General features: G+C 59.8%; 36 protein-coding genes and 2 pseudogenes (2 of these 38 only partly in view). 27 read left to right on the plus strand and 11 right to left on the minus strand.

What is annotated here, in order from left to right; genetic code table 11:
* Window positions 1–164, plus strand: the final stretch of a protein-coding gene (locus DJ564_RS03235) for a type II toxin-antitoxin system PemK/MazF family toxin (RefSeq protein WP_109627634.1). The gene continues 199 nt to the left of window position 1, outside the view; only the last 164 of its 363 coding nucleotides appear in the window; its start codon lies off the left edge, out of view; the stop codon is at window positions 162–164.
* 6 nt (window positions 165–170) lie between these two features.
* On the opposite strand, the gene selO is transcribed toward DJ564_RS03235, so the two are convergent.
* From selO to DJ564_RS03255, 4 genes are all read right to left on the minus strand, one after another.
* Window positions 171–1,634, minus strand: a complete 1,464-nt coding sequence (selO, locus tag DJ564_RS03240) for a protein adenylyltransferase SelO (protein WP_109627635.1) — start codon at window positions 1,632–1,634, stop codon at window positions 171–173.
* Window positions 1,635–1,682: 48 nt separating this feature from the next.
* On the minus strand, window positions 1,683–5,033 hold the full coding sequence (gene mscK / locus DJ564_RS03245) for a mechanosensitive channel MscK (protein ID WP_109627636.1): 3,351 nt from the start codon (window positions 5,031–5,033) through the stop codon (window positions 1,683–1,685).
* A 34-nt stretch (window positions 5,034–5,067) separates the two neighbouring features.
* Window positions 5,068–6,810 carry a potassium/proton antiporter gene (locus DJ564_RS03250; RefSeq protein WP_109627637.1) on the minus strand — a complete coding sequence of 581 codons (1,743 nt, stop codon included), beginning with the start codon at window positions 6,808–6,810 and terminating at the stop codon, window positions 5,068–5,070.
* Window positions 6,811–7,105: 295 nt separating this feature from the next.
* Window positions 7,106–8,731 (minus strand): methyl-accepting chemotaxis protein, encoded by a 1,626-nt coding sequence (locus DJ564_RS03255; protein ID WP_109635929.1) that lies wholly within the window; start codon window positions 8,729–8,731, stop codon window positions 7,106–7,108.
* A 274-nt stretch (window positions 8,732–9,005) separates the two neighbouring features.
* Here DJ564_RS03255 and DJ564_RS03260 point away from each other — a divergent pair, with 274 nt between their 5' ends.
* The 4 genes and pseudogenes from DJ564_RS03260 to DJ564_RS32715 all read left to right on the plus strand — a co-directional run bounded on the left by DJ564_RS03260 (window position 9,006) and on the right by DJ564_RS32715 (window position 11,573).
* On the plus strand, window positions 9,006–9,236 hold the full coding sequence (locus DJ564_RS03260) for a hypothetical protein (RefSeq protein WP_090176480.1): 231 nt from the start codon (window positions 9,006–9,008) through the stop codon (window positions 9,234–9,236).
* On the plus strand, window positions 9,233–9,535 hold the full coding sequence (locus DJ564_RS03265) for a cell division protein ZapA (RefSeq protein ID WP_008149648.1): 303 nt from the start codon (window positions 9,233–9,235) through the stop codon (window positions 9,533–9,535). The genes DJ564_RS03260 and DJ564_RS03265 overlap by 4 nt, the downstream gene beginning before the upstream one ends.
* Window positions 9,536–9,680: 145 nt before the next feature.
* Window positions 9,681–10,706: pseudogene (locus tag DJ564_RS32710) on the plus strand (cache domain-containing protein); the annotation flags it as partial.
* 135 nt (window positions 10,707–10,841) lie between these two features.
* Window positions 10,842–11,573: a methyl-accepting chemotaxis protein gene (locus DJ564_RS32715; RefSeq protein ID WP_371922071.1), complete on the plus strand. Its 732-nt coding sequence runs from the start codon at window positions 10,842–10,844 to the stop codon at window positions 11,571–11,573.
* A 141-nt stretch (window positions 11,574–11,714) separates the two neighbouring features.
* Here DJ564_RS32715 and DJ564_RS03275 read toward each other — a convergent pair whose 3' ends face one another.
* A complete protein-coding gene (locus DJ564_RS03275) occupies window positions 11,715–13,517 on the minus strand; it encodes an acyl-CoA dehydrogenase (protein ID WP_109627639.1) in 1,803 nt (600 codons plus the stop codon).
* 260 nt (window positions 13,518–13,777) lie between these two features.
* The gene (gene putA, locus DJ564_RS03280; protein ID WP_109627640.1) at window positions 13,778–17,728 is read right to left on the minus strand and encodes a trifunctional transcriptional regulator/proline dehydrogenase/L-glutamate gamma-semialdehyde dehydrogenase; all 3,951 of its coding nucleotides are present in this window, start codon (window positions 17,726–17,728) and stop codon (window positions 13,778–13,780) included.
* A gap of 462 nt (window positions 17,729–18,190) precedes the next feature.
* On the opposite strand from putA, the gene putP reads away from it, so the two are divergent.
* The 8 genes and pseudogenes from putP to DJ564_RS03325 all read left to right on the plus strand — a co-directional run bounded on the left by putP (window position 18,191) and on the right by DJ564_RS03325 (window position 30,610).
* Window positions 18,191–19,675, plus strand: coding sequence for a sodium/proline symporter PutP (putP, locus tag DJ564_RS03285; protein ID WP_010464334.1), 1,485 nt, complete (start codon window positions 18,191–18,193; stop codon window positions 19,673–19,675).
* Between the two features lie 366 nt (window positions 19,676–20,041).
* The gene (locus DJ564_RS03295) at window positions 20,042–22,060 is read left to right on the plus strand and encodes a type VI secretion system tip protein VgrG (RefSeq protein WP_109627642.1); all 2,019 of its coding nucleotides are present in this window, start codon (window positions 20,042–20,044) and stop codon (window positions 22,058–22,060) included.
* Window positions 22,050–22,787, plus strand: coding sequence for a DUF4123 domain-containing protein (locus DJ564_RS03300; protein WP_109627643.1), 738 nt, complete (start codon window positions 22,050–22,052; stop codon window positions 22,785–22,787). The genes DJ564_RS03295 and DJ564_RS03300 overlap by 11 nt, the downstream gene beginning before the upstream one ends.
* Window positions 22,787–27,568: an RHS repeat-associated core domain-containing protein gene (locus DJ564_RS03305; RefSeq protein ID WP_109627644.1), complete on the plus strand. Its 4,782-nt coding sequence runs from the start codon at window positions 22,787–22,789 to the stop codon at window positions 27,566–27,568. Before DJ564_RS03300 ends, DJ564_RS03305 begins: the two co-directional genes overlap by 1 nt.
* Complete coding sequence (locus tag DJ564_RS03310; RefSeq protein ID WP_109627645.1) at window positions 27,568–27,927, plus strand: hypothetical protein; 360 nt, start codon at window positions 27,568–27,570, stop codon at window positions 27,925–27,927. Before DJ564_RS03305 ends, DJ564_RS03310 begins: the two co-directional genes overlap by 1 nt.
* Window positions 27,928–28,261: 334 nt before the next feature.
* A complete protein-coding gene (locus DJ564_RS03315; protein ID WP_256597466.1) occupies window positions 28,262–28,678 on the plus strand; it encodes a hypothetical protein in 417 nt (138 codons plus the stop codon).
* Between the two features lie 443 nt (window positions 28,679–29,121).
* Window positions 29,122–29,444 (plus strand): annotated as a pseudogene (locus DJ564_RS03320) (hypothetical protein).
* Window positions 29,445–29,770: 326 nt separating this feature from the next.
* Entirely contained in the window at window positions 29,771–30,610 is an 840-nt protein-coding gene (locus tag DJ564_RS03325) for a 23S rRNA (adenine(2030)-N(6))-methyltransferase RlmJ (RefSeq protein WP_109627648.1), read from the plus strand.
* Window positions 30,611–30,758: 148 nt separating this feature from the next.
* Here the strand turns inward: DJ564_RS03325 and msrA are convergent, their stop codons facing one another.
* From msrA to aceE, 5 genes are all read right to left on the minus strand, one after another.
* On the minus strand, window positions 30,759–31,406 hold the full coding sequence (msrA, locus tag DJ564_RS03330) for a peptide-methionine (S)-S-oxide reductase MsrA (RefSeq protein WP_109635931.1): 648 nt from the start codon (window positions 31,404–31,406) through the stop codon (window positions 30,759–30,761).
* Window positions 31,407–31,649: 243 nt separating this feature from the next.
* Complete coding sequence (locus DJ564_RS03335; protein WP_109627649.1) at window positions 31,650–34,343, minus strand: bifunctional diguanylate cyclase/phosphodiesterase; 2,694 nt, start codon at window positions 34,341–34,343, stop codon at window positions 31,650–31,652.
* A 191-nt stretch (window positions 34,344–34,534) separates the two neighbouring features.
* Window positions 34,535–35,929 (minus strand): alkaline phosphatase D family protein, encoded by a 1,395-nt coding sequence (locus tag DJ564_RS03340; RefSeq protein ID WP_109627650.1) that lies wholly within the window; start codon window positions 35,927–35,929, stop codon window positions 34,535–34,537.
* Between the two features lie 269 nt (window positions 35,930–36,198).
* Window positions 36,199–38,157, minus strand: coding sequence for a dihydrolipoyllysine-residue acetyltransferase (gene aceF, locus DJ564_RS03345; RefSeq protein WP_109627651.1), 1,959 nt, complete (start codon window positions 38,155–38,157; stop codon window positions 36,199–36,201).
* Between the two features lie 11 nt (window positions 38,158–38,168).
* Window positions 38,169–40,814: a pyruvate dehydrogenase (acetyl-transferring), homodimeric type gene (gene aceE / locus DJ564_RS03350; protein ID WP_109627652.1), complete on the minus strand. Its 2,646-nt coding sequence runs from the start codon at window positions 40,812–40,814 to the stop codon at window positions 38,169–38,171.
* A 384-nt stretch (window positions 40,815–41,198) separates the two neighbouring features.
* On the opposite strand from aceE, the gene glnE reads away from it, so the two are divergent.
* From glnE to DJ564_RS03425, 14 genes are all read left to right on the plus strand, one after another.
* The gene (gene glnE, locus DJ564_RS03355; RefSeq protein WP_109627653.1) at window positions 41,199–44,138 is read left to right on the plus strand and encodes a bifunctional [glutamate--ammonia ligase]-adenylyl-L-tyrosine phosphorylase/[glutamate--ammonia-ligase] adenylyltransferase; all 2,940 of its coding nucleotides are present in this window, start codon (window positions 41,199–41,201) and stop codon (window positions 44,136–44,138) included.
* A gap of 307 nt (window positions 44,139–44,445) precedes the next feature.
* The gene (gene waaF, locus DJ564_RS03365; protein ID WP_109627654.1) at window positions 44,446–45,480 is read left to right on the plus strand and encodes a lipopolysaccharide heptosyltransferase II; all 1,035 of its coding nucleotides are present in this window, start codon (window positions 44,446–44,448) and stop codon (window positions 45,478–45,480) included.
* A gap of 1 nt (window position 45,481) precedes the next feature.
* Window positions 45,482–46,543 carry a lipopolysaccharide heptosyltransferase I gene (waaC, locus tag DJ564_RS03370; protein ID WP_109627655.1) on the plus strand — a complete coding sequence of 354 codons (1,062 nt, stop codon included), beginning with the start codon at window positions 45,482–45,484 and terminating at the stop codon, window positions 46,541–46,543.
* Complete coding sequence (locus DJ564_RS03375; protein ID WP_109627656.1) at window positions 46,543–47,664, plus strand: glycosyltransferase family 4 protein; 1,122 nt, start codon at window positions 46,543–46,545, stop codon at window positions 47,662–47,664. Before waaC ends, DJ564_RS03375 begins: the two co-directional genes overlap by 1 nt.
* Window positions 47,664–48,470: a lipopolysaccharide core heptose(I) kinase RfaP gene (rfaP, locus tag DJ564_RS03380; RefSeq protein WP_109627657.1), complete on the plus strand. Its 807-nt coding sequence runs from the start codon at window positions 47,664–47,666 to the stop codon at window positions 48,468–48,470. The genes DJ564_RS03375 and rfaP overlap by 1 nt, the downstream gene beginning before the upstream one ends.
* Complete coding sequence (locus tag DJ564_RS03385) at window positions 48,470–49,204, plus strand: lipopolysaccharide kinase InaA family protein (protein WP_109627658.1); 735 nt, start codon at window positions 48,470–48,472, stop codon at window positions 49,202–49,204. The genes rfaP and DJ564_RS03385 overlap by 1 nt, the downstream gene beginning before the upstream one ends.
* Window positions 49,201–49,953, plus strand: a complete 753-nt coding sequence (locus DJ564_RS03390) for a lipopolysaccharide kinase InaA family protein (protein ID WP_109627659.1) — start codon at window positions 49,201–49,203, stop codon at window positions 49,951–49,953. Before DJ564_RS03385 ends, DJ564_RS03390 begins: the two co-directional genes overlap by 4 nt.
* Window positions 49,953–51,404: a lipopolysaccharide kinase InaA family protein gene (locus DJ564_RS03395; RefSeq protein WP_109627660.1), complete on the plus strand. Its 1,452-nt coding sequence runs from the start codon at window positions 49,953–49,955 to the stop codon at window positions 51,402–51,404. Before DJ564_RS03390 ends, DJ564_RS03395 begins: the two co-directional genes overlap by 1 nt.
* A gap of 223 nt (window positions 51,405–51,627) precedes the next feature.
* A complete protein-coding gene (locus DJ564_RS03400; RefSeq protein WP_109635934.1) occupies window positions 51,628–51,963 on the plus strand; it encodes a YceK/YidQ family lipoprotein in 336 nt (111 codons plus the stop codon).
* Between the two features lie 313 nt (window positions 51,964–52,276).
* Window positions 52,277–54,034 carry a carbamoyltransferase gene (locus DJ564_RS03405; RefSeq protein ID WP_109627661.1) on the plus strand — a complete coding sequence of 586 codons (1,758 nt, stop codon included), beginning with the start codon at window positions 52,277–52,279 and terminating at the stop codon, window positions 54,032–54,034.
* Window positions 54,018–55,148 carry a glycosyltransferase gene (locus tag DJ564_RS03410; RefSeq protein WP_109627662.1) on the plus strand — a complete coding sequence of 377 codons (1,131 nt, stop codon included), beginning with the start codon at window positions 54,018–54,020 and terminating at the stop codon, window positions 55,146–55,148. The genes DJ564_RS03405 and DJ564_RS03410 overlap by 17 nt, the downstream gene beginning before the upstream one ends.
* Window positions 55,148–56,044 (plus strand): antimicrobial resistance protein Mig-14, encoded by an 897-nt coding sequence (locus DJ564_RS03415; protein ID WP_109627663.1) that lies wholly within the window; start codon window positions 55,148–55,150, stop codon window positions 56,042–56,044. Before DJ564_RS03410 ends, DJ564_RS03415 begins: the two co-directional genes overlap by 1 nt.
* Window positions 56,045–56,052: 8 nt before the next feature.
* Window positions 56,053–57,486: a PIG-L deacetylase family protein gene (locus tag DJ564_RS03420; RefSeq protein WP_109627664.1), complete on the plus strand. Its 1,434-nt coding sequence runs from the start codon at window positions 56,053–56,055 to the stop codon at window positions 57,484–57,486.
* 53 nt (window positions 57,487–57,539) lie between these two features.
* Window positions 57,540–57,671 carry the beginning of a DUF6625 family protein gene (locus DJ564_RS03425; RefSeq protein ID WP_109627665.1) on the plus strand. It continues 753 nt past the right edge of the window, so the window shows 132 of its 885 coding nt (coding positions 1–132); the start codon lies at window positions 57,540–57,542; its stop codon lies off the right edge, out of view.

Genomic DNA, 57,671 nt, shown 5'->3' on the forward strand with positions numbered 1-57,671 from the left:
CCGGCCACGAAACGAATGGTGTCGCAGTTTGTAATCAGGTTCGTAGTTTTGATATAGAGCAGCGTGTGCGCGACGGCTCAGCCAAGTTCATTGAGCGACTTGATGACGTTACGATGGCAGACATCGTTGCTCGCGTCGTCAGTGCCATTGATCCGCTGGACTGACCAACCTCACGACGAACAACTGATCTCCAAATGCTTCCCCCACTCCGGCGGCCGCTCGGCGTAGCTTTCCATCCCCGCTTGCTCGTCGAATGGATTGCTCAACACGGCATGCAGTCGCCGAACCTCTGAATAATCGCCGCTCTCCGCTGCATCGATCGCCTTCTGCGCCAGGTAGTTGCGCAGGATGTACAGCGGATTGACCGCGTGCATCCGCTTGCGCCGCTGTTCCTGATCAACCTCGCCTTCACGGCCAACTCGGGCGACATACAACTCAGCCCAGGCATCGAAGCCCTTGATGTCGACGAAGTCATCGCGCAAACGGGCGACGGCCAATTCGGGTGATTCATCGCCCAAACGGCGGAAGAACAGCGTGTAATCGACGCCGCTGTTCTGCATCAGTTGCAGCAGCTGCTCCAGCAGTTTCTGGTCATCGTCTTCGGCCGTGGTGAGTCCGAGGCGACGGCGCATCAGGTCCAGGTAATGGGCTTGGTACAACGGCAAGTACAGGCCGAGGGTTTCGCGCAGGGCGTCGACGCTGATGAACGGCGTCAGGGCCTGGGCGAGGGCGCTTAGGTTCCACTGGCCGATCGGCACCTGGTTGCTGAAGGAATACCGGCCCTGGTCATCCGAGTGATTGCAGATGAAGTGGGCGTCGAAGTCGTCGAGGAAGGCGAACGGACCGAAATCGAAGGTGATGCCGAGGATCGACATGTTGTCGGTGTTCATCACGCCGTGGCAGAAGCCGTAAGCCTGCCATTTGGCGATCAGCTCGGCATTGCGCTCGACGATTTCGTGGAACATCGCCAGGTACGGTTCCGGTTGTTCCAGACACTCGGGGAAATGCATAGCCAATACGTGCTCGCCGAGTTCTTTCTGCTTCTCCGGACGTTTGGTGTAGTAGAAATACTCGAAATGCCCGAAGCGCACATGGCTCGGCGCCAAGCGCAGAACCATCGCTGCGCGTTCCTGCTTCTCGCGCCACACCGGGGTGTCGGAGCCGATCACGCACAGGGCACGGGTGGTCGGGATGTTCAGGGCATTCAACGCTTCGGAGGCGAGAAACTCGCGGATCGAGGAGCGCAATACCGCGCGTCCATCGCCCATGCGCGAAAAGGGTGTCTGGCCGGCGCCCTTGAGGTGCAGGTCCCAGTGTTCGCCGGCCTCGTTGTAGACCTCGCCCAGCAACAGGCCGCGACCATCACCCAGCTGCGGGTTGTAGGAACCGAACTGATGGCCGGAATAGACCATCGCCCGAGGGACTGCGTCGGCCCAGAGCTTGTGGCCGCTGAACAGCTCGGCGAACTCTGGGGTATCCGCTGCGGCGGGGTCGAGATCCAGCAGCGCCATGGCCGCAGGGCTGGCCACCACCAGGCGCGGGTTGTCGATGGGCTCGGGCAGCACATGGGCGGAAAACGTATCGCCCAAGCGGGCGAAGCGATTATCGAAGGTCAGTTCGTCGAGGGCTTTCAACGGCCATCTCCAGCAGAGTGTCCGAGCATTCTGCTAGGGATAAGGCCGTTAGTCGAGCTTGGCGGGCGGCGGCTCAAGGGGCGACTTGCCATCCACCAGCGGCACGATGGTTTTGGTTTCCGGTTCGATCGGCACCATTTTGTATTCCTGGCCGTGAAGGTTCTTGAGATAGACCTCCATCTGCCGGAACGAGATGTTGATGTGCTGCTTCTTGAACTCGCGATTGATGAAGCGGTTGACCTCGTCCAGCACCGGGTTGCGGTCACCGAGGTCGCGCACGTGCATGCGCAACTCGTGGTCGAGGGTGCTTTCGCCGAAGTTCAGGAAGTACACGTGGGGTTCCGGGTCTTTCAGGACACGTGGGTTATCGCGCGCCGCTTTGAGCAGCAGCTCTTTCACCAGGTCCAGGTCCGAACCGTAGTCGACGCCGAGCTTGAGGGTCACCCGGGTGATGGTGTCGGTCAGAGACCAGTTGATCAGTTGCCCGGTGATGAACGTCTTGTTCGGGACAATGATGTCCTTGCGGTCGAAGTCGGTGATGGTCGTGGCGCGGATGCGGATCTTGCTGACCGTGCCCGACAGGTTGCCGATGGTGATGGTGTCGCCGATCCGCACCGGACGCTCGAACAGGATCATGATGCCCGAGATGAAGTTCGCGAAAATCTCCTGCATCCCGAAACCGAGCCCCACCGACAGCGCCGCCACCAGCCATTGCAACTTGTCCCAGCTCACGCCGAGGGTCGACAGGGTCGAGACGAAGCCGATGCCGGCGATCACGTAGGACAGCAACGTGGTCGTGGCATAAGCACTGCCTTGTGCAAGATTCAACTTGGACAGCACCAACACTTCCAGCAAGCCTGGCAAGTTGCGCGCGAGAGCGAAGGTGATACCGATGATGATCAGCGCGCCGAGCATGTCGCCGATGCTGATCGGCACCATGCTCATGTTGGCGCCGGTACCGCTGGTGTATTCGTACAGGGTGATGTTGTCGAGGTACGAGAACACCGAGATCAAATCGGACCAGACCCAGTACAGCGCCGCAATGAAACCGCCAAGCAGTGCCAGGCGGATCAGGCGCAGGGACTGTTCGTTGACCTTCTCGATGTCCAGCGTCGGCTCTTCGATCACCGCTTCGCCGTCGCCAGCCTCCTTGGCGGCCTGACGTTTGGCCAGGGCGCGCTGGTAGGCCAGGCGTCGTGCTGCAACGCTGAGACCGCGAACGAAAGTGGCTTCAATCACCAGCCAGAACATCAGCAGGTAAAGGGTGTTGATCAGCCGGTCACTGAGTTTCAGCGCGGTGTAGTAGTAGCCGAAGCACACTGCCACAAATAACGCGACGGGCAGGACGGTGAACAGGACCCCGACCGCTTTGCGGAACAGCGACGCGTTCTGGTGCGTCGGGCTGGCGATCAGAAGGCGGCTGAGCAGCCAGGCCATCAAGGCGTAACAGATCAGCACCACGGGCATGCCGAGCACGTCATCCGCCAGCGTCGAGGGTTGCAGTTCGGCAACCGCTACCACGGCAACCAATGCCATCACCACCAAGCCGAGTCGGCGGACCCAGCCCTGCAGGAACTCGACCTGGGGTTTTTCCCAGCGGAAATGCAGTTCAGCGACGCCGCCCGGTGCGAGGATCCGGTAAGCGGTGTAGAACACCAGCCAGGCCTGGGCCATTTGCAGCAGCGCCGCGCCCATGTTGGCGTTCTGCCCGCGGGCGTCGATCTGCAACGCCAGGCCGCACAAGGCCAGGCCCAGCGAGACCGGCATTGCCAGCAGAATATTGATCAGGATGGCCTGCGGCGTGTGCCACTGGCTGTCGCGCTTGAAGTGGCCGATGTCCTGGTGAACTTTGCTCAGTCGGGCATACAGACTTTTACGTCGCCACAGCAGGGCACCGATCAGCAACACCAGGGGCAGGAACAGCAGCGGCCGCTGTATCAGGCCATCACTCAATTCGCTCAGGCTGGAAGCCCACGGCAGCGTAGTGACCTGACGTTCCAGGCGCTCCGGCACGGCGCGCATCCATTCCAGGTCCAGCGGCTTGTTGCTGGGAATCCAGAACATCTGCTCATCGAGGGTCGCCCGCAGGCTTTGCGCGGTGCTGAGCAGCTGTTTCTGATTGAGTTGCAGGGTGATGGATTCGTTGAGCACCGCACTCAGTTCGCGGTTCAGGCGTTCCAGCAGGTCTGCGCGGGTGGTGGCCAGTTCCAGCAGGCTTTTTCGCAGCTGCGGGGTAACTTGCTCCGGCGGCTGGGTGGACAGCAGGTTGTCGACATAGGTCGCGGGGTTGCTGAGCAATTCCCGCTGCTGGCTCACTTCAAACTGGTACAGGCGAATATCGGCGATCTGGTCGGCCAGGTCGCGGTCGAGCTTGAGACGTGGCAGAGCCTGTTTCTGTTTATAGAGAATCTTGGAGAGCAGCAGGCTGCCCTTTAGTACGTTGATTTGTTCGTCCAGTGCCGAATCGCTTTGGGTCACGTTGTCCAGCTGCTGTTTGGTCTGCAGGTTCTGCTGGGTGACCTCATTGAGGCGGTCAGTGCTTTTGAGCAGGTAGTCCGAGAGCTTCAGGTTGGCCGAACTTTCGGTGGCCAGCAGCGCGCTGCCGCCGGATTTCTGCGCTTCGATGGACTGTTGCGTCACCGTCTCCTGGGACTGGGCCAGACGCTTCTGGTTGATCAGGGTTTGCAGCTCCTGGATTTCCTGATCCAGGCGATCGGATTTTTCGGTCAGCAAGTCGTGCTGGCTGTTACCCAGATCCTGCAACTGGTTGTTGCCGGCCAGTTCCTGGCGACGCAGCGGAATCAGCGCATTCAGTGCCGCGAGTTCGGCATTCAGGAGGTCACGCTGTTCACCGCTCAAGGTCTTGCCGGCGTCCTTGCCGGCTTTGAGTATGTTGTTGATCTGTTGAATACGCGTCTGGCTGGCGGAAATTTCGGCCTGTGCGCGCTCGGGGCGGGTCTGGGCGGTGATCACCAGACTGTTGGCGTCGGCCAGCGCCTTCTGCAGGTCGCTTTGCTGGGTCGAGCGCTCGGTGAGCATTTGCTCGAGCTGCTGGATCGACTGGTTGGCGTAACGTTGCGGCACCGGCGGCATTATGGTGGCTTTGAGCTTGGTCAGCTCACGCTGGTTTTCGATGTTCTGCTTGGGCGCGGTGGCGAGCTGCTGCTTGAGAGCGACCAGCTTTTGCTCGTAATCACGCTGGTTGCCGAGCTGGGTCAGCGTGCTTTGCAGGACGGATTGCAGGGCTTTCTGATCTGCTTCCGGCAGTTTGCGATCGGCGATCTTGTCCAGATTCGCCTGCACGGCTTCGCTGGTCGGCGGTTCGGCCGCTTGCAATGTACCGACAGAAAGACTCAAGCCCAGCAGGGCCATGATGAAAAAAGTGCGCAGGGTTGACATAGAGACCGATCGAAAACGAGACGAAGTGTGGAGTTTAGAGGAACAAGCCCGGACCCGGGCGACTTCCTTCGGGGAATCTGACGCCCACTTTGCCGATCTTGTTCCCCTCCATGACTGCGACGGTCCAGATGGTGTTGTTCCACTCCACCTGGTCGCCGACGACGGGAGCACCGCCGACTTTCTGGGCAATGAAACGGCCCAGGGACATGTCCGGATCGATGCCTTCGACTTTCAACCCGTACAGCGCCGCAACCGCTGCCAGCTGGGCGTCTCCTTCGAGTACGAAGTCGCCGAAGAAGCGCAGATCGAGGCCGCGTTGCGGTGCCTGGCTGAAGAGTTTTCCGAGGGCTGGAAGGTTGTGTTCATGGCCGATAACACACAGCAAATCATCGACTTCGAGCACCGTACTACCCGACGGATGGAGCAGTTGTTGGCCACGAAACAGCGCTGCAATACGTGTGCCTTCGGGCATTTTCAGCTCCCGAAGGGGCGAACCGATGCACCATTTCTCGGCACCGAGGCGATAAACGAACAGCTCCCACTCGCTGGTGACATGCACCTCAAGGGCTGCGCGCGAGATCGGCGCCGGCTCCGGCGGAACGGTCACTTTCAAAAGTTTCGCCACCCAGGGCAGGCTCGTGCCCTGCACCAGCAGTGACACCAGCACGATAAAGAAGGCGAGGTTGAAGTAGAGCTGGGCATTCGGCAGGCCGGCCATCAGCGGGAACACCGCCAGAATGATCGGGACCGCGCCGCGTAATCCGACCCAGGAGATAAACGCCTTTTCGCGGCCGTGGAACGCTTTGAACGGCAGCAGACCGACCAGCACCGACAGCGGCCGAGCGAACAGAATCATCCACAGCGCCAGGCCCAGAGCGGGCAGGGCGATCGGCAGCAGATCATGCGGCGTGACCAGCAGCCCCAGCACCAGGAACATGCCGATCTGCGCAAGCCAGGCCATGCCGTCGAGCATGTGCAGAATGCCGTGGCGGCTGCGCACCGGGCGGTTGCCGATCACCAGGCCGCACAGGTAAACCGCCAGGAAGCCGCTGCCATGCAGGGCGTTGGTCAGGGCGAACACGACCAGGCCGCCGGCAATCACCAGAATCGGATAGAGGCCGTTGGCCAGGTGGATCCGGTTGACCAATTGCAGCATGACCCAGCCACCGCCAAGGCCGATGACGGCACCGATGCCGAACTCACGCACGAAGTGGGCGAGCAGGCTCCAATGGAGGCCGGTCTGGCCGCTGGCGAGCATGTCGATCAGGGTGACGGTGAGGAACACCGCCATCGGGTCGTTGCTGCCGGATTCGATTTCAAGGCTGGCGGTGACCCGTTCGTTCAGTCCTTTGCCGCCGAGCAGCGAGAACACCGCCGCGGCGTCGGTGGAGCCGACGATAGCGCCGATCAGCAGGCCCTGAATCAGGTTCAGATCGAATAGCCACGCGGCGGCCATGCCGGTCATCCCCGTGGTGATCAACACCCCGACCGTCGCGAGCGACAGCGCTGGCCATAACGCCACGCGGAAGCTGGAAACCCGGGTGCGCAACCCGCCGTCGAGCAGGATGACTGCCAGCGCGAGGTTGCCGACCAGATAAGCTGTTGGGTAGTTATCGAAAATAATGCCGGCGCCATCGACACCGGCCGACATGCCCACCGCGAGGATGATCACCAGAATCGGGATACCAAGGCGCGATGAAAGGGAACTCACCAGAATGCTTGCACCTACCAGCAACGCGCCGATCAAGAACAGGCTGTTGATGGTCGTCGCATTCAAAGGCAGTACTCCAGAAAGCTGAAAGGCGGGCACAAACTGACCATGCAGTCTGCGTGCCAGCGATTCTAACCTGTTGAAATGTGATGCTGTCAAAAAGCTTTTGCAGCCGCGACAACGTCACCCGGATTGAGCTTGATCCTGTGGCGAGGGGATTTATCCCCGTTGGGCTGCGGAGCGGCCCCTGCGTTCTTTCAGGCACACACCGCAAACAGATCTTGCGACGGCTTCGCCGCCGAACGGGGATAAATCCCCTCACCACAGATAAATCCCTTAGCCACAGAGAAAGTGTCGCTGCTTACAGGCTGAACCGCCCAACCATGTTGTTCAGGTCCAGCGCCAATCGCGACAATTCATTGCTCGCCGCACTCGTCTGATTCGCCCCGGCCGCCGATTGCACCGACAAATCACGGATGTTCACCAGGTTGCGATCGACTTCACGGGCCACCTGCGCCTGTTCTTCAGCCGCGCTGGCAATCACCAGGTTGCGCTCGTTGATCTCGACAATGGCGCTGTTGATCGTGTCCAGGGACATGCCTGCACCGCGGGCGATGTTCAAGGTCGATTCGGCACGTTCGGTGCTGTTACGCATCGAATCCACCGCGTGTTCGGTACCGCTCTGGATGCTGCCGATCATGCGTTCAATTTCGCTGGTCGACTGCTGGGTGCGATGCGCCAGTGCACGAACCTCATCCGCCACCACCGCGAAGCCACGCCCGGCTTCACCGGCACGCGCCGCTTCGATTGCGGCGTTCAAGGCCAGCAGGTTGGTCTGGTCCGCCAGGCCGCGAATTACGTCCAGCACCTTGCCGATGTCACGGGATTCATTGGCCAGATCGCCAATCAGGGTCGCGGTGCTCTGCACATCGGCGCTCATGCGTTCGATGGCACTGACGGTTTCCTGCACCAGGTCACGACCGTCGCCGGCCGAGGTGGTGGCGTTTTTCGAGGCCTCGGAAGTGCTCACCGCGTTGCGCGCGACTTCTTCCACGGCGCTGGTCATTTCATTGACGGCGGTGGCGGCCTGTTCGATTTCGTTGTTCTGCTGGGTCAGGCCGCGGGCGCTTTCGTCGGTGACGCTGTTCAGCTCTTCCGCAGCGGAAGCCAGTTGCGTGGCCGAGCCGGCAATCCGCTGCAGGGTGTCGCGCAGCTTGTCCTGCATCTTCGACATGGCCAGCAGCAAGCGGCCGGTTTCGTCTTCACCATCGACATGGATCGGGCGAGTCAGGTTGCCTTCGGCGATTTCTTCCGCAGCGCTCAAAGCGTTGGCGATCGGCTTGGTGATGCTGTTGGTCAGCAGCCAGGCGAACAGCACGGTCAGGCCGCTGGCAATGACCAGCAAGGTGATCACCAGGTTGAGCGAAGTCGAATACTGCTCACCGGCACGGGCGTCGGTGGCTTCAATCTGTTGCGTATTGATCTCAAGCAGCTTGCCGAGGGCCGAGTTGACGGCCTCGGAGTTGGAAAGCAGTTCGCTGTTGAGCATCGCGCTCAGTTCGTCGATCTGGTTATTGCGCGACAGCGTCTTCATCCGGTCTTCGAGCTGGCGATATTGCGCCAGCAACTGCACGTATTGATCGTACGCGGCGCGCTCTTGCGGGCCGTCGATCAGCGGTTCGTAGACCTTCTGAGCGTCACGGATTTGCTGATTGCGCAGTTCGAACAGCTCGAAGGTTTTCCGCTGCACGTCCGGTTCGCGGTTGACCAGCAAACGGTAGGACAGCACCCGTAGGCGCAGGGTCAGTTGAGTAAATTCGTCCAGGCTTTTGATGCTCGGCACGCTCATGGACGCGATGTCTTCGCCGGCGTCGCGAATCTTGCTCATCTGGTTCAAGGCAAACACACCGAGAACCAGCATCAAACCGCCAATCAGGGCGAAACCGAGGAACGCCCGCGGTGCGATATTCATGTTACGAAGGGACATGCTGTTTACCAAAGTGAGCGCACCCGTGCGGCGCTGAAGCTGACGTGTGAGTGACTTATCGGTCATACGACTAAAGTCTTGAGGGCCTGCGCGTTTTTGTCGCAGACAGGCCCCGGCGACGAAGTGCAGGAACCAGATCCGCCAATCACAGTCTTTAAAGCTCGCGAGGAAGGTCGCCCGCCAGGAAAATCAAGGTCTTGCGCCCGAATAACCCTGGCATCCGTGGTGACTTTTCTTTATCGTACGCGCCCCTTGAAATGCTTGGAAAATCAAAATGTTGGAAGCATCCCTAAGCCAATTGGAACAGCTGGTCAGCGACCTGGTGCAACAGAACCAGAGCCTGCTCGCCACCAATCAGACCCTGAGCGCAGAACTGGCCCAGGCCAAGGATGAAAACGAAAGCCTGCAGCTGAACCTGATGGAACAGGAAGAGAAACAAGGCGCCACCGCGGCACGTATCCAGGCCCTGGTTGAGCGCGTCAGCGCCGGCCCGGTCAGCGCATGAATCACGGCGCCGCAGGGGTAAAAGTCGTCTCGATCCTGGGGGAGGACTATTCGATCAAGGCGCCGGCCGGGGAAGAGCAAACCCTGCTGGACGCCGCGCTGATGTTGAAAGCTGCCTTGGCCGATACCAAAAGAAAGTACCCGACGCTGATCGGTGACCGCCTGCTGGTGTTGGCCGCGATGAATCTGTGCTCCCAGCAGATTGAAATGCAGAAGCAGCACAAGCAGGAACTCGACCGTTACCAAGAGCAAGTCAGCGCCACGGTTGAAGTGATCTCCAAGACGATCAATCAGGCCTGATCGGCTTTGCGCACAACCAAAGAATAGATTGTCCATTGTGTTGTATACAATCGGCACGGCTGTTGCAGTGTTTCAGCCTCTTATTCTTTGGGGGTGCTCCATGCAGTTCTGGCGACGCAGTATTCAATGGCAGTTGATTCTCAGCATGGGCACCGCCCTGCTGGTCAGCATCCTGATCGTGGTTGGCATTTATACCCTCGTGGTCAACCGTCTCGCCCAGAGCTATCTGGTCGAGCAGGCACTGCCGTCGAGTATCGAGGCGATGCGCAACGACATCGAACGAATCCTCGTTCAACCTCTTACCGCCGCCAAGGACATCGCCAGCAACAGCATGGTGCGCGACTGGCTGGCCGGGGGTGAAAACAGTGGCCAGACAGACGCGTTCGTCCAGTATCTGGAAGGCATCCGCGCCGAACACAAAGCCTTTACCGCGCTGATTGTCGGCACCGCTTCAAACCACTATTTCACTGAGAAAGGCCTGGACCGGACCCTCAGCCGCTCCAATCCCAAGGACGCCTGGTTCTACACCTTCCTCGACAGTAACCAGCCGCGCACCCTCAATATCGACAATGACACCGCGACCGGAGAATTGGCGCTGTTCATCGACCTGAAGGTCGAGCAGGGCGGCAAAGTCGTGGGCGTTGCCGGGCTTGGGTTGAGCATGAAAGAGCTGTCGGAGCTGATCCACAATTTCAACTTCGGTGAGCGCGGCAAGGTCTATCTCGTGCGTTCCGACGGTTTGATCCAGGTTCATCCCGAGGCGCAATTCAGCGGCAAGCGCACACTGGCCGAGCAAATTGGCGCAACCGCCGCACAATCGGTCATGGGTCAAAAAGTTGCCACCAACAGCAGCTTCGTTCGCGACGGCGAAGATTATCTGGCGTTAAGCCTGCCGTTACGGGACTTGGGCTGGACCCTGGTGGCCGAAGTGCCACAGTCGCAGATCTATGCCGAGGCTCGTCGTGCCATGTGGGTGAGCAGCGGTATTGGCCTGGCGGTGGCGCTGGTGTGTCTGTTGCTAGTGGTTTTGCTGGCCCGTGGGTTGGTGCGGCCGATCCGTCAGGTAACAGCGGCGCTGGTAGCCATCGGTAGCGGCGGGGGAGATTTGACCCACCGGTTAGATTCCAGCCGCGCCGATGAACTGGGTGACCTGGCACGCGGCTTCAATCGATTCCTCGGCAGTCAGCGCGAAATGATTGGCGAAGTGCTGACCACCAGCGAGCGTTTGCGCACGGCCGTTGGGCAGGTAGCACGGGTGGTGGATAACACCGCCGAACGTTCGGGTCGTCAGCAGGAAATGACCGACATGGTTGCCACCGCCGTCCACGAAATGGGCCTGACCGTGCAGGAAATCGCCCAGAACGCGGGTAACGCCGCGGTCGCTTCACAGAACGCTCGCGATGAAGCGATGCAGGCGCGTGAAGTTGTGGGTGGGTCGATCCGCCATATAGAAAGCATGTCCGATGAAATCGGCCTTGCGGCGGGAGCTGTTGGTGAGCTGGCTAATCAAGTGGCGTCGATCGATCAGGTGCTGGCAGTGATTCGCGGAATCTCCGAGCAGACCAATTTGCTGGCACTGAACGCGGCTATCGAAGCCGCGCGGGCCGGGGACATGGGGCGTGGGTTTGCGGTGGTGGCGGATGAAGTGCGGACGTTGGCGCGGCGCACGCAGTCGTCGACCGATGAGATCCAGCAGATGATCGGCAGTCTCAAGCAGGGCGCGGAAAATGCTGTTTCATCCATGCATTCCGGGCAGGCAGCAACGGGTACGGGGGTTGAGTCGAGCCAGCGCACCGGCGCGTCGCTGACGGCGATTACCGGACAGGTCGAGCGTATCAGCGACATGAACCATCAAGTGGCGACGGCCACGGAAGAGCAGTCGGCGGTGACGGAAGAGATCAACCGCAATGTGCAGGGGATTTCCGATCTGGCCCGGGCGACGGCCGGGGAAGTGAGAGCGTGCCGGGAGGACTGTCAGACGTTGCAGCGGTTGGCGGATGATCTGGCGCGGCAGATGGGTGGGTTCAGGCTGAGCTGATAAATGTATTGCCTGTACTGACGCCTTCGCGGGCAAGCCCGCTCCCACAGGGTCAGCGTGAACCACGATCCTGGGTTCACCGCAAAACCTTGTGGGAGCGGGTGCCCGCGATTGGATGTCAGCTTCACCACAAGGCTTTGATCAGAACCACTCATCCTGCATGCCTAGACACACATCATCCCGAGCCTCAAGAATCGCCAGCTCATGATGACAACCCGGCACTTCCCACGTCAGGAAATACCGCGCCGCCTGCAGCTTGCCTTTATAGAAGCTCACATCCGCCGCATCCCCTTTCGCCAACCCTTCCTCGGCGCGAATCGCCTGTTCCAGCCAGCGCCAGCCAATCACCGTATGCCCGAACACTTTCAGGTACAGCGCCGAGTTTGCCAGGCTGCTGTTGACCTTGCCTTGGCCCAGGTCTGTCAGCAAACCGATGGTCACCGTTTGCAGGTGCGCCACCAGTTTCTCCAGCGGCTCACGCAACGCGGTCAACGACTCATACGCTTGCGCCCGTTCGCCCGTGCCAGCGATCAGCCGAATCAATTGTTTGAGCCCCGCACCTCCGTTCTGCGCCAGTTTGCGTCCCAGCAAGTCCAGCGACTGAATGCCGTGGGTGCCTTCGTGGATCGGATTCAAACGGTTGTCGCGGTAGTACTGCTCCACCGGATATTCGCGTGTGTAACCGTGGCCGCCGAGAATCTGGATAGCCAGTTCGTTGGCCTTCAGGCAGAACTCCGATGGCCAGGATTTGACGATCGGCGTCAGCAAATCCAATAGCTCATGAGCCTGTTTGCGCTGGTCTTCAGTCTCCAGGGTCGTGGTGTCATCGAACAGACGCGCCGCGTACAACCCAAGGTCGAACGAGCCTTCAACATAGGCTTTTTGTGTCAGCAGCATGCGTTTGACGTCGGCGTGCTGAATGATCGCCACCGGCGCGGTGTTCGGGTCCTTGCTGTCCGGCACGCGGCCTTGCGGACGCTCGCGGGCGTACTCCAGGGAATACAGGTAACCGGCATAACCGAGCATCACCGCGCCCATGCCGACACCAATTCGCGCCTCGTTCATCATCTGGAACATGTAGCTCAAACCGTGGTGCGGTTTGCCCACCAGATACCCGACACACTCCCCGTTGTCGCCGAAATTCAGCGCGGTGGAGGTGGTGCCGCGCCAGCCCATCTTGTGGAACAGCCCGGCCAGCAGCACGTCATTGCGCTTGCCAAGGCTACCGTCATCGTTGACCAGAAACTTGGGCACGATAAACAGCGAAATCCCTTTCACCCCGGCCGGTGCGTCCGGCAATTTCGCCAGGACCATGTGCACGATGTTCTCCGAGAGCGGGTGATCGCCACCGGAGATGAAAATCTTGTTGCCCTTGAGCCGATAGGTGCCGTCAGACGCAGGCTCGGCGCGTGTACGAATATCCGACAGCGACGAGCCAGCGTGCGGTTCGGTCAGGGCCATGGTGCCGAAGAAGCGGCCGTCGATCATCGGTTGCAGGAAGCGCTGCTTCTGCTCATCGGTGCCGAAGCTTTCAATCAGGTTCGCCGCGCCCATGGTCAGGAACGGGTACGAGGTCGACGCCGCGTTGGCTGACTGGAAATGCGCGAAGCAGGCCTGGGACAACAGCGTAGGAAGTTGCATGCCACCAGCGTCGAAACTGCGCGCCGCGTTGAGGAAACCGGCTTCGAGGAACGCATCCACCGCCGGTTTCACTTCCGGAATCAGAATCGCCTGACCGTTCTCGTAGCGCGGCTCGTTCTCGTCATTCTTGCGGTTGTGTGGCGCGAAGAACTTCTCGGCGATGCTGCGGGCCGTGCCGATGGCGGCATCGAAGGTTTCGCGATTGTGCTCGGCGAAACGCTCACGCTGGGTCAGGCCCTCGGCATCGAGGACTTCGTACAGCTCGAAAGCCAGATTGCGGGAACTGAGCAACGTCTCGGACATGTCGGCCTACCTTTTTTTGGAATGGACCGAGTCTAGGCGTGGGAATAAAGGCTGAACAGGATGATTGATGAGCGTGATGGTGGAGCCGCGCAACAACTTAGCAGACACCCTAAAACAACTGTGGGAGCGAGCCTGCTCGCGATAGCGGTGTGTCATCCGATTCATGTATTGGATGACACACCGCTATCGCGAGCAGGCTCGCTCCCACAGGGGATATTGCTGACCGGGCGTCTGTTGTAGATACCCGGTCGTGTTGCTGTTTAGCCGATCGTCATCAAGCTGGCATTACCACCCGCCGCAGCGGTGTTAACACTCAATGCCCGCTCAATCACCAGACGCTCCAGCGCAATGCTGGTCTCGCCCTGCGACAACCCATGAACCCCGACAATCGCCCCGGCACGCTTGGCCACTTGCTGGCACACCGCACGCAACTGGTCGGAGTGGCCATGATGCAGAACCGCATCAAACACCACTTCGTCCTTGCCCCAGTCGGAAACCAGCTTGATCTTCGCCTGAATTTCCTTCGGCAGACGTGCGAACAGTGCCTTGGTCAATTCAACTTCCGGCCACACCGCCGAACCGCCGACGGCCAGTACCGCTGCCAGTTGCGTCAGCAGATCGCCTTCGACTTCCGCCAGGCACAGCACGTGTTCACGCGGCAGGATGGCGTAGCTGTTGCGCTCGCCAGTCGGGCCAGCGAGTACACGGGTGATGCCGCTTTGCGATTGCGCCGCGAACTGCCCACACAGGGTGCTCAAGTCAGCGAACTTGTTGCTGTCGGCCCAGGTCTTCAGGGCGGTCAGCGGTTTGCTCATGGCATCACGCAGACGAACGTCCGGAGCAACGACGGCGTCGCCGCGAGCGAAGGATTGTTCGATCGCATCGGTAGGACGCGTCGACAGCAGGCGGTAGAGGTACAGCGGACCACCAGCTTTCGGGCCGGTGCCCGACAGGCCTTCACCACCGAACGGCTGCACACCAACCACGGCACCCACGATGTTGCGGTTCACATAGACGTTACCGGCGTTGACGTTGTCGATCACCTTGGCGATGGTCTCGTCGATCCGGGTGTGCACACCCAGCGTCAGGCCATAGCCGGAAGCGTTGATCTGACCGATCAGCTGATCGATGTCTTTGCGCTTGTAGCGAACCACGTGCAGCACCGGACCGAAGATTTCCCGTTGCAGTTCGTCGAAGCTTTCCAGTTCGATCAGCGTTGGCATCACGAAGGTGCCGCGTTTGACTTCTTCGCTGTTGGCAATCGCCACCTGATACACATTGCGGCCTTTGTCGCGCATGGCCTGGATGTGCTTCTCGATGCCAGCCTTGGCTTCGGCGTCGATCACCGGGCCAATGTCCACGGACAGGCGCTCAGGGTTGCCGAGACGGCATTCAGCCATCGCGCCCTTAAGCATTTCGATGACACGTTCAGCGGAATCTTCCTGCAAGCACAGCACTCGCAGTGCCGAGCAGCGTTGACCGGCGCTGTCGAAGGCCGACGATACGACGTCGATCACAACCTGTTCGGTCAGTGCCGAGGAGTCGACGATCATCGCGTTCTGGCCGCCGGTTTCGGCGATCAACGGAATCGGACGACCCTGTGCATCCAGGCGACCCGCGACGTTGCGTTGCAGCAGACGAGCAACTTCGGTGGAACCGGTAAACATCACGCCTTTGACCCGATCGTCGCCGACCAGACGGGCGCCGACGGTTTCGCCACGGCCCGGCAGCAGTTGCAGCACGCCTTCCGGAATACCGGCTTCGATCATCAAACGCACGGCTTGAGCAGCGACCAGCGGAGTTTGTTCCGCAGGCTTGGCCAGTACCGGGTTACCGGCGGCCAATGCAGCAGCGACTTGACCACTGAAAATCGCCAGCGGGAAGTTCCACGGGCTGATGCACACCACCGGACCCAGTGGGCGGTGGGCGTCGTTGGTGAAATCGTTGCGCGCCTGCACCGCGTAATAACGCAGGAAGTCCACGGCTTCACGCACTTCGGCGATGGCGTTGGCGAAGGTTTTGCCGGCTTCGCGAGCCAGCAGGCCCATCAGCGGCTGGATCTCGCCTTCCATCAAATCAGCGGCACGTTCCAGAATCGCAGCGCGTTCGGCGGGCGGGGTGGCCTGCCAGATCGGTGCAGCGTTCAGGGCGCACTGGATCGCGTTGTCGACGTCTTCGACGGTCGCTTCCTGTACGTGACCAACCACGTCACGCAGATCGGACGGGTTGAGCACTGGCGCAGGAGTTTCGGAGCTGGACGCGCAACCGAGCATCGGCGCGGCTTTCCAGTGGTTGTGAGCGCTGGCCAGCAAAGCACAGGACAGCGAAGCCAGACGATGTTCGTTGGCCATGTCGATGCCGCTGGAGTTGGCGCGCTCGGCACCATACAGGTCACGCGGCAGCGGGATACGCGGGTGCGGCAGGCCGAAGCCGCCTTCCAGCGTCGCCATCTGCTCGATGCTGGCCACTGGATCGGCCACCAGCTCCTGAATCGAAATAGACTGGTCGGCGATACGGTTGACGAACGAGGTGTTCGCGCCGTTTTCCAGCAGACGACGTACCAGGTACGCCAACAGGGTTTCGTGAGTACCGACCGGTGCGTACACGCGGCACGGACGGTTCAACTTGCCTTCGGAAACTTTGCCTACAACCTGTTCGTACAGCGGTTCACCCATGCCGTGCAGGCACTGGAACTCGTACTGACCCGGGTAATAGTTCTGACCGGCAATATGGTAAATGGCCGACAGGGTGTGGGCGTTGTGCGTGGCGAACTGCGGATAAATAACTTCCGGTACCGACAGCAATTTGCGGGCGCAGGCGATGTAGGAAACGTCGGTGTACACCTTGCGGGTGTAGACCGGATAGCCTTCCAGGCCTTCAACCTGGGCGCGCTTGATTTCGCTGTCCCAGTACGCGCCCTTCACCAGGCGGATCATCAGGCGATGACGGCTGCGGCGAGCCAGGTCGATCACGTAGTCGATCACGTACGGGCAACGCTTCTGGTAAGCCTGGATCACGAAACCGATGCCGTTCCAGCCGGTCAATTGCGGCTCGAAGCACAGGCGCTCCAGCAGATCCAGCGACAGCTCGAGACGGTCGGCTTCTTCGGCGTCGATGTTCAAGCCGATGTCGTACTGCTTGGCCAGCAAGGTCAGCGACAGCAGGCGCGGGTACAACTCATCCATCACACGCTCGTACTGCGCGCGGCTGTAACGCGGGTGCAGTGCCGAGAGCTTGATGGAAATGCCCGGGCCTTCATAAATCCCACGACCGTGGGACGCTTTGCCGATCGAGTGGATGGCTTGTTCGTACGAGGCCAGGTATTTCTGGGCGTCGTGCTCGGTGAGTGCAGCTTCACCCAGCATGTCGTAGGAATAGCGGAAGCCCTTGGCTTCGAACTTGCTGGCGTTGGCCAGGGCTTCGGCGATGGTTTCGCCGGTGACGAACTGCTCGCCCATCAGGCGCATCGCCATGTCGACGCCCTTGCGGATCATCGGCTCGCCGCTCTTGCCGATGATGCGACTCAAGGAAGAAGTCAGGCCCGCTTCGTTATGGGTGGCGACCAGTTTGCCGGTCAGCAACAAGCCCCAGGTTGCGGCGTTGACGAACAGCGACGGGCTGTTGCCCAAGTGCGGGTGCCAGTTGCCGGTGCTGATCTTGTCGCGGATCAGCGCATCGCGGGTGCCTTTGTCCGGGATGCGCAGCAGCGCTTCAGCGAGGCACATCAGCGCTACGCCTTCCTGGGACGACAGGGAAAATTCCTGCAACAGACCCTGAACAATCCCGGCACGGCCGCCGGCGCTTTTCTGATTGCGCAGTTTCTCGGCAATCGAGGAGGCGAGCTTGTTGGTGGCTTCGGCCATCGCCGCCGGCAGGCGCGCCTGTTCGATCAGCATCGGCACCACTTCAGGTTCCGGGCGACGGTAGGCGGCGGTGATCGAGGCGCGCAGTACCGATTGCGGCAGGATGCTTTCGGCGAACTCGAGGAAGCACTGGTGGGCGTGATCCAAGGGCGCATCGACGGCTTCGTCGGAATCCTTGGTCAAACCGCTCAGCTCGGTCAGGGTTGCACCACCCTCGAGTTTTTCCAGGTAATTGAAAATTGCCTGCTTGATCAGCCAGTGCGGCGTGCGATCAATCGAGGTCGCGGCCGCCTTGAGGCGCTCGCGGGTCGGGTCGTCAAGTTTGACCCCAAGGGTGGTGGTAGCCATATTTTTATCCTCATGTTTGCCACGACCGCGTGGCATCAGCTGGCCGCAAGATTAGCTGGGCAACCTTTGAGGTGCAACCGGGTGCAACCCTTTTTTTGTCGGAATAATAAGCAGCTCGTCAGGAAATAAATTCCGGAACGAACGTACCGCGCCGGCTTGGTGCTTTTCATTCTAGTAAACCGTCAGAACTGCCCTAAAAGGGAGCAAAAACAGGGGTTTTTCAGGTAAATCCGACTAGGTGCAACTTATTCTCGAAAAATGGGTTGCACCTTATTTGCTTTGTTGAATAGCATTCGCGGCCAAGGTGCAACCGGTCATAAAAAACAGGTGTACCGGCTGATGGCTTTCCTGGGGAAACATCAGTCATAAATGCGCGGGACCTGAAATCGTCTGTCAAACGTCGTCGTTTGCGCGCGGTTCACCAGCCGCCGCTACATAAAAACAAAGCCAGGGCGAAACTTAATGAGCGTTAGCAATCCAACTCTGATCACGTTCGTGATCTACATCGCAGCAATGGTGCTGATCGGCTTCATGGCCTATCGCTCCACCAACAACCTTTCTGACTACATTCTGGGCGGTCGCAGTCTGGGCAGCGTCGTGACTGCATTGTCCGCCGGCGCCTCCGACATGAGCGGCTGGTTGTTGATGGGCCTGCCGGGCGCCATCTACATGTCCGGTCTGTCCGAAAGCTGGATCGCCATCGGCCTGATCATCGGTGCTTACCTGAACTGGCTGTTCGTCGCCGGCCGTCTGCGCGTACAGACCGAGCACAACGGCGATGCATTGACCCTGCCGGATTACTTCTCCAGCCGTTTTGAAGACAAAAGCGGTCTGCTGCGGATCATCTCTGCCGTCGTGATCCTGGTGTTCTTCACCATCTACTGCGCTTCCGGCATTGTGGCCGGCGCCCGTCTGTTCGAAAGCACCTTCGGCATGTCCTACGAGACAGCGCTGTGGGCCGGTGCTGCGGCGACGATTGCCTACACCTTCGTCGGCGGTTTCCTGGCAGTGAGCTGGACTGACACCGTACAAGCCACGCTGATGATCTTCGCCCTGTTGCTGACGCCGATCATCGTGCTGCTGGCCACCGGCGGCGTCGATACCACGTTCCTGGCCATCGAAGCGCAAGATCCAAGCAACTTCGACATGCTGAAAAACACCACCTTCATTGGCATCATCTCGCTGATGGGTTGGGGCCTGGGCTACTTCGGCCAGCCGCACATCTTGGCGCGCTTCATGGCGGCGGATTCGGTCAAGTCGATCGCTAAAGCACGTCGCATCTCCATGGCCTGGATGATCCTGTGCCTGGGCGGCACCGTCGCTGTAGGTTTCTTTGGTATCGCGTACTTCTCGGCGCACCCTGAACTGGCTGGTCCTGTGACCGAAAACCCAGAGCGCGTGTTCATCGAACTGGCCAAAATCCTCTTCAACCCTTGGGTTGCCGGTGTCCTGCTGTCGGCCATTCTGGCTGCCGTCATGAGCACCCTGAGCTGCCAACTGTTGGTGTGCTCGAGCGCCCTGACCGAAGACTTCTACAAAACCTTCCTGCGTAAAACCGCTTCCCAGGTTGAACTGGTCTGGGTCGGCCGCGCCATGGTGCTGCTGGTTGCCCTGATCGCCATCGCGTTGGCCGCTAACCCGGAAAACCGCGTACTGGGTCTGGTCAGCTACGCCTGGGCAGGTTTCGGTGCTGCGTTCGGTCCGGTTGTCCTGATCTCCGTGATCTGGAAAGACATGACCCGCAACGGCGCACTGGCCGGCATCCTGGTCGGCGCGATCACCGTGATCGTGTGGAAACACTTCGAGCTGCTGGGCCTGTACGAAATCATCCCTGGTTTCATCTTCGCCAGCCTGGCGATCTACATCGTCAGCAAACTGGGCGCCCCGACTCAGGGCATGCTTCAGCGCTTCGCCGCTGCCGAGGCTGATTTCCGCCTGAACAAGTGATCGGGATGAGCTGATGCTCTGACCTTTCGCCGAACATGAAAACGGCCCGCTTCCATTTGGAGGCGGGCCGTTTTTAAGTCTTCCGATTGTGGAGGGCGTGGCGCAGATCCCCTGTGGGAGCGAGCCTGCTCGCGATTGCGGTGTGTCAGTCGACATCAATGTTGAATGAACAACCGCAATCGCGAGCAGGCTCGCTCCCACAGGGGGTAGGGGTGGTCTTGAGGGAAATGTCTGTAGCCAAACGCACCTATTTTCGAAGGAAAAATCTCTAAAAAAGTAGGGCAAATCTGATTTTCCTGTCCCTCCCTCAACACCCCTTGTTGCTCATGCAGAATCGCCCGCCTTCATTCTGCAGAGACACATCGGATGTTCGCTCCTGCCAATCAACCGCGTTTCACGTTGACGATCGACGGCGTCCAGAATGAGCTCAAGGTGCTTGAGTTCACGGGCACGGAAGCCATCAGCCAACCCTACCGCTTTGACCTGGAACTGGTCAGCGAACGGCCAGACATCGAGCTTGAAAGCCTGCTGCATCGTCAGGCGTTTCTGAGTTTCGATGTACAAGGCTCCGGCATACACGGTCAGATCTTTCGCGTCGGTCAAAGCGACTCCGGGAAACGTCTGACCGGCTATCAAATCAGTCTCGTACCGCGATTGGCCTACCTCGGTCAGCGCATCAACCAGCGGATCTTCCAGCACAAAAGCGTGCCGGCGATCATCGCGCAGGTCCTCAAGGACCATGGCATCCAGCGCGATGCGTTCGAATTCCAACTCGGCAGCGACTACGCGCCTCGCGAGTACTGCGTGCAGTACGCCGAAAGCGACCTCGCATTTATCCAGCGCCTGTGCGCCGAGGTCGGCATTCACTACCACTTCCAGCACACCCCCGACGGGCATCTGCTGGTGTTCGGTGATGATCAAACAGTGTTCCCGCGTTTGCCCGAGTCGACGCTGTACCTTCCGGGCAGCGGCATGGCGGCGGATGCGCCGGCCATCAAGCGTTTCAACGTGCGCCTGGAGACCCGCACCACAGCGGTCACCCGTCGCGATTACGACTTCCAGAAACCGCGTCTTTCCCTTGAAAACCGTGTCGACAGCGAACAGCGCCCGGTGCTGGAGGATTACCACTTTCCCGGCCATTTCACCGATCGCGAATACGGCAAACAACTGACGCAACGAGCCTTGGAGCGCCACAACGCGGACTTCCGTCAGGCCGAAGGTCGTGGCGACGATTCTGCCTTGGTCAGCGGACATTTCCTGCACCTCGCCGAGCACCCGCGTCAGGCGTGGAACGACCTGTGGCTGATCACTGAAATCGAACACCGCGGCCGACAGCCGCAAGTGCTGGAGGAGTCGGCCACCAGTGATGACCCGGATGATTTCCAGGGTTATCGCAATACTTTTCTGGCGACACCGTGGGACGTTTCGTTCCGCCCGCCGGTGGGACCGGAAAAGCCACGCATGCTCGGCTACCAACCTGCCGTGGTCACCGGTCCGGTCGACAGCGAAATCCATTGCGACGAGTTCGGCCGGGTAAAGGTCCAGCTCGCCTGGGACCGCGACGGTCAGCTCAACGAACATTCCAGTTGCTGGCTGCGCGTGGCTACCGGTTGGGCCCACGACCATTACGGCAGCGTGCTGATCCCGCGAGTCGGCATGGAAGTGCTGGTGGGTTTCATCGACGCCGATGCCGACAAACCGCTGGTAATGAGTTGCCTGCCCAACGCCGCAACACCGGTGCCACTGGATCTGCCCGCCGACAAGACCCGCAGTATTTTCCGCAGCCAAAGTAGTCCGGGCGGCGGCGGTTACAACGAATTGCGCATCGAGGATCGCAAAGGCGCCGAGGAAATCTACCTGCGCGCCCAGCGAAACTGGACTCAGCACGTGTTGAACGATCAGCAGGTGCAGGTCGATAACGCCCGCAGCATTGTCGTCACCGGCACCGCTCGGCATGAGTTGAAGGCCGACGAGCTACGCATCACCCACGGCCAGCGCCAGACCGAAGTAAAGCTCGACGATCACCTGGTGGTGATGGGTGACCGGCACATTCGCGTGAACAGTCAGGCGCTGAATGCCAGTCAGCAATTCCACGTCAGCGCGGGTCAGCAAGTGGTCATCGATGGCGGCGCCAGCGCGACGATTCAGGCGGGCGGGCAGTGGATCAACATCGGTCCCGGCGGGATTTTCAGCAGCGTGCCGATTCAGGTCGGCGGCGCACTGATGCCGTCGATGGCCGCTGCCCCAGTTTCGCCGAATACGCCGTTAAAACTCGTCGCCGCGCCCGCAGCGCTGCTAAGCGCCGCACAGATCATGAGCCTGCAAAGCGACGCGCCGTTCTGCGAAGAATGCGAGCGCTGCAAGGACGGTGTCTGTGCAGCCTGATTGCTTGTCACCTCGTGAATGGCTGGAACGGCAGCCACTGAAACCGTCGGAACAACTGTTCGCGATCTTCAGCAATGCCAGCACGGCTGAGCCGTTCAAAGCGTGGCGGCAGTCAGTCGCCGCTCAACCGCCTAATCCGATCTGGGCCGACACCGCTTACGCCGAGTGGGAGCCGGTCATGCCCTACGTCGGAATCGTCTCGGCTGAGGGTGAGTTTCTGGAGTGGGTTGCCACGACCGAGTCTCGCGACTGGGGTTGGCTGGCGGTTTCTTCTGCCTCTCAAGATGCATTGGTCGAGCATCTGCGCAGCCTAACTCAAGTGCTATTGCCCAACGGTAATGCGGTGTTTTTCCGCTTCTGGGATGGGAGTTATCTGTTGCCGATTCTTCAGTCTGCCGACGTAAACCCTACGCAATTAATGCCGGTGCTTGACCGCTGTTTGATCAATGGGCAACCGCTCGATATCGGTGGCAGGCCGTTGAAACCCTCCAGGGTTTTTCCGTGGTGGGAAGTTTCCGAGTCGCTACTCGAAGACCTCGCCACCGAGTCCGCGACAACCCGTATCAACAACTTGATGAAGTGGTTGAGCGAGGACCGTCCTGATCTTTTTGAAGCGTTTTCTGAGCATGTGTTGCGGCACAAAGTCGCGATCTTTCTGCAGGCGCCGGACCTGCCTCAAGCCCCGAAACAAGACTTGGCGGATTACCTGATGGCGGAGCTGAACTGATGGATCAGATTGTGCGCATCGAGCAGGAGCTCGACGGTTTTCCGAACACCCTTTCCCTCTACCGTGACCAGCTAAAGCATTGGTTTAGCCTGGCGGCAGACAAGGCCAGTCACGCGGCGGATTTACCTTCGCTGATGGGGATGGAACGGATCGTTCGGTTCGGTAATACCAGCACCGTTGTGAGCAGTGGTGATGACGATTTTCTCTCTACCGTCGTGCAGTGCCCGAAGGGTGGAAAGCTGGAGATCGAGAGCAAGTTCGAATCGGTTTATGACATTCCCGTGGGGAATATTCAGGTCGATGTGATTGCGGCTGAGAGCGGAGAGATAAAGCAGGTCACGCTCGACGAAAATGGCAAAGGGACCTTCGAGGGGAAAGAGGGCAAGTTCTACCGCATTCACGTTCACGACGAAGTCACACCGCAGCAAGTTGAAGATCTGTTCTCTTCCTACGATGGTCTGACGAAGGAGCTGGAAAAGTGGCTGCGTGATGAGTGGAAGACGTTTAAACCGAAGTGGTCGGAATCGTCTGCGGTTGCTGTAGGCAATGGAATGCTTGCGGGCAGTTGGGCCGCTATCGAGGGCGTGTGGGACGGTATCAGTCTGCTTTCAGAGATCCTCAAGGACCCCGGAAAGTTTGGTGAGCGGTTGGGCGAGAGTGCCTTAGAGCTGAAAAGGCTCGCGAACACCGCACCGAAGGTCATGGAGAAAGCCCAGCTGCTGGCCAGCGACGAAGCGGCGCTGTGTTTGCTGTTGCGCTCCGCCAGTCTCTGGTTGGACATGCTGCCGCCCAGCGAGATCGCCGGTAAAACCGCCGAAGCCGTTTCGACGGTGGTGGTGCAGCTATTGATCGACATCCTGATCGGTATCGTTCTGACCTTTGCCGGGGCGGGGGCTGGCATTGCCTATTTGACGATGCGTCTGGCTGATCGGGCCGCGCAGTTGCTCAGCGCTGTTCTGCGCCTCGTCAAAGCAATTTTCACGATCATCAATAACTTCATCAACTACGTCGACCGCTACAAAAAAGTGGCCGCGCGCGGCGTTGCGGCAGGCCTCAAAAAAGGTCGCATGCAACTGCGCTGGGATGCCAAGCGCAACACCACCCTCAAGCGAAACGAACACCACGACAACGCCCCGGATCAAGCGAAAAACCCCAACGGCGACAGCGCCGATTCCGTCGATAAAACCGCCACCAACAAATGCCCGGTCTCGATGGTCACCGGCGAAGAACTGCTGACCCTCACCGACGGTTCGCTGGACGGCATCCTGCCGTTCGACTTCACCCGGCTCTACCGCACCAGCGCCGCCGAGATCGATGTCGGCCTCGGATTTGGCTGGAGTCATTCGTTATCCCATCGGCTGGAAATCGACGGCGAAACGGTCATCTGGATCGACCACGAAAACCGACGCACCACGTTCCCGCTGCCGAGCAGCGCACGCCCGGCAATCCACAACAGCCTCTCGCGCGCTGCGATTTACCTCGGCAATGAACCCGAAGAACTGATCCTCGCCCAGGCCGGCGACGAGGCACGTTTCTACCATTTCCATAATGGTTTTCTGACAGCGATCAGCGACGGATACGACAACCGTCTACGCATCACCCGCGACCGCCAGGGCCGCATCCAGCGCCTCGACAACGGTGCCGGCCGCGCCTTGCTGTTGCGCTATGAACGCAGCCATCTGGTTGCCGTCGACTACCAGGTTTTTGCCCCCGCCCAAACCCTCGAAGAAGCCTGGCAGACCGAGCAAGCACTGGTCTGTTACCGCTACGACGAGCGCAGTCGGCTCATCGAAGCCACCAACGCCGCCGATGAAAGCGAGCGCTACGACTACGACGATCAGCACGTCATTCTCCAGCGGCAACTGGCCGGTGGGGCGAGTTTCTTCTGGGAGTGGGAAAGGTCCGGCAAGGCCGCCCGATGCATCCGCCACCGGGCGTCGTTTGCGCAGATGGACGCGCGGTATACCTGGGATGACCAGGGCAGCGTCACCGTCCACAACATCGACGGCAGCGAAGAGGTTTACGTCCACGACGACCGGGCGCGGCTGGTGCGCAAGGTCGAACTGGATGGCGGCGAACACCTCATGGCCTACGACGACCAGGGTCGGCTGATTGCCGAGCAGGACCCGCTCGGCGCCGTCACCGAATACCGTTACGACGAAGTCGGACGCTTGGTGGCGCTGATTCCGCCAGAAGATGAGCCAACGGCCTACGAGTATCGCAACGGTTTCCTGCACGCACGCTATCGCGGCAAAGCGGTGTGGAAGTATCAGCGCAATGCGCAGGGGGATGTCACCGAAGCGACCGATCCCGATGGCCATGTCACCCACTATCACTACGACGAAAAAGGTCAGTTGCTGTCGATCCGCTACCCGGACACCAGCCGGCATGTGTTCGTCTGGAATGGCTTGGGGCAACTGGTCGAAGAGACGCTGCCGGACGGTGGCGTACGGCGGTTTTCCTACGATGCGCTCGGGCGGCAGATTACCCGTCAGGACGAAAACGGCGCGGTCACGAAGTCGCTATGGGACGCTGTTGGCCGACTGATCCAGACGATTCTTCCTACCGGTGCCAGTCGCGTTTACAGCTACAACGCCTACGGAAAAATCACCGCCGAACGCGACGAACTCGGCCGCGTCACCCGCTACGAATACCTCGACGACCTTCACCTGGTCAGCCGCCGGCTCAATGCCGACGGCACCCAGCTGAAGTATCGCTACGACAACGCGCAGCTGTTGCTCACGGAAATCGAAAACGAATCCGGCGAAAAATATCAGTTGGCCTACACCCCCGGCGGATTGATCCGACAGGAAACCGGCTTCGACGGCCAACGCACGGCGTATGCCTACGACCTCAACGGCCATTTGCTGGAGAAAATCGAGTTTGGCGACGATGGTTCGCAGCTCGTCACCGCCTATGAACGAGACTCGGCAGGACGGTTGCTGGTCAAAACGCTGCCCGACGGGCTCAAGGTCGAATACCGCTATGACAGCCTCGGCCGACTGATTGGCGTCGATGATGGCCACGACCATCCGCTGGAATTCGAGTACGACCAACAGGATCGCCTGATCACCGAGCATCAGGGTTGGGGCACGCTGCGTTATGGCTACGACGCCTGCGGCCAACTCAACCGCCTGCGTCTGCCGGACGGCAGCAAACTCGATTACCACCATGCCAAGGGCGGCGCGCTCACCGCCATCGACCTCAACGGCGCAAGGCTTTCCAGCCACCAATTTGCGTTTGGTCGCGAGCAGCAACGCCAGCAAGGCCAACTGCTCAGCGAATATGCCTACGACGATCAAGGCCGCTTGAAGGCCCACGCTGTCAGCCAACAGCAACAACCGCTCTATCGCCGCGACTATGCCTACAGCGCCAACGGCAATCTCGACAGCATCGCCGACACCCGTCACGGCCAGCGCAACTACCAATACGACCCGCTCAACCGCCTGACCCGCGTCCGTCACACCCGCGACGACCCGGCGGAAAGCTTCGCCCACGACCCGGCCGGTAACCTGCTGATGCAGGATCGGCCTGGCTTGGCGACCGTTAAAGGCAATCGCCTGCTGATGCAGGGCGACCGCCATTACGACTACGACGCCTTCGGCAACCTGGTTCGTGAACGTCGCGGCACCGCGCAAAAACTCGTCACCGAATACCGCTACGACTGCCAGCACCGATTGGTCGGCGTCACCACCCCGGACGGTCGCACCGCCAGTTACCGCTACGACGCCTTCGGCCGCCGTATCGCCAAAACCGTCGACGGCAAAACCACCGAGTTCTTCTGGCAAGGCGACAACCTCATCGCCGAAAGCAGCCGCGAACACTACCGCAGCTACGTCTACGAACCCGGCAGCTTCCGCCCGCTGGCGATGCTCGACGGCAAAGGCCCGCGCAAGGCCTGCCCGTTCTACTACCAACTCGACCACCTCGGCACACCGCAGGAACTGACCGATTTTGGTGGCGAGATCGTCTGGTCAGCGAAGTACAACGCCTACGGCAAAGTCACTCGCCAGACGTTCGGCGGGGGCGAGCAACTTGAACAGCCGTTGCGGTTTCAGGGGCAGTATTTTGATGCCGAGAGTGGTCTGCATTACAACCGGCATCGGTACTATGATCCAGAGGTTGGACGGTATCTGACGCCGGACCCGGTGAAGTTGGCGGGTGGGCTGAACCAGTATCAGTACACGCCGAATCCGACGGGGTGGGTTGATCCGTTGGGGTTGAGCGGGAATTGTCCGCAGTCGGGTAAGACTGGGTGTAAGGCGCCGGATGATACGACAGGCGTTAGGGTTGATGAGGGTGAGGCGCAGCTACCGAAGCTGACAGGTGAGGAGCGGCGGGCAAGAATTGATTGGTTATCAGAGTCAGTTTTTTATAGGCGCTTAAAGGAAATGGAAGAATCGATTGATGGTGCCCACTTCCAGCAGAAACATGGTGCACAAACAACCCTGCAATCCCAGCTTGATCGAATGAAGGAAGGCAAAAATCCAACGACAGGCGAAATAGAAAGGTACGAGAAAGGAAAGAAAAAAGGCGAACCTGTCATTCCTTCGGCCGCGACGCGTTTTCTGAGTCATCGTGATCAATTTAATGCAATACAACGTGCGGAGTTAATTTTTAGGCAGAGCGGTTTAGATGCTTCACGACAACCAATTGAAATGGGTAAAAAAATAGGTGAAGGATTTAAAAGGGAGGGGTTGCAGTATGGTGAGCAGACTAGAGCGATCGTCATACTGGACAAAAATGGTAAAGCTAAAACTTCATATACGGAATTTGACTGATGAATAGGCCCTACACACTGTGGAGTATACGAGGTCTGCTTTTTGTTTTTGATATTGAAAATACTCATGATTTGGAGCGGGAGGAGATTATTGTTTCGAAAAATGTGAATGATGACAAAGAGCTTGCCGAACTTTTTGACGTTTTGCTACGTCCGGAATTTTTTATTTATAGTGAGCAGGAGCGAATTTTATTAATCGAAACCTTGTCTTATTTTTTAGACGTAGGTAATAGTTTTGATGAGATTTTTTCAAAAATGGACACTTATTTTGATGATGAAGTTAAAGATCAAAGGCGGTTTATGACCGTTCTCATTAATTGTTTGGAGCGGTATCAAAACCAAGGAAGTGGCAATAATTAATTCCTGCAGAAGGAAAAAGTCTGATGGCTGAACAGATTTTTTTGCCAAAGGGGACTGCCAAAGTGCCAAAGGGGACGGATTTATTTTTGCTGATTTTTTGCTGCCAGCTTCGAAGGTGTTGTTATAGAGCAACAAATATATCCGTCTCCTTTGTGGTTTAACTACTGCTTCACTTGTGCTCGCGAATGCAACATTGTTTTGACAGTGGTAGCGAGCGGATACACTGTTGGAAAGTGTCATTGAGGAATTAGAAGAATAAATCCGCCATCTTTTTCAAGCTTGATAAGGATAATGTGCTGCGGCCTTTTAATGCTTATCCTTCGGGGAGAAAATGATGCTGCGAGATCCATTTTTAAATGAAGAATTTCAACCCGATTTGATGTGGTTTATTGGCGTCTTTGATGTTTATGATCGCGAGGAAACTCGAGGTGCGGAGCTGGAAGTGTTTAACCCTAATGATCGCATTGACAGAACGGAACTGATCAAAAGATACAGCTTGAATCTAGGTTGTCTGTCCTATAGACATAAGCTCGTGCTGATGGATTTTCTAGCGGAAAAGCTAAACGATGCGTCTTATGACTTTCAGAGTTTGTTTGATATAGATGAAGAAGATGCAGGGAGTTGGCCGCGTGGTGAGTGGTATGCATTGGCGGATCCCCGTGGATTTCTTCAAGATGTCTATACGTTGGCTCAGGAGGTCTGGAAGGAAGATGTTCTTTTAGCGAGCTTTGAAGATCGGGCCAGTTGGTGATAGAGAAGGTGGCACCTGTCAGTCTGGAGTCCTCCGCGTCGGTATTCGCAATGCCAATTGCCAGCACTACGGAATGTTTAAGTGTTGTTTAAAGACCTCGTAACTACTACGAAATTTCCGGGCAAACTCATCGGAAGTTTCCTTCAAGTTGTGACGGCTTCCATGAACTGGTGGGCGATGGGTTGCAGGGATAGTCTTTGGCTGTCACCGCGCAAGTGGTGGCAGGGTGTAGGAGCCCTCTCTCATGATGCAACAGCTCTGTCGTTTGATTGCGGCACTTAACTCGTGTCCATATGATCGTTCGCGGCGGCTGTGTGCGGGACACGCTTCGGCGTGACCGAGGTTCATGAGTGCTCGGTACTCCTACTCCTGCGCATGGCTGCCACCCAAACCTGTAGGAGGGGGTGTTTGGCAGCTAATTTTCATACTCATGGAATTTACAAATGACAACGCTAACGCCAGATCCCCCTACGAAAAACCAATCCCCCACCCCAAAAACCGCTTCATGGCCCTCACCAGCAACTGCACCGACATGCCCACGCTGTTCGTCGATACCCACGCGCCGCTCGATGTTTTATATGACGCTGCCAGCTATCGAATTCGCGCGGTGACGCAGGTGCTTGAGAACATGTCGATGCGCGGTTCGGTTGAGTGTGAGTCGTTCATTCTTAGTGATTTTGCGTTGCTGTGTGCCATTCCGTTGCGGGATGGGTGTGATGTATTGGATGTGGTTGGACGGCGGTTGAAGGCTCGGCCTACGGACTAAGGGCTGGATGGCTTTTGTGGCGAGGGAGCTTGCTCCCGTTCGGCTGCGTAGCAGTCGCCAAACCACGCGCTGTGGTGTGTCTGACAAATCTGCGGTGCTGGGTTTGGGGCTGCTTCGCAGCCCAGCGGGAGCAAGCTCCCTCGCCACAGGGTTTGTGGGTGGCTGGGATGTTTTGGGGCTGCTTCGCAGCCCAACGGGGGCAAGCCCCCTCGCCACAGGTTTTGTGTCCGGCGGAGATTGTGGCTGTTGCGACCGGCCGCTTAGCCGCGAACCCCTGACGTTCGCCTCGGTACAAGGTAAACTTCCCGGCCTTCGCAGGAGCAATCATGAATTATCGTCACGCCTTCCATGCCGGCAATCACGCCGATGTGTTCAAACACCTGACCTTGACCCGCCTCATCGCCCTGATGTCGCGCAAGGAGCAGCCGTTTGCCTATCTCGACACTCACGCCGGCATTGGTCTGTATGACTTGCAGGGTGATCAGGCGAGCCGTACCGGTGAGTACCTGGAAGGTATTGCGCGGTTGTGGGATCAGCCGGATCTGCCGGCGCTGACTGCCGATTACATGAAGGTGCTGCATGACATGAACCCGGATGGCCAGTTGCGCTATTACCCGGGATCGCCTGAGTTGGCGCGGCGTCTGACGCGGCCGCAGGATCGGGTGATGCTTAACGAGAAGCACCCGGAAGACGGCGTGTTGCTCAAGGACAACATGGCCGGCGACCGTCGGGTGAAGGTGCATCTGGGCGAAGGCTGGCATGTGCCGCGTGCGATGTTGCCGGTGCAGGAGAAGCGGGCGGTAATGTTGATTGATCCGCCGTTTGAACAGCTCGATGAAATGCAGCGGTGTGCGGCGTCGTTGAAAGAGGCGATTGGCCGGATGCGCCAAACCGTGGCGGCGATCTGGTATCCGGTGAAGGACCAGCGCATGTTGCGGCGGTTTTATCAGGATCTGGCCGGGACGGGCGCGCCGAAGTTGTTGCGCGTGGAGTTGCTGGTGCATCCGCTGGATACGCCGAACAGTCTGAACGGTTCTGGGTTGGCGATTGCGAATCCGCCGTGGGGGCTGGAAGAGGAATTGCGTGAGTTGCTGCCGTGGTTGTCGAAGAAGCTTGGGCAGACCCAAGGTGGGTGGCAGATGGATTGGTTGATCGCTGAGAGTTGATGGCTGATCAGATGGATTGATGGCGTCTGATCGGACGCCTTCGCGGGCAAGCCCGCTCCCACAGGGTTTCATGTCGATCACAAGAGTGTGGTGAGACATGGATCCTGTGGGAGCGGGCTTGCCCGCGATGCTTTTAGGGCCTGAAAGATCAGATCGGGCAGGTCACGCCCGTGCCGCCAATCCCGCAATACCCTTCAGGGTTCTTCGCCAGGTACTGCTGGTGATACGCCTCGGCGAAGTAGACCGTCGGCGCTTCGTCGATTTCAGTGGTGATTTCGCCTTTCCCGGCCTTGGTCAACTCGGCCTGGAACACGTCCTTGCTGTGCCTGGCGGCGTCCAGTTGAGTCGGGTTGGTCGCATAGATCACCGAGCGATACTGCGTGCCGATGTCGTTGCCCTGGCGCATGCCTTGGGTCGGGTTGTGCAATTCCCAGAACATTTTCAGCAGCTCTTCGTAGCTGACTTTTGCCGGCTCGTAGACCACCAGCACCACTTCGCTGTGGCCGGTCAGGCCCGAGCAGACTTCTTCGTACGTCGGGTTCGGCGTAAAACCGCCGGCGTAACCCACTACCGTGCTGACCACGCCTTCACGTTGCCAGAACTTGCGTTCCGCGCCCCAGAAGCAGCCCAGGCCGAAGATCGCGAAATCCACGTCCATCGCGAACGGGCCCAGCAGCGGGGCGTCGTGGACGAAGTGTTTTTCCGGCAGGTTCATTGGGGTTTCGCGGCCAGGCAGAGCTTGTTCTTTGGTAGGGAGCACGTTTTTGTTCACCAGTATTTCCGAGCGCAAGACCATCATCAGTCCCCTCAGTCAGGTTGAATGTGAATTGTCAGACACGCAGTTTGCCCAATGCCGGCCGGTTACGCACTACCCCTGTGGGAGCGAACCTGTGGCGAGGGGGCTTGCCCCCGTTGGGCGGCGAAGCTGCCCCAAAATCTCTGAGGTACCAAAGATTTTGTGAGTGCTGCGCACTCAAACGGGGGCAAGCCCCCTCGCCACAGGGATTGCGGGTGTTTCACAGGGGATTTTGCGGTGTGCTCAGATGAGCGGGCCGCGCGGGTAGCGCTTGAGCTTTTCGATCAGCTCGGCGCCGGGGATTGGCCGGTCGAACAGGTAACCCTGGCCGACGTCGCAGCGGTGACGACGCAGGAACGCCAATTGCTCGGCCGTCTCGATGCCTTCCGCCACGACCTTGAGTTTCAGGTTGTGGGCCATGGCGATCACTGCGGAGGTGATTTCCATGTCGTCCTGGTTGTCCGGGATTTCGTGGATGAAGCTGCGATCGATCTTGATGATGTCGATCGGGAATTTTTTCAGGTAACTGAGCGACGAATAACCGGTGCCGAAGTCGTCCATGGCCAGGGTCAGGCCCAGGCGCTTGAGCTGGTCGAGCTGCAAGTGGGTGTCTTCGGTGGCTTCCAGCAACAGGCCTTCGGTCAGCTCCAGCTCCAGCAGGTTCCCCGGCAGCGCTTCTTCCTTGAGGATGTTGGCGATGGAGGCCACCAGGTCCGGGTCGGAGAACTGCTTGGGCGACAAGTTGATCGCCACTTGAAGATTGCCCAGGCCGGCGGCGGTCAGGTCTTTGCTCATGCGGCAGGCCTGGCGGGCGATCCATTTGCCGATGGGGATGATCAAGCCGGTTTCTTCGGCAACGCTGATGAACTGGTCCGGGCGGATCATGCCTTTTTCCGGATGGTTCCAGCGCAGCAGCGCTTCCATGCCCAGCAGGCGACCGCTGCGCAGGCACAGCTTGGGTTGGTAGAACACGTCCAGCTCGTTCTGGGTCAGGGCGCGGCGCAGGTTGTTCTCGACGAACAGCTTGTAGCTGGCCTCGGCGTTCAGCGCTTCGGTGAACACCTGGACCTGGTGTTTGCCGTTGGCCTTGGCCTTGTGCAGCGCCAGGCCGGCGTTGCGCATCAGGGTCTGTGGATCGCGACCGTGCAGCGGCGCGCAGGCCAGGCCGACGGAGCCGGTGACGCTGATCAACTGGTTGTCGACGAACATTGGCTTGTCGAGGGTCGCCAGCAATTGGTTGGCGACGTGCTGGCCCATTGCGAGGTCGGTGTTGTCCAGCAACACGGCGAATTCGTTACTGGCGAACCGCGCCAGGCTGCCGCTCGGGCTCAGGCTGTTGCGCAGGCGCCGGGCCAGGCTGATCAGCAGTTTGTCGCCGGTCTGGTGGCCGAGGCTGTCGTTGATGCGCTTGAAGTTGTCGATGTCCACCAGCAACAGGCTGATCGGCGTATCGCTGTCTCGGGCGAAGCGTTCGTCGAGGTTACGGATGAACGCCGGGCGGTTGCCGAGGTTGGTCAGGTTGTCGGTGTAGGCCAGGCGCTCGATGCGCTGCTGGGCGAGCTTGGTCTGGGTGATGTCTTCGTAGATGCCGATGTAATGCGTCAGCTCACGGTTGTCGCCGTAGACCTTGGAAATCGACAACTGGCCCCAGTAGGGTTCGAGGTTTTTACGGCGGCTCTTGAACTCGCCCTGCCAACTGTTGCTCTTGGCCAGCGCCGAGGGCGCGTCGAACAGCAGCTCGCTGAGGTTTTCCAGTGCCGGCAGTTCCGACAGGCGCTGGCCGTGGACTTCTTCGGTGGTGTACTGGGTGATCGCCGTGAAGCTCGGGTTGACGTATTCCACCACGCCATCGCAATTGACCAGCAAAAAGGCGTTGGCGCTTTGCTCGACCGCACGCTGGAACAAATGCAGGGCACTGGTGGCGGTGCGGCGGTTGTGATTGTTGATGACCTGAGCGAACTGATCGGCCAACTCGCCAGCGAAGGCGATTTCATCCGACTGCCAGGCGCGAGTCGCGCCGGTCTGTTCCAGGCACAGCACGCCGACCACCTGGCCGTCGACACGAATACTGGCGTCGAGCATCGCGTTCACATCGCGCGGGCGCAGGCTCTCGGCCATTTCCCGGGTGCGTGGGTCGCGCATGGCGTTGTGGGCGTCGATGGCGCGGCTGCTGTGCAAGGCGTCGAGGTAATCGGGGAAGCCGCTGACGTCGATCGGGTCCGGCAGTTGGTAATCCCCGGAGGCGCGGTGATAGGCCGAGATCGGCACCAGCAGCGAGCCTTCGAGGTTCCACAGGCTGGCGCAATCGATTTCGTAGATATCGCACGCGCTACGGGTGATCAGTTCGGCGGCTTCTTGCAGGGAATTGTTGGTGCTGTAGCGCTGGCGGGTCAGCAGCAGAATCAAGTCTTGCTGGGCGCGCACCCGGTCCAGGTGCTGCAGTTGTTCCAGCTGGGCGCGCTGATTGAGCTCCAAGGCGATTTGCAGGCGCGAGTTCTGCGTTTCCAGGTCCAGTGACGGCAGCAGCGGTTCACCCTCGAACAAGCCGTCCACGACCATCAGGTAGCCGCGCAGCAGGTGTCGATTGTGTTGGCGGTAGGCTTCGCCGAGCTCGAGCAGGCTCAGGGAGCCCTTGGCGGTGTGCAGCTTGTAGCGGATCAGGTAATGCGGGCCGTCGCTGAGTTGCTGCTGAATCGCGTCGTGCAGCTGATAGCGCGCTTCGGGCTCCATCAGGCTGGCGTAAGGTGAGTCGACCAGGGCACAAAGCTCCACGGCCGGCAGACCAAACTGTCGTTCGCAATTGGGATCGAGAAACAGCAGTGCCCAGCTAGCTTCATTCAGCCGTTCGAAACGCAGCATGCCGAGCCGCGAGGGCACAGGCAATTGCGTCACTACCTCGGCCACCATACGGCTGGCGGCATCGGGTTGGCTTTTCATTGAGGGAAACTCGCTTCGAATGTGCTGATCGCGCCGGGCTCTCGCCCTCTTTACTGTTGCCTGCGGCAAGGTTGCATCATTGCGACACTGACTGACAAGAGACATGAAGGCCAAGTGCTATAAGAATATGTCGGCAGGGGCGAAGATTTCTCCAGCAAGAGCCGAAAACTAATGCATTTGGCCTCAGTGCCTTAGCGCAACGGGATGCTGATCGATTGCAGGCGCTTTCCATTGCGGTCGTGGTAATTGACCTGAATCTGCTCCCGATCCACCACCAGATGGGCGAAGTTGTCTTCGCTGACCACCTCGCTGGTCAATTCATGTCGATAGTCTCCCGCAGCGGTTCGTGCCAGTGCCTGATCGAGAATGAAGGTTGATGCGGAGGCATACGGCAGCAGTTTGCTGTTGCACAGGGGTGACGACACGATGGTGTGTACTTCGAAGTCCGGATCCTCGCTGTGGGTCAGTCGGCTGGTCAGAGAGCCGTGGACATCGCCGGAAACGAAGATGACATTCTTGATGCGATGCGTACGAATCGTCTCCAGCAGCCGTAGGCGTTGTTCCGGGAAGGCTTTCCAGGCGTCATCCCCGTTGAGTTTGCGGTCGGGGTAGAACATCACGCTGGTGACCACGAACTTGACCTGGGCCGGGCTGTGGATCAGCCATCTACTCAGCGCCTGTTCCTGATCTTCGTCGAGGATGCGTCGATCATCGGGCGACAGATTGCGACAGGTCCGGCTGTCGGTGACAAACCATTCAATATCGCCCTCGGCGAACTGATACCAATACCGTTCAAGCTTTGGGCTTAATTGGCCATTGGCTAATAAGGCATGCGCCGGGCTGTGGCTGGCCTGATATATCTCATAGGCTGCCATGGCGTTCTTATATAAATAAGCATCGGCCTTGCTCTCGTTGACAGGCCAGTTGTCTTCTATTTCATGGTCGTCGAGGATCATATAAGTCGAAATATTGGACATTAATCTGGTGATATTCGGCTGAGAAAAGGCCGCGCGATACTTGCTGAGTATTTCCTTGTATTCCCGATCGGGCGCAATGACGTTCAAGTCATCCACGTAGATTTGATCGCCCGTCATCAGCATCGCGCTGATGGGTGGTTCCGCCCGCTGCGCGAGTTCGGTGATCGCGGCAAAAATCCGGTCGCCGGCCTGGGGCGCGATGACCACACCCGCAGTCAGGCGCAGATAGCGGCATGAGCCAACAATGTACGCTCGCGCAATGCCGGCTTTGCTGGACCGGGTGCGAAAGCGATAAGTCTCTCGTGGCCATTGCAGCGGCAGTTCCTGGACGGTTTCCACGGTATGCACCGGGCTCATGGGACTGAACCATCCGGCCTGGTATTCGTACACGGTGTCGGTGGCGAGGTTTTTCAGTGCAATCACATCGGACATGTCACGCAAGATAGACAGTTTGGTAAAGACGCCTTGCGACCAACGCTCTTCTCCAATGTGCCGATAACGAACGCCGGCAAATACCAATGAATTTTCTTGAAGTTCGCCGCGCAGGAAAATACGTACGTGGTTAGTTGTAGTGTGGCCAACAATAGGGCCGGCAGTCGGTTTAAACATGTTCGAATCCGTTCGAAATAACGCTAACTAAGCAATGATGTTTTCAGTGCGTATAAGAAAACTCTGTTGAACTAAGCCTAGTTATTAAATAGCAAAAAATATCGAGCGAAAGTCGCCGTGAGTTGTGGGTGATGTAAGCCACGACTGTAGGAAATTACTTTATTCAAGGCAAAAAAAGCCCCGCCAAATTGGCGGGGTTGAGGTACGAGCGTGGCGCTCGGAAAACGAGGAACGCGACAGGCCCTCCGGTGAAGGAGGGCCGGCCGGTGTTACAGCAAGATGGTGCGGATGTCCGCCAGCAGGCTGCTCAGACGCTGGGTGAAGCGTGCAGCAGCGGCGCCGTTGATCACGCGGTGATCGTAGGACAGCGACAGCGGCAGCATCAGTTTCGGCTGGAAGGCTTTGCCATCCCAGACTGGCTGGATGGTTGCCTTGGAAACACCGAGGATCGCCACTTCCGGCGCGTTGACGATCGGCGTGAAGCCGGTGCCGCCAATGTGGCCGAGGCTGGAAATGGTGAAGCAGGCGCCTTGCATGTCGTCAGCGGTGAGCTTCTTGTCGCGGGCCTTGGCGGCCAGCGCAGCGGCTTCGGCTGCCAGTTGCAACAGGCTCTTCTGGTCGACGTTCTTGATGACCGGTACCAGCAGGCCTTCAGGGGTGTCGACGGCGAAGCCGATGTTCACGTACTTCTTGCGAATGATCGCCTTGCCGCTTGGTGCCAGCGAACTGTTGAAGTCCGGCAGTTCCTTGAGCAGATGCGCGCAGGACTTGAGCAGCAGCGGCAGGATGGTCAGCTTGACGCCGGCCTTCTCTGCAACGGCTTTCTGAGCAACACGGAACGCTTCCAGGTCGGTGATATCAGCCGAATCGAACTGAGTCACGTGCGGAATGTTCAGCCAGCTGCGATGCAGGCTCGACGCGCCGATCTGCATCAGGCGAGTCATCGGCACTTCTTCGGTTTCACCGAAGCGGCTGAAGTCCACGACCGGAATCGGCGGAATGCCGGCGCCGCCGGTTACGCCAGCTGCGGCGGCCGGTGCTTCCTTGGCCTTCTGCATCATGGCTTTGACGTAAACCTGCACGTCTTCTTTCAGGATGCGACCGTGCGGGCCACTGGCGCCGACGGCGTTCAGCTCGACGCCGAACTCGCGAGCCAGTTGGCGTACAGCCGGGCCAGCGTGAACCTTGGCGCCCGGCTTGGCCGGTGCAGCGGCAGGTGCGGCAGGTGCCGGAGCAGCAGGCGCCGCGGCGGCCGGAGCAGGAGCGCTCGGTGCAGCAGCGGCTGGAGCTGGAGCAGCGGCCGGGGCAGCGCCTTTGACTTTCAGCTTCAGGATCAGGTCGCCGGTACCGACTTCGTCATCCAGCTTGATGGAAACGCTTTCCACCACGCCGGCGGCAGGCGATGGAATTTCCATGCTCGCCTTGTCGGATTCCAGGGTGATCAGCGACTGGTCGGCAGTGACGGTGTCGCCTGCCTTGACCAGCACTTCGATGATCTTGGCCTTGCCCGCCGAACCGATGTCCGGGACATGAATGTCTTGAATACTGTCGGCAACCGGTGCAGCCGGGGCTGCAGCGGCAGGTGCCGGAGCAGCAGCAGGCGCAGCGGCTTGAGCTGGCGCGGCCGCAGCAGGGGCCGCAGCACCCGCCACTTCCAGGTCCAGGATCAGGTCGCCGGTGCCGACTTCGTCGTTGAGCTTGACGCTGATGGCCTTGACCACGCCAGCGGCAGGCGATGGGATTTCCATGCTCGCCTTGTCGGATTCCAGGGTGATCAGCGACTGATCAGCCTCGACGGTGTCGCCGACCTTGACCTGGATCTCGATGATCTGGGCCTTGCCCGCCGAACCGATATCCGGCACGTGCACTTGCTGAACCGAAGCGGCAGCAGGCGCGGCGGCCGGTGCTGGAGCAGCGGGGGCAGGAGCGGCAGCCGGTTTCTCTTCAGCTTTGGCAGCCGGTGCAGCCGCAGCCGCAGGGGCCGCATCAGCGGCACCTTCGACTTCCAGTTCCAGCAGTTCGTCGCCTTCTTTCAGGCGATCGCCCAGCTTCACTTTCAGGCTTTTGACGATGCCGGCCTTGGGAGCAGGGACTTCCATGCTCGCCTTGTCCGATTCCAGCGTCAGGATGCTCTGTTCGGCTTCGATACGGTCGCCGACCTTCACAAACAGTTCAATTACTTCACCTTCACCGCTGCCGATGTCAGGTACGCGAATGAGTTCGCTCACAGAGTGTCTCCTCAGCAGTCCAGTGGGTTGCGTTTTTCCGGGTTGATCCCGAACTTGGCGATGGCTTCAGACACCACCTTAGGTTCGATATCACCACGGTCAGCCAAGGCTTCCAGGGCTGCCAACACCACGAAATGACGGTCGACTTCGAAGAAGTGACGCAGCTTCTTGCGGCTGTCACTGCGGCCGAAACCGTCGGTGCCCAGGACTTTGAATTCCTTGGACGGGACCCACTGACGAATTTGCTCAGCGAACAGCTTCATGTAGTCGGTAGACGCGATGACCGGACCTTTACGGCCGTTCAGGCACTCTTCGACATAGCTCAGTTTAGGCTTCTGGCCCGGGTGCAGACGGTTGGTGCGCTCGACGGCCAGGCCATCGCGACGCAGTTCGTTGAAGCTGGTAACGCTCCAGACGTCGGCGGCAACGTTGAACTCTTCACGCAGAATCTTCGCCGCTTCACGGACTTCACGCAGGATGGTGCCGGAGCCCATCAGCTGTACGTGGTGCGCCGCTTCGCGGGTGTCTTCCTCGAGCAGGTACATGCCCTTGACGATGCCTTCCTCGACACCGGCCGGCATGGCTGGCTGCTGATAGGACTCGTTCATCACGGTGATGTAATAGAAGATGTCCTGCTGTTCTTCGGTCATCTTCTTCATGCCGTCCTGGATGATCACCGCCAGCTCGTAGCCGTAGGTTGGATCAAAGGTGCGGCAGTTCGGGATGGTACCAGCCAGGATGTGGCTGTGACCGTCTTCGTGTTGCAGGCCTTCGCCGTTCAGCGTGGTCCGGCCTGCGGTGCCGCCGATCAGGAAGCCACGGGTACGGCTGTCGCCGGCAGCCCAGGCCAGGTCGCCGATACGCTGGAAGCCGAACATCGAGTAGAAGATGTAGAACGGCAGCATTGGCTGGTTGTGGCTGGAGTACGAAGTACCGGCAGCGATGAAGGAGCTCATGGCGCCCGCTTCGTTGATGCCTTCTTCGAGGATCTGGCCCTTCTTGTCTTCCTTGTAGAACATCACCTGGTCTTTATCGACTGGCTCGTAGAGCTGGCCGACGGACGAGTAGATGCCCAACTGACGGAACATGCCTTCCATACCGAAGGTACGGGCTTCGTCCGGAATGATCGGAACGATGCGCGGGCCGATTTCCTTGTCCTTGACCAGCTGCGCGAGGATCCGCACGAAGGCCATGGTGGTGGAGATTTCACGGTCGCCCGAACCATCAAGAATGGCCTTGAGGGTATCGAGTGATGGCGTCGGCACGCTGAAACTTTGCGCGCGGCGCTGTGGCACGAAACCGCCCAGTGCAGTGCGGCGCTCGCTCAGGTAGCGGGCTTCGGCGCTGTTTGGTTCTGGCTTGAAGAACGGCAGGTTTTCCAGCTCTTCGTCGCGCACAGGAATGTCGAAACGATCGCGGAACAGCTTCAGGCTTTCAACATCAACCTTCTTGGTGTTGTGCGCGGTGTTCTTCGCTTCGCCGGCACCGGTGCCATAACCCTTGATGGTCTTGGCCAGGATGACGGTCGGTTGTTCTTTGTGGTTGACCGCTTCGTGGTACGCCGCGTAGACCTTGTACGGGTCGTGGCCGCCACGGTTGAGTTTCCAGATCTCGTCGTCGGACAGATCAGCAACCATCGCCTTGAGTTCTGGCGAGTTGAAGAAGTGTTCACGCACGAACGCGCCGTCTTTGGCTTTGTAGTTCTGGTACTCGCCGTCGATGACTTCGTCCATGCGACGTTGCAGGATACCGTCGACGTCTTTGGCCAGCAGTGGGTCCCAGAAACGGCCCCAGATGACTTTGGTCACGTTCCACTGAGCACCGCGGAACACGCCTTCGAGTTCCTGGATGATCTTGCCATTGCCGCGAACCGGGCCGTCGAGGCGCTGCAGGTTGCAGTTGATGACGAAGATCAGGTTGTCGAGCTTCTCGCGGCCAGCCAGCGAGATCGCGCCCAGGGATTCCGGCTCGTCGCACTCGCCGTCGCCCAGGAAGCACCAGACTTTCTGCTTGCCTTCAGGGATGAAACCACGGGCTTCCAGGTACTTCATGAAGCGTGCCTGGTAGATCGCCTGGATCGGGCCCAGACCCATGGATACGGTCGGGAACTGCCAGAAATCAGGCATCAGCCAAGGGTGCGGATAGGACGAGAGGCCCTGGCCGTCGACTTCCTGGCGGAAGTTGTTCATCTGGTCTTCGGTGATGCGGCCTTCCATGAACGCGCGGGCATAAACGCCTGGCGAGGTGTGGCCCTGGAAGTAGATCAGGTCGCCGCCGTGTTCGTCGGTCGGGGCCTGGAAGAAATAGTTGAAGCCGATGTCGTACAGGGTGGCGCTGGAGGCGAAGCTGGAGATGTGACCGCCCAGGTCAGAATCTTTCAGGTTCGTACGCATCACCATGGCCATCGCGTTCCAGCGCACCAACGAGCGAATGCGGCGTTCCATGAACAGGTCGCCAGGCATGCGTGCTTCGTGGGTTACGGGAATGGTGTTGCGGTATGGCGTGGTGATGGCGTAAGGCAACTGCGAACCGCTGCGGGTTGCGAGTTCACCCATACGGGTCATCAGATAGTGAGCGCGGTCTTCGCCTTCTTTGTCGAGAACCGATTCCAGGGCGTCCAGCCATTCCTGGGTTTCGACGGGATCGAGGTCTTGCATGGCTTGCTCCAGGGCGGAAAGGCTTCCAGAATCGGTTGCCTGAGTTTGCGACTGGCCTTGTGGGCAGACGATATAAATTCTTGGATTGCCGAGTGGTAGGTTCCGGCGGCGTGTAGTTTTACTACAAATCATCGGGCATTTCAGCTATCTGGATGTATATACGAGTAGTAAAACTACAGATGAGCGGCTTGTGGCCTCCGGCTGCGTTGTGAGAATAATCGTTAAGGTTGGTCTTTTGCCAACCGAAAAAGGTGAAAGCTTGATGCTGTCTGCCAAAAACAAAGTAATTTCAGCTATTTCTAACCTTTGTTCGACAGTCGATCACGTAGTGCGAATTGAAAATTCACTACATGCCGCCCTCTACACGCCGATCAAGGATAGACCATGAGCCTCCCTGTGCTTGCCGAACTGCCCGGCATTCTCCTGCCGTTTGTCACCCGCGCCGAGCAGTCGTTCCGCACCGCCGTGGCCGAGCTGGAAGACGACCATGGGCTGTCTGCCTGGACGCCTGAGCGCTGGGCGCAATTCGCCCGCGTCACCGCCGCCAGCGACTTCGTGACCGAGCAGTGTGTGCGTGACCCTTTGATGTTGCTGACGCTGGGGCAGTCCGGCGAACTGGACCGCAGCTTTGCGCCCGGCGAGCTGTGCGGGCAGATCGCGGCGGCGGTGAATGCGGCTGAAACCGAAGACGAGCTAGGTCGTGTCCTGCGCCGTCAACGCACCCGTCATCAAGTGCGGATCATCTGGCGTGACCTGACTCGCCAGGCGGACCTGATCCAGACCTGCCGCGACCTTTCAGACATGGCCGATGCGAGCATCGATCAGGCCTATCAGTGGTTGTACGCGCGGCATTGCCAGCAGTTCGGCGTGCCGACCGGCCGGCGCAGTGGCGAGCCGCAGCAAATGGTCATCCTCGGCATGGGCAAGCTCGGCGCCGTGGAACTCAACCTGTCGTCGGACATCGACCTGATCTTCGCCTACCCCGAGGGCGGTGAAACCGTCGGGGTGAAACGCTCGCTGGATAACCAGGAATTTTTCATTCGCCTCGGCCAGCGCCTGATCAAGGCACTGGACCCGATGACCGTCGACGGTTTTGTGTTCCGCGTCGACATGCGCCTGCGGCCTTACGGCTCTGCCGGCGCGCTGGTGCTGAGCTTCAACGCGCTTGAACAGTATTACCAGGACCAGGGCCGCGACTGGGAACGCTACGCGATGATCAAGTCGCGGGTGGTGGCCGGCGATCAAGTGGCCGGCGCGCAACTGCAAGAAATGCTGCGCCCGTTCGTTTACCGACGTTACCTCGATTTCTCGGCGATCGAAGCGCTGCGCACCATGAAGCAACTGATCCAGCAGGAAGTGCGCCGCAAGGGCATGGCCGACAACATCAAGCTTGGGTCGGGCGGCATTCGCGAAGTTGAATTTATCGCCCAGGCGTTTCAGCTGATCCACGGCGGTCGCGACTTGAGCCTGCAGCAACGTCCTCTATTAAAAGTGCTGGGCACCCTGGAAGGTCAGGGGTATTTGCCGCCGGCGGTGGTCAGCGAACTGCGCGAAGGCTACGAATTCCTGCGTTACACCGAGCACGCGATCCAGGCGATTGCCGACCGCCAGACCCAGATGCTGCCGGACGGCGCCCAGGATCAGGCGCGCATTGCCTTTATGTTGGGCTTCGCTGACTGGGAGGCTTTCCATGAGCAGCTGATGTATTGGCGCGGCCGCGTGGCCTGGCACTTTGGTCAGGTGATCGCCGACCCCGATGAAGAGGAAGGCACCGAAAGCGAAGTGGTGGTCGGCGGTGAATGGCTGCCGCTTTGGGAAGAAGCCCAGGATGAAGAGGCCGCTTGCCGCCAGTTGGAGGAGGGCGGTTTTGCCGATGCCACCAAGGCCTTGAAGGCGTTGGCCGGTTTGCGCAACAGCCCGCAATTGCGCGCGATGCAACGCTTGGGGCGCGAGCGCCTCGATGCGTTCATTCCGCGGTTGCTGGCTCAGGCGGTCGAGCATGCCAATCCGGATCTGGTGCTGGAACGCGTGTTGCCGCTGGTGGAAGCGGTGGCCCGTCGCTCCGCGTATCTGGTGTTGCTGACCGAGAACCCCGGCGCGCTGCGGCGTTTACTGACGTTATGCGCGGCAAGCCCGTGGATCGCTGAGCAAATCACCCGCTTCCCGCTGCTGCTCGACGAATTGCTCAATGAAGGCCGGTTGTTCAAGCCGCCCATGGCGCCGGAGTTGGCCGCCGAGTTGCGCGAGCGCCTGACGCGGATTCCCGAAGACGACCTCGAACAGCAAATGGAAGCCCTGCGTCACTTCAAACTGGCGCACCGGTTGCGGGTCGCTGCCTCGGAAATCGCCGGCAGCCTGCCGTTGATGAAAGTCAGCGATTACCTGACCTGGCTCGCTGAAGCGATCCTCGAACAAGTGCTGGCGCTGGCCTGGCGCCAAACCGTGGCCAAATACGGCACGCCACTGCGCACCGACGGCACCTTGTGCGATCCGGGCTTCATCATTGTCGGTTATGGGAAAGTCGGCGGGCTGGAATTGGGGCATGGTTCGGACCTGGACCTGGTTTTCATCCATGACGGCGATCCGCAGGCCGAGACTGACGGGGCGAAACCCATCGACGGCGCGCAATTTTTCACCCGGTTGGGGCAGCGGATCATTCATTTGATTACCACCCAGACCAACTCCGGTCAGTTGTATGAAGTCGATATGCGCCTGCGACCTTCCGGTGCCTCGGGGTTGCTGGTGAGCTCGGTCGGGGCGTTTGCCCGGTATCAGGAGAACGAAGCCTGGACCTGGGAACATCAGGCGCTGGTACGGGCGCGGGTGCTGGTGGGCAGCAAAGATGTTGGCCAGGCGTTCGAGAAGGTCCGCGCGGCGATATTGGGCAAACCACGGGACCTGGCGACTTTGCGCCAGGAGGTGAGCGAGATGCGCGCCAAGATGCGCGATAACCTTGGCAGTAAGAGCACCGCGGCCGGCACCGCGGCAAATGCCTTCGAGGCCGCGGCGCCGTTCGATCTCAAGCAGGACGCCGGAGGTATCGTCGATATTGAATTTATGGTGCAATACGCGGCCCTGGCGTGGTCCGAAACACACCCGCCATTGCTGCGCTGGACAGACAACATCCGCATTCTGGAAGAGCTGGAACACGAAGGGCTGATGCCCGCCGAAGACGCCAGCCTGTTGCGCGAGGCCTACAAAGCCTACCGCTCCGCCGCGCACCGGCAGGCCTTGCAGAAGGACGCCGGGGTGATACCGGGTGACCAGTTTGTAGATGAGCGCCGGCAGGTATTGCGGATCTGGAAAGAGTTGGGGCTAAGCTGAAGCTGACTCGGGACGTGGCGGGCTTTTGTGGCGAGGGAGCTTGCTCCCGCTCGGCTGCGAAGCAGTCGTAACCCAGTCGGCGCGGTTTGCCAGATGAAATTCAGTAGCAGGTTTTGGGGCTGCTTCGCAGCCCGGCGGGAGCAAGCTCCCTCGCCACAGAGTTTTATGCTGATTGATATTGATGTGTATGAAATTGATCCGATGAGCCCCAACCGGCTCGTCCAAATGACCTGACAGCCAAGGCTGCGGGTGCTGGATTCTCGAGGCGGGGAGGCGTATGCCTCCCCGGTTCGTTTATGGAAACCACATGAAAATTCTGATCGTTGGGCCCAGTTGGGTCGGTGACATGGTGATGGCGCAGACACTGTTTCAGTGTCTCAAGCAACGCCACCCGCAATGCGAAATCGACGTCCTGGCCCCCGAGTGGAGCCGGCCGATCCTGGAGCGCATGCCCGAAGTCCGTCAGGCCTTGAGCTTTCCGCTCGGTCACGGCGCCCTCGAGCTGGCGACGCGTCGGCGCATCGGCAAATCCCTGGCCGGCCAGTACGACCAGGCGATCCTGCTGCCAAACTCCTTGAAGTCGGCGCTGGTGCCGTTCTTCGCCGGTATCCCGAAACGCACCGGCTGGCGTGGCGAGTTCCGCTACGGCCTGCTCAATGACGTGCGGACCCTGGATAAAGATCGTTATCCGCTGATGATCGAGCGCTTCATGGCGCTGGCTTATGAGCGCGATGCCGAGCTGCCGACACCTTATCCACGACCGAGCCTGCAGATCGACCCGGTCACCCGCGAGGCCGCGCTGGCCAAATTCGGCCTGACCCTCGACCGCCCCGTGTTGGCCCTGTGCCCCGGCGCCGAGTTCGGCGAATCCAAGCGCTGGCCGTCCGAGCACTACGCCAAGGTCGCCGAAGCGAAGATCCGCGAAGGTTGGCAAGTCTGGTTGTTCGGTTCGAAAAACGATCACGCGGTCGGCGAAGACATCCGCGCGCGGCTGATTCCCGGTTTGCGTGAAGAGTCGGTGAACCTCAGCGGTGGCACCTCCCTGGCGGAAGCCATCGACTTGATGTCCTGCGCCGATTCGGTGGTGTCCAACGACTCCGGCCTGATGCATGTCGCCGCCGCGCTGAACCGTCCGTTGGTAGCGGTCTACGGCTCGACGTCGCCAGGGTTCACGCCACCTCTGGCCGAGCACGTCGAAATCGTACGCCTGGGCCTCGACTGCAGCCCGTGCTTCGATCGCACCTGCCGTTTCGGTCATTACAACTGCCTGCGCCAGCTCATGCCGCAAGCGGTGAACGAAGCCTTGCAGCGGTTGCAGGGCACTGTGGTCGAGGTCAAATAGTTTGCGCGTTCTGCTGATCAAGACTTCTTCGCTGGGCGACGTGATTCACGCGTTGCCGGCGTTGACCGACGCGGCGCGGGCGATCCCCGGCATCACGTTCGACTGGGTGGTGGAAGAAGGCTTTGCCGAAATCCCGACCTGGCACCCGGCCGTGGGCAAGGTGATTCCGGTGGCCATCCGTCGCTGGCGCAAGAACCTTTGGCAAACGATCAAGAGTGGCGAGTGGAAGCGCTTCAAGCAAAGCGTTCGCGCCACCCCATACGATCTGGTGATCGACGCTCAGGGCCTGCTGAAAAGCGCCTGGCTGACGCGCTATGTCAAAGCACCGGTCGCAGGACTCGACAAGGACTCGGCGCGCGAACCCATCGCCGCACGTTTCTATTCCCGTCGCCTGGCCGTGGGCCGTGGACAACACGCGGTCGAGCGAGTACGTCAATTGTTCGCCCTGGCGCTGGGCTATGACCTGCCCAAAGGCCTGGGCGATTACGGCCTGAACGTCGAACGCCTGGTGGAACTGCCGCGCAAGAATCCTTACGTGCTGTTTCTGCACGGCACCACATGGGACACCAAACACTGGCCGGAAGCCTATTGGCGCGAACTGGCCGAGCGCGTTGGCTATCTCGGCGTCGCCGTGAAGCTGCCGTGGGGCAATCCGGTCGAGAAGGCCCGGGCCGAACGCATCGCTGCCGGGTTCCGGCATGTCGAAGTGCTGCCCAAACTGAACCTGGCCGGTGTTGGCAAAGTATTGGCCGGCGCTCAGGCCTGCGTGGCAGTCGACACAGGCCTCGGTCACTTGGCCGCCGCGCTCGACGTACCGACCCTGTCGCTGTTCGGCCCGACCAATCCAGGCCTGACCGGTGCCTACGGCAAGGCGCAGATTCACATCGCCAGCGACTTCCCCTGCGCACCGTGCCTGCAAAAGAAATGCACCTATCAACCGACGGCCGAAGATGCCCGTCAGTTCGACCTGAAACGCGAGTGGCCCCTGTGCTTCACGCGTCTGAATCCCGAGCGTGTCGCGACCCGACTGAGCACGTTGTTACTGGCTGAGGAGCTGCGCTGATGCAATTGGCATTCGTCTTGTACAAGTATTTTCCGTTCGGGGGCTTGCAGCGCGATTTCATGCGCATCGCCCTGGAATGCCAGCAGCGCGGCCATCAGATTCGCGTCTACACGCTGATCTGGGAAGGCGATGTCCCGCCCGGTTTCGAAGTGCTGGTGGCGCCGGTCAAGGCGTTCTTCAACCATCGGCGCAACGAGAAGCTCAGCGAGTGGATGGAAGCGGACCTGGCCAAGCGTCCCGTGGACCGTCTGATCGGTTTCAACAAGATGCCGGGCCTCGACGTTTACTACGCCGCCGACGGCTGTTTCGAAGACAAGGCGCAGAACCTGCGCAACTCGCTGTACCGTCGCTGGGGCCGCTACCGGCACTTCGCCGAGTACGAGCGCGCGGTGTTCGCCAAGGACGCCAAGACCGAAATACTGATGATCTCCGAAGTCCAGCAGCCGCTGTTCATCAAGCATTACGACACGCCGCTGGAACGCTTTCATTTGCTCCCGCCGGGTATTTCCCAAGACCGTCGCGCGCCGGCCAATTCTGCAGAAATTCGTGCCGAATTCCGTCGCGAATTCAATCTGAAAGACGATGAGCTGCTACTGGTGCAGATCGGCTCCGGGTTCAAGACCAAGGGCGTGGATCGCAGCCTCAAGGCGTTGGCCGCGTTGCCCGCTGATCTGAAGAAACGCACCCGGCTGTTTGTAATTGGCCAGGATGACCCCAAATTATTCCAGATGCAGAGCGTCACTTTAGGGCTCGGCGACAACGTGACGTTCCTCAAGGGGCGCAGCGATATCCCGCGTTTCCTGCTCGGTGCCGACCTGTTGATCCACCCGGCGTACAACGAAAACACCGGGACCGTATTGCTCGAAGCCTTGGTGGCCGGGTTGCCGGTGCTGGTGAGTGCGGTGTGTGGTTACGCCCATTACATCGCCGAGGCCGACGCTGGCCTGGTGTTGGATGAACCGTTCGATCAGGCGCAACTGACCCAGTACCTGACCGGCATGTTGAACGACACTCAAGCACGGGCGGCCTGGAGCCGCAACGGTCTGGCCTTCGCTGAGACGGCCGACCTCTACAGCATGCCGCAACACGCGGCCGATGTGATTCTGGCGGAGCACACTTAATGAAGTTGATGCTGGCTGAACCGTTCAAGAGCCTTTGGGCCGGACGCGATGCGTTCACCGAAGTCGAAGGCTTGCAGGGCGAGGTTTACCGTGAACTGGAAGCGCGCCGCACTTTGCGCACTGAAGTCAACGGCAATGGTTTTTTCGTGAAGATCCACCGTGGCATCGGCTGGGGCGAGATTTTCAAGAATCTGCTGACCGCCAAGCTGCCGGTGCTCGGCGCGGGGCAGGAATGGAAAGCCATTCAACGCTTGAAAGAAGTCGGCGTGCCCACCATGACCGCCGTGGCTTATGGCGAGAAGGGCAGCAACCCGGCGGATCAGCATTCGTTTATCGTCACCGAAGAGCTGGCGCCGACCGTCAGCCTCGAAGACTTCAGCATCGACTGGATCAAGAACCCACCCGAGCCCAAACTCAAGCGCGCACTGATCGCCGAAGTCGCACGCATGACCGGCATGATGCACCGCGCCGGGGTCAACCACCGCGACTGCTACATCTGCCACTTCCTGCTGCACATCGACAAACCGGTGACGGCTGATGACTTCAAGCTTTCGGTGATCGACCTGCACCGCGCCCAGACCCGCCCGACGATCACTCAGCGCTGGCGCAACAAGGATCTGGCGGCGCTGTACTTTTCGGCACTGGACATCGGCCTGACCAAACGCGACAAACTGCGATTCCTCAAAGGCTACTTCCAGCAGCCGTTGCGCCAGATTCTGGGCGAGGAAGCCGGATTGCTCGCCTGGCTCGAAGGCAAAGCCAACAAACTCTACGACCGTAAACAGCGATACGGGGATGCGCTCTGATGCCGGGTTGGAGGCTGGAACCTGCTTACAGCGACCTCGCGGAAGATTTTGGCAGCCTGGAAGCGGTGTTCGCGCTTCAGGGCGAGCGCCTGACCCGCGACCCGTTGTCCGAGGTTATCCGGGTCAATCGCAACGGCGTCAATTACTACGTCAAGCGCTACAGCGGCGCCGGCAAAGGTCTGCGCCGTTACTTGGGCAAACCACGGGTCAAGGCTGAATGGCAGAACCTCAAGCGCTTCGCCAAGTGGGGCATTCCGACCGCTGAAGTGGTTGCCTGGGGCCTGGAGCGGCGTGGCGCGGCGTATGCCCGTGGCGCGATGATCACCCGTGAACTGCCGAACACCGAAGATTTGTCAGCCCTCGCCGACCGGCACGATCCCAAGCTGGCGGACCGCGTCTGGGTCGATACCGTCAGTCGTCAGCTGGCCGGTTACACCCGGACCATGCACGACAACCGGTTCACCCATAACGATTTGAAGTGGCGCAACCTGCTGATCGACGATCAGGCCAAGCTGTTCCTGATCGATTGCCCCAACGGCGATTTCTGGCGCGGCTTCTGGCTCAAGTACCGAATCACCAAGGACCTGGCCTGCCTCGACAAGGTGGCCAAATATCACCTGTCGGCGACCCAGCGCCTGCGCTTTTACCTGCAATACCGCCAGCGTGACCGGCTGAATGCCGACGACAAGAAACGCATCCGGCACGTGGTGAGATTTTTCGAGGGACGCGAATGACTGATTTCCTGGCCGCTGAAGACCGTGCGCTGCTTGAGCGTCATGGCCTCGGCACGTTCGACGCACTGTGGGCCAAGCAGCTCGACGCGGTGGATGAGCCCAACACCGTCGGTGGTGGCTGGAGCAGCGTGTTTCGGCTGGATCTGGAAGGTCATGGCTACTACCTCAAGCGCCAGAGCAACTACCTGACGCGCACCTTCCATGCGCCGTTCGGCGAGCCGAGTTTTGCCCGCGAGTTTCGTAACATCAGTCGTTATCAGAAGCTGGGCATACCGGCGCTGCAGGCGGCGTTTTTTGGTGAGCGCAAAGTCGACGGGGAAGTGCGGGCGGTTCTGCTGACCCGTGCGCTGGACGGTTGGGATGACCTGGATTCGCTGTTGCAGCGCTGGTCGGACCTGAGCGAAGCGCAGCACGTGGCCATTATGAAAGCCTGTGGCGAACTGGCGCGGCGCCTGCACGGCGTGCGCCAGCTTCACGGGTGTTTCTACCCCAAACACATTTTTCTGCAGGCCACGGGCGACGGTTATCAGGCGCAGTTGATCGACCTGGAAAAAACCCGGCCGTTGCTGTTCGGTCAGCGTGACCGGATCAAGGATCTGGAACCGTTGCTGCGTCGTGCGCCGGAGTGGACCGAAGCGCAGTTGCGCGAATTGCTGGCGGTCTACGTGGATCAGCCACGGGACAGTTCGCTGGTGGACAGTTGGGTTTCGCGCCTGACCGCGCGGCGCAGTCGCAAGGAGACGCGCTGATGCGCTTGTCTGAACTGAAAAACGCCGGTCGCAGCCCGAGCCTGCCGCTGAGCATTTCGCTGGCCGATGCCGCCGGTCCCGCCGAGTTGCAGCTGCTGAGTCTGCTGCGTGTGTTGCCGGGGCAGCGTTACGTTGGTGCAGGCGTGTGGCGCGGCCGTCCGGTGCTGGCCAAGTTGTTGGTCGGCAGCAAAGCGGCGCGGCATTTTCAGCGTGAGCGGGACGGCGTGCGTTTGCTCGCCGATCAAGGCCTGACCACGCCGCAGTTGCTGGCGGACGGTTTGAACGAGGGCGAGGGCGGCTGGCTGCTGTTCGATTTCCTTGAAGGCGCCGAGAGCCTGGGGGATACCTGGAAAAAAGTCGAACATCTGCCGGTACTGGCGGATATGCAAGGCGCTGTGCTGGCCGAGGCGCTGGGCGCCATTGGCCAAATGCATCGCAAGGGGCTCTGGCAGGAGGACCTGCACCTGGACAATCTTTTGCGCCAGCGCGGTCGGTTGTACTTGATCGATGGCGGCGGTGTCTGTGCTGAAACCCCGGGCCAGCCGCTGTCACGGCAGAAAGTCCTGGAAAACCTCGGCGTATTTTTCGCCCAGTTGCCCAAATCGCTGGAGCCGTTCACCGAAGAATTGCTGGTGTATTACCTGCTGAGCAATGGTGAACACGCGTTGCCGATGGAGGCGTTGCAGAAGCAGATCGACAAGGTTCGCAGCTGGCGCTTGAAGGACTACCTGATCAAGGCGGGCCGTGAATGCACGTTGTTCAGCGTTCAACGCGGGGCGTTTGGCCTGCGGGCTATTCGTCGCGAGGAAGAAGCAGCGATGCTGCCGGTGCTGGAGCAGGCCGATGCCTTGCTCGACCAGGGCCATCTGTATAAGACCGGCGGCGCGGCGAGCGTAGGAAAAGTCGAGGTTGATGGTCGGACGCTGGTGATCAAGCGCTACAACATCAAAGGCTTTGCGCACTGGCTCAAACGCTTCTGGCGCCCGAGTCGTGCCTGGCACTCGTGGCGCGAAGGCAATCGCCTGGAATTTCTCGGTATCGCCACGCCAAAACCGCTGGCGTTGCTGGAGAAGCGTTTTCTCTGGTTGCGCAGCCGGGCGTACTTGATCACCGAGTATCTGCCGGGGCCGGACATCATCGAACGCTTTGCGCCGTACGTTGAAAGGGGGGATGCGCCCGAGGCCGAGTTGGTGGCGCTGGATCATTTGTTTGCCGAGCTGATTCGCGAGCGCATCAGTCATGGGGATTTCAAGGGCCATAACCTGTTCTGGCAGCAGGATCGCTGGGCGCTGATCGATCTGGATTCGATGTGTCAGCATGGCACTGTGGGCAGCTTTGCCCCGGCGTATGCACGGGACCGGGCGCGGTTCATGCGTAACTGGCCTGAGAGCAGCGCGCTGTATCAGGTCATTGACCAGCGTCTGCCCAAAGACATCTCTGGCGCTGGCTGAATCGGGTCTTCGACCCTATCGCGAGCAGGCTCGCTCCTACATTGGTTCGGTGTTCGCCGCAGATCAAATGTAGGAGCGAGCCTGCTTGCGATGCGGCCAGAGCAGACACCCGAGATTAAGAGGACAAGTTCTTGTGAACCTTCCTACATGATCCACAGACCCCATGAACTGTGCCCTGAATAGCCACGATGCTAGTTTGCCTGACGTTCACGGAGGGCAAATCTTGACCATAAAAACGGCTGTTGCGATCAGTACTTTTTCACTGGTTCTATCGGGGTGCGGGACCGCACTGACGGTGCTGCAGGATGACGAAGACGCCACTCGCGGCCTGCGAAAACAAAAAACCTACTGCCAGTCCATTCCCCGCATCTACAGCGGCCTGGCCTACGACTTCTGCATCCTGAACGCCCCGCCCGATCCCACCGGCGTCCTCGTCCCCTTCGTATTGCTGGACCTGACCTTATCGGGTGTCATGGACACCGTTTCCTTGCCCTATACGATTTACCGCCAGGCTATCGACGGCAATCTCGGTATTTACTGGCGAGCAGGCCGCGGGTAGCGCTTTTGTAATCCGGCGGGTGATGTGTCTAGTCCTGAAACAGGTTTTCCCTGTTTCAGAAAGCGAAAAGCCCCGATGAACTCACCGAGGCTATAGCGCCGACCGGGATCTCCCAGTCCATTTGAGCAGGAGCCTATGTCGACGTCTTTCTGCTGTCAACGCGTGAGCTTGCTGCTTGCCACTTCCCGCTAGAGGCTTGCCGTCGCTTTTAAGCTATAATCCCGCCCTTTAGCTGTCTCTCGCCCCTTGCGAGGGGCACATCAATTTTTGAGGCGCTTGTCGCCTGCATGCAGACTAAAGAGGCTAGACCCCTGTGGCATTGACGATTCTTGGCCTGTCCGGCGCCCTTAGCCATGATCCTTCAGCAGCCTTGTACATCGACGGCAAGCTGGTCGCGGCGGCTGAGGAAGAGCGCTTCGTACGCGATAAACATGCAAAGAACCGCATGCCTTACGAATCGGCGAAGTTCTGCCTGGAGCAGGCAGGCATCAAGCCGTCCGACGTTGACGTGGTCGCGATTCCGTTCGCCCCGATCAGCATTTTCGGCAAGGCTCGCTGGCAGTACGCCAAGCGTTACTGGTACGCCCCGGACCGCGCACTCGACGCGATCCTGATGGGCAACCGTCGCTACAAGCGCTATCGCAACAAGATCGTCTGGTGCCTGGAGCAACTGGGCTTCGATCCGAAGAAAATCAAGATCGAGCCGGTTGAACACCACCTGGCCCACGCTTCCAGCGCTTATCACTGCTCGGGTTTCAAAGAGAAAACCGCGATCCTCGGCATCGACGGCAAGGGCGAGTACGCCACGACCTTCTTCGGTTATGGCGAAAACGGCAAGATCCACAAGATCAAGGAATTCTTTGATCCGGACTCCCTCGGCGGCCTGTACGGCGCGATCACCGAGTTCCTCGGTTTCGACATGCTGGACGGTGAGTTCAAGGTCATGGGCATGGCGCCGTACGGCGATGCCAGCAAATACGATTTCTCGCGTCTGGCCTCGTTCGAGAACGGCGAACTGGTGATCAACACCGACTACGCCAACGTGATCGGCCTGCGCCGTTATAAAGAGAAGGGCAAGGGTTACTACTTCTCGCCGAAGCTGATCGAGTGGCTGGGGCCGAAGCGCGAAGGCGACATCGCCGACGAGCCGTACATCCACTACGCCGCCAGCATTCAGGCGCTGTTCGAAAAAATTGCGCTGCAGATGATCGACTACTACCTGGGCGACGTGCTCAAGGAAACCGGCAAACTGGCCTACGCCGGTGGCTGTGCGTTGAACGTCAAGCTCAACCAGAAAATCATCGCCCGTGACGACGTCAAGGAGCTGTTCGTACAGCCTGCTTCCGGCGATGCCGGCACCGCAGTCGGCGCAGCAGCCTACGTGTCCAATGCCCGTGGCGTGCCGGTCGAGAAGATGGAACACGTCTACCTCGGCCCGTCGTACAGCAACGAAGACGTGATCGCCGCGTGCGCCCGTCACCCGAGCAAGCCGGTCTGGCGCAAACTCGAAAACATGCCGGAAAACATCGCCAAAATCATGGTCGACGGTAACCCGGTAGCCTGGTTCCAGGGCCGCATGGAGTTCGGTCCGCGGGCCTTGGGCGGTCGTTCGATCATCGGTTGCCCGAGCGCTGTCGGCGTGGCTGACCGCATCAACCACCAGATCAAGTTCCGCGAGCGCTGGAGGCCTTTCTGCCCGTCGATGCTCGACACCGTGGCCCCGCAGATGATCAAGATCGATCACCCGGCGCCGTTCATGACCTTCACTTTCGAAGTGGCGGAAGAGTGGAAGACCCGCGTGCCGGAAGTCGTCCACGAAGACGGCACGTCCCGGGCCCAGGTGCTCAAGCGTGAATACAACCCGCGCTACTACGACATGATGAAGGCGCTGGAAGTGCTGACCGGCAACGGTGTGTCGCTGAACACCTCGCTCAACCGTCGTGGCGAGCCGATGATCTGCTCGCCGACCGACGCACTGAACATGTTCTTCGGATCGGATCTACAGTATCTGATCATGGAAGACATCCTGGTGGTCAAAGAGGGCGCCAACGCTTATGACACGCTCGGCTGAACGCCATGTGTTGCAGTTCTGCCACGGCTATGACGGGCCGTTCCTGGACTGCGCCCGGCAGTACGCCAGCCTGTTCGCGGGGACCGGTTATCGGGTGACCACGGTCTTTCTGACCGGGGTCGCCGATAGCGAAGTGGCCGCGAACTGCGCTTCCGATGAAGTGCTGTTCATGGAATACAGCTCCAAGGCCATTCGTGGCCTGAAGCTGGGCGCCATCAGCGATCTGCGCAAGATCGCCGCCTCGCGCAACTTCAGTTTCTGCATTGCTCACCGCTTCAAGCCGATCTACATCGCCTTGCTCGGCACTTCGCTGCCGGTGATCGGCGTGCATCACGCCTTTGGCGATTACAAGCGCGGCACCCGCAAACTGTTCGCGCATATTTTCCGCAAGCGCCTGAGCCTGCTCGGGGTCTCCGATGCGGTGCGCGACGACATGCGCCGTTGCCTGCCGAAATGGCCGGCCGGGCGGATTCAGACGCTCTATAACCGTGTCGATGTGCCGGCGTTGCAAACCAGCCAGGTGTCGGTGCGCGAGGCCCGGGAAACCCTCGGCCTGTCGGCGGATGCCTGGATTGTCGGCAACGTCGGACGGCTGCACCCAGACAAAGACCAGACCACGCTGCTGCAAGGTTTTGCCGAGGCATTGCCGGGCCTGCCGGCCAACAGCCAACTGGTGATTCTTGGCAGCGGTCGTCTGGAAGAGGACCTCAAGGCCCTGGCCCGGGAGCTCGGTATCGGCGATCGCGTGCTGTTTCTCGGTCAAGTACCGGATGCCCGTCGCTACTTCCGAGCCTTCGATGTGTTTGCCTTGAGTTCTGATCATGAACCGTTCGGCATGGTGCTGCTCGAAGCCATGGCCGCTGGCGTCCCGTTGCTCGCCACCGCGTGCGGTGGGGCCAAGGAGGTCGTCGAAGGCGTGGGCATTCTGTTCCCGTTGGGCGATGCCGAACACCTGGCCCAAGGGCTGCAACACCTGGCCGCGATGGACGACCAGCAACGTCACCAATGTGCTGAGCTGATGCTCGATCGCCTGCGTGAGCGTTTCTCCGACCGCGCGGTACGCGATGCTTTCTGGCATTTGCCGCACGTCACCGAACTGGCACCGAGGGGCTGATGCTCAACCGATTTCAAGGCTGGCGCGAACGGGGCTGGGCGGTGGTCGATGCCTCGACTTATGCACAGGCCTGGCAGCGTTTCGGCGGCAGCGTCGCGACCCATCCCCTGGTAGTTGAACGCCTGGCACAGTTGGCCGAGATCCCGGTGCGTTACCTGGCCTGGGAGCAAAACGGTGAAGTGAAAGCCGCCATCCCGACCTGGGGGCGCGACCTGGCACTGTCCAAAGACGTGCTCAAACGCCGCGGTAAAAAAGGCTTGTTTGACCTCGGCAATGCCGAGTTGATCCTGCCGGCCGCCGCTGATGCCCAGGCGCCACTGCGCCATCGTGGACGATATTTGTCGGCGCTCAGTGAAGGCCGTTTCACCGACATCAAGTTGCAGACCGAACAACTGGCCATGGCCCGCACGCCTGAAGAGTTGTCGAAGAAGTTTCGCTACAACCAGCGCCGTGAGTTGCGTTTGCTGGAAGAGGCGGGCGGCGTGGTTCGGTCAGTTGCCGAGTTCTCCAGCGCTGAGCTGGCCGCGATCTACTGCGACCTGTTCCAGCGTCGCTGGGGCTTCCCGGCCACCGGTGCCGAACGCATGGCGGAGGTGATCGAGCTGCTGCGGGACTTGTTGATCGGTTCGGTGATTTTCCTCAACGATGCACCGATTGCGATTCAACTGGTGTACCGCGTCGAAGCGCCAGAATGGATCAGCGTCGAGTACATCAACGGCGGCGTCGATCCTGAAACGCGCGAATTCAGTCCCGGCAGCGTGCTGAGTTTCCTCAACACCCAAAGTGCCTGGGAACACGCCCGTGCCCTGGGTAAACCCTTGCGGTTTTCCTTCGGCCGCGCCGACCGGGAATACAAGGACCGCTGGTGCAATCCTGTGCCGGTCTTCACTGTGTGAGTGAGCCCATGAGCCGCAAACAGCAACTGCTCAAGCGCCATCGGCGCAACAAACGCATCGGCCTTTTGATCGCGCTGGTGCTGTTGATTGCCATCGGACTGCTGGTGGCCTGGTGGTTGCCGCTGGTGCTGGCGGTGCTGGGCTGGATTGCCCACGAAGCCTGGTTCGCCGATCACCTGTTCTACTCGCCCAAAGACGATTACCAATACAGTTTCCCGCCGTACACCCCGCAGCCCAAGGTGCATCTGGACGGGGAGCGTTTGCGCCTGGACGAAGGCGTGATGCTGGTCGACGACGCAACGCTGGTGTTGGCGCTGCGGGTAAAAAGCACGTGGCTGGGGCGCTTTATCGATCCGGTGGTCGAATTGCTGGGTGGCGAAAATCCGGATCAACAGACGTTTGAGCGCGGTGTGAACGGCCTTCGCTACCTGAACCTCAGCGGTCAGGCGCAAGTGTTGTCGCGGGGCGAGTTGCGCCTCCAGGGACGCTTCTGCCGCTTAGTCGGCGAGCCGGTGCTGTGGGCGCTGGAGCAACCGGATTATCGCCGCCAGCGGGTGATGGTGATCGCGCCCCACGCCGACGACGCCGAGCTGGCCGCCTATGGTTTGTACAGCCAGGCCGATGAAGCCTGGATCGTGACCCTCACCGCCGGTGAAATCGAAGCCGAACATTATCAGCAGATCGGTTTGAGCAAGGTCGAGGCCGCCCGACTCAAGGGCCGTTTGCGCGCCTGGGACAGCATCGCTGTGCCGCGCTGGGCGGGCGTGCCTGAAGCGCATTGCGTGCAGCTGGGATATTTCTGCCTGCAACTGGCGGCGATGCAGGCTGCACCGACGAAGCCGATGGGTTCCCGTGAAGCCGAGTTGAGCGACACCCGTGTGTATCGCCAGTTGAATCCATTTGCCCTGCCGGGCGACGTCGACGGTGCGCCGACCTGGAACAATCTGCTGGCCGATCTGCGTGAGCTTTTGTTGCGCGCGCGTCCCGAAGTGATCGTGCTGCCACACCCGACGCTCGATCCGCATCCCGATCATCTCTGCGCCCAGCAAGCGGTCCTCGAAGCCTTGAGCGGTCTTGAGTGGCAGCCGACCACCTTGCTCGGCTACGCCAATCATCTGCACGATAACGATCGCTGGCCGATGGGCGATGCGGGGCACGGCATCGCGCTGCCGCCGGCCTTTGACCCGGCGACGCAGATGCAGCCTTGCTGCCTGCCGCTGTCGTTGGACCTTCAGCGTGATAAAGCCATGGCGCTGGGCATGATGCACGACCTGCAACCGCCCATGCCGTTCAAGCGACGTTTGCGTCGGTTGATACAACGGTTGCTGGCCCGTAGAGTGCCGCCCCTTTATGGCGAGAACGAATTTTTTCGAAAAGCGGTCAGACGCCATGAATTGTTGTGGCTTTTGAAGCATGGTGAAACATCTCGACAGCAGAAATGAAGCACTTCGCGGCCTAGCATGGCCGCGTCTTAAACAACTGCAGTGATTCTTCTGTGATCAACCCACGCCCGCGCATTGTTTTTCTGATCCCGTATTTCGGCCAATGGCCGTTCTGGATGCCGTTTTTCCTGGAGAGTTGCCGTCGCAACGCCGATATCGACTGGTTGCTATTCAGCGACTGCGGC

This window comes from Pseudomonas sp. 31-12 (assembly GCF_003151075.1).
Taxonomy (GTDB): Bacteria; Pseudomonadota; Gammaproteobacteria; order Pseudomonadales; family Pseudomonadaceae; genus Aquipseudomonas.

Bases quoted from the DNA above. Each gene is read 5' to 3' on its own strand.
- mscK (WP_109627636.1), bottom strand. From the start codon at position 5,033: ATGTCAACCCTGCGCACTTTTTTCATCATGGCCCTGCTGGGCTTGAGT.
- DJ564_RS03255 (WP_109635929.1), bottom strand. From the start codon at position 8,731: ATGTCCCTTCGTAACATGAATATCGCACCGCGGGCGTTCCTCGGTTTC.
- DJ564_RS03260 (WP_090176480.1), top strand. From the start codon at position 9,006: ATGTTGGAAGCATCCCTAAGCCAATTGGAACAGCTGGTCAGCGACCTG.
- DJ564_RS03265 (WP_008149648.1), top strand. From the start codon at position 9,233: ATGAATCACGGCGCCGCAGGGGTAAAAGTCGTCTCGATCCTGGGGGAG.
- DJ564_RS32715 (WP_371922071.1), top strand. From the start codon at position 10,842: ATGGTTGCCACCGCCGTCCACGAAATGGGCCTGACCGTGCAGGAAATC.
- DJ564_RS03275 (WP_109627639.1), bottom strand. From the start codon at position 13,517: ATGTCCGAGACGTTGCTCAGTTCCCGCAATCTGGCTTTCGAGCTGTAC.
- putA (WP_109627640.1), bottom strand. From the start codon at position 17,728: ATGGCTACCACCACCCTTGGGGTCAAACTTGACGACCCGACCCGCGAG.
- putP (WP_010464334.1), top strand. From the start codon at position 18,191: ATGAGCGTTAGCAATCCAACTCTGATCACGTTCGTGATCTACATCGCA.
- DJ564_RS03295 (WP_109627642.1), top strand. From the start codon at position 20,042: ATGTTCGCTCCTGCCAATCAACCGCGTTTCACGTTGACGATCGACGGC.
- DJ564_RS03305 (WP_109627644.1), top strand. From the start codon at position 22,787: ATGGATCAGATTGTGCGCATCGAGCAGGAGCTCGACGGTTTTCCGAAC.
- DJ564_RS03310 (WP_109627645.1), top strand. From the start codon at position 27,568: ATGAATAGGCCCTACACACTGTGGAGTATACGAGGTCTGCTTTTTGTT.
- DJ564_RS03315 (WP_256597466.1), top strand. From the start codon at position 28,262: ATGCTGCGAGATCCATTTTTAAATGAAGAATTTCAACCCGATTTGATG.
- DJ564_RS03325 (WP_109627648.1), top strand. From the start codon at position 29,771: ATGAATTATCGTCACGCCTTCCATGCCGGCAATCACGCCGATGTGTTC.
- msrA (WP_109635931.1), bottom strand. From the start codon at position 31,406: ATGGTCTTGCGCTCGGAAATACTGGTGAACAAAAACGTGCTCCCTACC.
- DJ564_RS03335 (WP_109627649.1), bottom strand. From the start codon at position 34,343: ATGAAAAGCCAACCCGATGCCGCCAGCCGTATGGTGGCCGAGGTAGTG.
- DJ564_RS03340 (WP_109627650.1), bottom strand. From the start codon at position 35,929: ATGTTTAAACCGACTGCCGGCCCTATTGTTGGCCACACTACAACTAAC.
- aceE (WP_109627652.1), bottom strand. From the start codon at position 40,814: ATGCAAGACCTCGATCCCGTCGAAACCCAGGAATGGCTGGACGCCCTG.
- glnE (WP_109627653.1), top strand. From the start codon at position 41,199: ATGAGCCTCCCTGTGCTTGCCGAACTGCCCGGCATTCTCCTGCCGTTT.
- waaF (WP_109627654.1), top strand. From the start codon at position 44,446: ATGAAAATTCTGATCGTTGGGCCCAGTTGGGTCGGTGACATGGTGATG.
- DJ564_RS03375 (WP_109627656.1), top strand. From the start codon at position 46,543: ATGCAATTGGCATTCGTCTTGTACAAGTATTTTCCGTTCGGGGGCTTG.
- rfaP (WP_109627657.1), top strand. From the start codon at position 47,664: ATGAAGTTGATGCTGGCTGAACCGTTCAAGAGCCTTTGGGCCGGACGC.
- DJ564_RS03385 (WP_109627658.1), top strand. From the start codon at position 48,470: ATGCCGGGTTGGAGGCTGGAACCTGCTTACAGCGACCTCGCGGAAGAT.
- DJ564_RS03390 (WP_109627659.1), top strand. From the start codon at position 49,201: ATGACTGATTTCCTGGCCGCTGAAGACCGTGCGCTGCTTGAGCGTCAT.
- DJ564_RS03395 (WP_109627660.1), top strand. From the start codon at position 49,953: ATGCGCTTGTCTGAACTGAAAAACGCCGGTCGCAGCCCGAGCCTGCCG.
- DJ564_RS03410 (WP_109627662.1), top strand. From the start codon at position 54,018: ATGACACGCTCGGCTGAACGCCATGTGTTGCAGTTCTGCCACGGCTAT.
- DJ564_RS03415 (WP_109627663.1), top strand. From the start codon at position 55,148: ATGCTCAACCGATTTCAAGGCTGGCGCGAACGGGGCTGGGCGGTGGTC.
- DJ564_RS03420 (WP_109627664.1), top strand. From the start codon at position 56,053: ATGAGCCGCAAACAGCAACTGCTCAAGCGCCATCGGCGCAACAAACGC.